This is a genomic window from Saccharopolyspora elongata, from assembly GCF_004348985.1.
GTDB lineage: Bacteria > Actinomycetota > Actinomycetes > Mycobacteriales > Pseudonocardiaceae > Saccharopolyspora > Saccharopolyspora elongata.
The window spans coordinates 1-51,042 of the sequence record NZ_SMKW01000069.1 but is presented as its reverse complement, the minus strand read 5'-3'; the positions used below and the strand labels follow the sequence as shown (position 1 = coordinate 51,042).

The 51,042-nt window shown below is 68.7% G+C and carries 52 protein-coding genes and 1 pseudogene; 48 read left to right on the top strand and 5 right to left on the bottom strand.

Annotation, left to right across the window (positions count from 1 at the left end; all coding sequences use genetic code 11):
* Nucleotides 1-150: 150 nt before the first annotated feature.
* Together E1288_RS35390 and E1288_RS50740 are read left to right on the top strand one after the other, a co-directional pair.
* The gene (locus tag E1288_RS35390; RefSeq protein ID WP_132493046.1) at nt 151-459 is read left to right on the top strand and encodes an ESX-1 secretion-associated protein; all 309 of its coding nucleotides are present in this window, start codon (nt 151-153) and stop codon (nt 457-459) included.
* A pseudogene (locus E1288_RS50740) lies at nt 456-1,064 on the top strand (WXG100-like domain-containing protein); the annotation flags it as partial. The gene E1288_RS35390 and the pseudogene E1288_RS50740, both read left to right, overlap by 4 nt.
* On the opposite strand, the gene E1288_RS47420 reads toward E1288_RS50740, so the two are convergent.
* Complete coding sequence (locus E1288_RS47420) at nt 1,043-2,044, bottom strand: hypothetical protein (RefSeq protein ID WP_165968425.1); 1,002 nt, start codon at nt 2,042-2,044, stop codon at nt 1,043-1,045. The pseudogene E1288_RS50740 and the gene E1288_RS47420 overlap by 22 nt on opposite strands.
* A gap of 1,267 nt (nt 2,045-3,311) precedes the next feature.
* On the opposite strand from E1288_RS47420, the gene E1288_RS47415 reads away from it, so the two are divergent.
* From E1288_RS47415 to map, 34 genes are all read left to right on the top strand, one after another.
* Nucleotides 3,312-7,217 (top strand): ADP-ribosyltransferase, encoded by a 3,906-nt coding sequence (locus E1288_RS47415; RefSeq protein WP_165968424.1) that lies wholly within the window; start codon nt 3,312-3,314, stop codon nt 7,215-7,217.
* 77 nt (nt 7,218-7,294) lie between these two features.
* The gene (locus E1288_RS35380; RefSeq protein WP_132493044.1) at nt 7,295-9,700 is read left to right on the top strand and encodes an ADP-ribosylglycohydrolase family protein; all 2,406 of its coding nucleotides are present in this window, start codon (nt 7,295-7,297) and stop codon (nt 9,698-9,700) included.
* A gap of 16 nt (nt 9,701-9,716) precedes the next feature.
* A complete protein-coding gene (locus E1288_RS35375) occupies nt 9,717-11,903 on the top strand; it encodes an ADP-ribosylglycohydrolase family protein (RefSeq protein WP_132493043.1) in 2,187 nt (728 codons plus the stop codon).
* Nucleotides 11,904-11,922: 19 nt separating this feature from the next.
* Nucleotides 11,923-15,846: an ADP-ribosylglycohydrolase family protein gene (locus E1288_RS35370; protein WP_132493042.1), complete on the top strand. Its 3,924-nt coding sequence runs from the start codon at nt 11,923-11,925 to the stop codon at nt 15,844-15,846.
* Entirely contained in the window at nt 15,843-17,486 is a 1,644-nt protein-coding gene (locus tag E1288_RS35365) for a TNT domain-containing protein (RefSeq protein ID WP_132493041.1), read from the top strand. Before E1288_RS35370 ends, E1288_RS35365 begins: the two co-directional genes overlap by 4 nt.
* Before the next feature lie 193 nt (nt 17,487-17,679).
* The gene (locus tag E1288_RS47410; RefSeq protein ID WP_165968423.1) at nt 17,680-17,934 is read left to right on the top strand and encodes a hypothetical protein; all 255 of its coding nucleotides are present in this window, start codon (nt 17,680-17,682) and stop codon (nt 17,932-17,934) included.
* A gap of 483 nt (nt 17,935-18,417) precedes the next feature.
* Nucleotides 18,418-18,792 (top strand): 30S ribosomal protein S12, encoded by a 375-nt coding sequence (gene rpsL, locus E1288_RS35355; RefSeq protein ID WP_009948619.1) that lies wholly within the window; start codon nt 18,418-18,420, stop codon nt 18,790-18,792.
* Nucleotides 18,792-19,262, top strand: a complete 471-nt coding sequence (gene rpsG / locus E1288_RS35350) for a 30S ribosomal protein S7 (RefSeq protein WP_010315434.1) — start codon at nt 18,792-18,794, stop codon at nt 19,260-19,262. The genes rpsL and rpsG overlap by 1 nt, the downstream gene beginning before the upstream one ends.
* Nucleotides 19,263-19,339: 77 nt before the next feature.
* Nucleotides 19,340-21,442: an elongation factor G gene (gene fusA, locus E1288_RS35345; RefSeq protein WP_132493040.1), complete on the top strand. Its 2,103-nt coding sequence runs from the start codon at nt 19,340-19,342 to the stop codon at nt 21,440-21,442.
* Between the two features lie 221 nt (nt 21,443-21,663).
* Nucleotides 21,664-22,857, top strand: a complete 1,194-nt coding sequence (gene tuf / locus E1288_RS35340) for an elongation factor Tu (RefSeq protein WP_093265650.1) — start codon at nt 21,664-21,666, stop codon at nt 22,855-22,857.
* Between the two features lie 643 nt (nt 22,858-23,500).
* Nucleotides 23,501-23,806 (top strand): 30S ribosomal protein S10, encoded by a 306-nt coding sequence (gene rpsJ, locus E1288_RS35335; protein ID WP_009948626.1) that lies wholly within the window; start codon nt 23,501-23,503, stop codon nt 23,804-23,806.
* Between the two features lie 35 nt (nt 23,807-23,841).
* Nucleotides 23,842-24,492, top strand: coding sequence for a 50S ribosomal protein L3 (gene rplC, locus E1288_RS35330; RefSeq protein ID WP_132493039.1), 651 nt, complete (start codon nt 23,842-23,844; stop codon nt 24,490-24,492).
* Nucleotides 24,492-25,175, top strand: a complete 684-nt coding sequence (rplD, locus tag E1288_RS35325) for a 50S ribosomal protein L4 (protein WP_132493038.1) — start codon at nt 24,492-24,494, stop codon at nt 25,173-25,175. The genes rplC and rplD overlap by 1 nt, the downstream gene beginning before the upstream one ends.
* Nucleotides 25,172-25,471 carry a 50S ribosomal protein L23 gene (gene rplW, locus E1288_RS35320; RefSeq protein ID WP_132493037.1) on the top strand — a complete coding sequence of 100 codons (300 nt, stop codon included), beginning with the start codon at nt 25,172-25,174 and terminating at the stop codon, nt 25,469-25,471. The genes rplD and rplW overlap by 4 nt, the downstream gene beginning before the upstream one ends.
* Nucleotides 25,472-25,503: 32 nt before the next feature.
* Complete coding sequence (rplB, locus tag E1288_RS35315) at nt 25,504-26,337, top strand: 50S ribosomal protein L2 (protein WP_093265644.1); 834 nt, start codon at nt 25,504-25,506, stop codon at nt 26,335-26,337.
* 18 nt (nt 26,338-26,355) lie between these two features.
* Nucleotides 26,356-26,637: a 30S ribosomal protein S19 gene (gene rpsS, locus E1288_RS35310; protein WP_093265642.1), complete on the top strand. Its 282-nt coding sequence runs from the start codon at nt 26,356-26,358 to the stop codon at nt 26,635-26,637.
* A 43-nt stretch (nt 26,638-26,680) separates the two neighbouring features.
* The gene (gene rplV, locus E1288_RS35305; RefSeq protein ID WP_093265641.1) at nt 26,681-27,097 is read left to right on the top strand and encodes a 50S ribosomal protein L22; all 417 of its coding nucleotides are present in this window, start codon (nt 26,681-26,683) and stop codon (nt 27,095-27,097) included.
* Nucleotides 27,097-27,936 carry a 30S ribosomal protein S3 gene (rpsC, locus tag E1288_RS35300; protein WP_132493036.1) on the top strand — a complete coding sequence of 280 codons (840 nt, stop codon included), beginning with the start codon at nt 27,097-27,099 and terminating at the stop codon, nt 27,934-27,936. The genes rplV and rpsC overlap by 1 nt, the downstream gene beginning before the upstream one ends.
* Before the next feature lie 3 nt (nt 27,937-27,939).
* On the top strand, nt 27,940-28,359 hold the full coding sequence (gene rplP / locus E1288_RS35295; protein WP_132493035.1) for a 50S ribosomal protein L16: 420 nt from the start codon (nt 27,940-27,942) through the stop codon (nt 28,357-28,359).
* Complete coding sequence (gene rpmC, locus E1288_RS35290; protein ID WP_093265636.1) at nt 28,359-28,601, top strand: 50S ribosomal protein L29; 243 nt, start codon at nt 28,359-28,361, stop codon at nt 28,599-28,601. Before rplP ends, rpmC begins: the two co-directional genes overlap by 1 nt.
* Nucleotides 28,598-28,873 (top strand): 30S ribosomal protein S17, encoded by a 276-nt coding sequence (gene rpsQ, locus E1288_RS35285; protein WP_132493034.1) that lies wholly within the window; start codon nt 28,598-28,600, stop codon nt 28,871-28,873. The genes rpmC and rpsQ overlap by 4 nt, the downstream gene beginning before the upstream one ends.
* 149 nt (nt 28,874-29,022) lie before the next feature.
* The gene (gene rplN, locus E1288_RS35280) at nt 29,023-29,391 is read left to right on the top strand and encodes a 50S ribosomal protein L14 (RefSeq protein WP_010315405.1); all 369 of its coding nucleotides are present in this window, start codon (nt 29,023-29,025) and stop codon (nt 29,389-29,391) included.
* A 76-nt stretch (nt 29,392-29,467) separates the two neighbouring features.
* Complete coding sequence (gene rplX, locus E1288_RS35275; RefSeq protein ID WP_132493033.1) at nt 29,468-29,782, top strand: 50S ribosomal protein L24; 315 nt, start codon at nt 29,468-29,470, stop codon at nt 29,780-29,782.
* 2 nt (nt 29,783-29,784) lie between these two features.
* The gene (rplE, locus tag E1288_RS35270) at nt 29,785-30,348 is read left to right on the top strand and encodes a 50S ribosomal protein L5 (protein WP_132493032.1); all 564 of its coding nucleotides are present in this window, start codon (nt 29,785-29,787) and stop codon (nt 30,346-30,348) included.
* A 3-nt stretch (nt 30,349-30,351) separates the two neighbouring features.
* A complete protein-coding gene (locus tag E1288_RS35265; protein WP_010315398.1) occupies nt 30,352-30,537 on the top strand; it encodes a type Z 30S ribosomal protein S14 in 186 nt (61 codons plus the stop codon).
* Between the two features lie 227 nt (nt 30,538-30,764).
* Nucleotides 30,765-31,163 (top strand): 30S ribosomal protein S8, encoded by a 399-nt coding sequence (gene rpsH / locus E1288_RS35260; RefSeq protein ID WP_010315396.1) that lies wholly within the window; start codon nt 30,765-30,767, stop codon nt 31,161-31,163.
* 16 nt (nt 31,164-31,179) lie between these two features.
* Complete coding sequence (gene rplF / locus E1288_RS35255; RefSeq protein ID WP_093265631.1) at nt 31,180-31,719, top strand: 50S ribosomal protein L6; 540 nt, start codon at nt 31,180-31,182, stop codon at nt 31,717-31,719.
* 2 nt (nt 31,720-31,721) lie between these two features.
* Nucleotides 31,722-32,123 carry a 50S ribosomal protein L18 gene (gene rplR / locus E1288_RS35250; RefSeq protein ID WP_235884041.1) on the top strand — a complete coding sequence of 134 codons (402 nt, stop codon included), beginning with the start codon at nt 31,722-31,724 and terminating at the stop codon, nt 32,121-32,123.
* 35 nt (nt 32,124-32,158) lie between these two features.
* Nucleotides 32,159-32,770, top strand: a complete 612-nt coding sequence (gene rpsE, locus E1288_RS35245) for a 30S ribosomal protein S5 (protein WP_132493030.1) — start codon at nt 32,159-32,161, stop codon at nt 32,768-32,770.
* A gap of 5 nt (nt 32,771-32,775) precedes the next feature.
* A complete protein-coding gene (rpmD, locus tag E1288_RS35240) occupies nt 32,776-32,958 on the top strand; it encodes a 50S ribosomal protein L30 (protein ID WP_132493029.1) in 183 nt (60 codons plus the stop codon).
* Between the two features lies 1 nt (nt 32,959).
* The gene (gene rplO / locus E1288_RS35235) at nt 32,960-33,409 is read left to right on the top strand and encodes a 50S ribosomal protein L15 (RefSeq protein WP_132493028.1); all 450 of its coding nucleotides are present in this window, start codon (nt 32,960-32,962) and stop codon (nt 33,407-33,409) included.
* A 374-nt stretch (nt 33,410-33,783) separates the two neighbouring features.
* Nucleotides 33,784-35,097, top strand: a complete 1,314-nt coding sequence (gene secY / locus E1288_RS35230; protein WP_132493027.1) for a preprotein translocase subunit SecY — start codon at nt 33,784-33,786, stop codon at nt 35,095-35,097.
* 173 nt (nt 35,098-35,270) lie between these two features.
* Nucleotides 35,271-35,825 (top strand): adenylate kinase, encoded by a 555-nt coding sequence (locus E1288_RS35225; protein ID WP_165968422.1) that lies wholly within the window; start codon nt 35,271-35,273, stop codon nt 35,823-35,825.
* Nucleotides 35,826-35,892: 67 nt separating this feature from the next.
* Complete coding sequence (gene map / locus E1288_RS35220) at nt 35,893-36,684, top strand: type I methionyl aminopeptidase (protein WP_132493048.1); 792 nt, start codon at nt 35,893-35,895, stop codon at nt 36,682-36,684.
* A 435-nt stretch (nt 36,685-37,119) separates the two neighbouring features.
* Here map and E1288_RS35215 read toward each other — a convergent pair whose 3' ends face one another.
* Entirely contained in the window at nt 37,120-37,722 is a 603-nt protein-coding gene (locus E1288_RS35215) for a class I SAM-dependent methyltransferase (protein ID WP_132493026.1), read from the bottom strand.
* 216 nt (nt 37,723-37,938) lie between these two features.
* Entirely contained in the window at nt 37,939-38,580 is a 642-nt protein-coding gene (locus tag E1288_RS35210; RefSeq protein ID WP_235884040.1) for a class I SAM-dependent methyltransferase, read from the bottom strand.
* 379 nt (nt 38,581-38,959) lie between these two features.
* Between E1288_RS35210 and infA the strand changes: the two genes are divergently transcribed.
* From infA to E1288_RS35165, 9 genes are all read left to right on the top strand, one after another.
* Nucleotides 38,960-39,181, top strand: a complete 222-nt coding sequence (infA, locus tag E1288_RS35205) for a translation initiation factor IF-1 (protein ID WP_009948665.1) — start codon at nt 38,960-38,962, stop codon at nt 39,179-39,181.
* 52 nt (nt 39,182-39,233) lie between these two features.
* Nucleotides 39,234-39,347: a 50S ribosomal protein L36 gene (gene rpmJ / locus E1288_RS35200; RefSeq protein WP_010315372.1), complete on the top strand. Its 114-nt coding sequence runs from the start codon at nt 39,234-39,236 to the stop codon at nt 39,345-39,347.
* A 153-nt stretch (nt 39,348-39,500) separates the two neighbouring features.
* On the top strand, nt 39,501-39,881 hold the full coding sequence (rpsM, locus tag E1288_RS35195; RefSeq protein WP_132493024.1) for a 30S ribosomal protein S13: 381 nt from the start codon (nt 39,501-39,503) through the stop codon (nt 39,879-39,881).
* A 24-nt stretch (nt 39,882-39,905) separates the two neighbouring features.
* Nucleotides 39,906-40,310: a 30S ribosomal protein S11 gene (rpsK, locus tag E1288_RS35190; protein WP_132493023.1), complete on the top strand. Its 405-nt coding sequence runs from the start codon at nt 39,906-39,908 to the stop codon at nt 40,308-40,310.
* 23 nt (nt 40,311-40,333) lie between these two features.
* Nucleotides 40,334-40,939, top strand: coding sequence for a 30S ribosomal protein S4 (gene rpsD / locus E1288_RS35185; RefSeq protein ID WP_132493022.1), 606 nt, complete (start codon nt 40,334-40,336; stop codon nt 40,937-40,939).
* Nucleotides 40,940-41,090: 151 nt separating this feature from the next.
* Complete coding sequence (locus E1288_RS35180; RefSeq protein WP_132493021.1) at nt 41,091-42,170, top strand: DNA-directed RNA polymerase subunit alpha; 1,080 nt, start codon at nt 41,091-41,093, stop codon at nt 42,168-42,170.
* Between the two features lie 49 nt (nt 42,171-42,219).
* Entirely contained in the window at nt 42,220-42,750 is a 531-nt protein-coding gene (gene rplQ / locus E1288_RS35175) for a 50S ribosomal protein L17 (RefSeq protein WP_132493020.1), read from the top strand.
* Nucleotides 42,751-42,770: 20 nt separating this feature from the next.
* A complete protein-coding gene (gene truA / locus E1288_RS35170; RefSeq protein ID WP_132493019.1) occupies nt 42,771-43,652 on the top strand; it encodes a tRNA pseudouridine(38-40) synthase TruA in 882 nt (293 codons plus the stop codon).
* 206 nt (nt 43,653-43,858) lie between these two features.
* Nucleotides 43,859-44,737: a DUF559 domain-containing protein gene (locus E1288_RS35165; protein ID WP_132493018.1), complete on the top strand. Its 879-nt coding sequence runs from the start codon at nt 43,859-43,861 to the stop codon at nt 44,735-44,737.
* A gap of 188 nt (nt 44,738-44,925) precedes the next feature.
* On the opposite strand, the gene E1288_RS35160 is transcribed toward E1288_RS35165, so the two are convergent.
* Nucleotides 44,926-45,657 (bottom strand): hypothetical protein, encoded by a 732-nt coding sequence (locus tag E1288_RS35160; RefSeq protein ID WP_132493017.1) that lies wholly within the window; start codon nt 45,655-45,657, stop codon nt 44,926-44,928.
* Nucleotides 45,654-46,976: a type VII secretion protein EccE gene (eccE, locus tag E1288_RS35155; protein WP_235884039.1), complete on the bottom strand. Its 1,323-nt coding sequence runs from the start codon at nt 46,974-46,976 to the stop codon at nt 45,654-45,656. The genes E1288_RS35160 and eccE overlap by 4 nt, the downstream gene beginning before the upstream one ends.
* 175 nt (nt 46,977-47,151) lie before the next feature.
* On the opposite strand from eccE, the gene eccB reads away from it, so the two are divergent.
* The 3 genes from eccB to E1288_RS35140 all read left to right on the top strand — a co-directional run bounded on the left by eccB (nt 47,152) and on the right by E1288_RS35140 (nt 50,763).
* Nucleotides 47,152-48,744 carry a type VII secretion protein EccB gene (gene eccB / locus E1288_RS35150; RefSeq protein ID WP_132493016.1) on the top strand — a complete coding sequence of 531 codons (1,593 nt, stop codon included), beginning with the start codon at nt 47,152-47,154 and terminating at the stop codon, nt 48,742-48,744.
* Nucleotides 48,745-48,994: 250 nt separating this feature from the next.
* A complete protein-coding gene (locus E1288_RS35145; RefSeq protein ID WP_132493015.1) occupies nt 48,995-49,306 on the top strand; it encodes a hypothetical protein in 312 nt (103 codons plus the stop codon).
* Nucleotides 49,307-49,308: 2 nt separating this feature from the next.
* Nucleotides 49,309-50,763: a WXG100 family type VII secretion target gene (locus tag E1288_RS35140; RefSeq protein ID WP_132493014.1), complete on the top strand. Its 1,455-nt coding sequence runs from the start codon at nt 49,309-49,311 to the stop codon at nt 50,761-50,763.
* The last annotated feature ends 279 nt before the right edge of the window (nt 50,764-51,042 follow it).

Sequence of the window (51,042 nt, the reverse complement as noted above, 5' to 3'; positions counted from 1 at the left end):
CCTCGGGTCGGCTCGGCAGGATCAGCGCAGGAAGGAGCCGCCGCCGCAGCAGCCGCCGTCGCGCCGTCGCCCGGACGACTTCGACGACGACTTCGGCGGCGGCTCCTTCCTGCGCTGATCCTGCCGAGCCGACCCGAGGGGCCCTTTGCGATGCCGGACGAGATGAACGTCGTCATTGAGAACCTGCGCACCCATGCGTCCAAAGTGGATGGCGTGGTGGACCAGCTGAACGTCGCCATCGACGCGTCGCAGCAGGTTTCGCTGGACAACGATGCGTACGGGATCCTCTGCCGGCCCTTCGCCTGGATGCTCGACCCGGTGGAGCAGCACGGCGTCCAGACGCTGCAGAAGGCCGTCGAGGCGATGCAGGAGGTCGCCGAGAACGTGCGCGGCGCCGCGGAGGAGTACCAGTCCGCCGACGACGCGGGTAGCGACGTGATCGGCGGGATCGAGGTATGAGCAACCCGCTCGTCGCGCAGCAGAAGGAGAATCCGGACGGCCCCGGCCCGCTCACCGCGGGCACCGGCGACGCCGGGTGGGGCACCGGGATCGGCATCGCCGAGTCCATCAACGACGTCTCGTCGCTGAACGACGGTTCGAGCTGGGTCGAGAGCGGGCTGGCCTACGGCGGGCTGGCGCTGGAAGTCCTCAGCATCGCCACCGACCCGATCGGCACCCTGCTGTCCTACGGCCTCTCGTGGCTGATCGAGCACGTCGAGCCGCTGAAGGAGGCGCTGGACTGGTTCGCCGGCGACCCGGACGGGGTCAAGGCGTACGGCGAGACCTGGGCCAACGTCAGCAAGGCGGTGGGCGAGGCCGCCACCCAGTACAACGACGCGGTCAAGGCCGACACCGCGCAGTGGACCGGCGCGGCCGGCGACGCCTACCGCCAGCAGGCGGGGGAGAAGGGCGAAGCCCTCGCCGGTGCCGCGGAACTGGCCAACACGATCAGCACCGTGGTCACGGTGATGGGCGAGGTCGTCTCGTTCGTCCGCGAATTCGTCCGCGACCTGGTCGCCGACTGCATCTCGCGGCTGATCACCTACGCGCTGGAAGCGCTGGCCCCGCCGGGTGTCTCGCTGGCCTGGGTGGTGCCGCAGGCGGTCTCGTTCATCGCCAGGACGGTCGGCAAGATCACCGAGATCGTCACCAAGCTGATCAAGACGATCAGCAACGTGGCGCCGAAGCTGGCCAAGCTGGTCGAGGTCTTCGGCGACATCATGAAGGCCCTCGGCAAGCTGGGGAAACGAGCGGCCGACGGCGTGAAGACCGCGGCGACCAACGTCGGCAAGGTCGCGGACAAGCTGGACGTCGCGGGCAAGCTGGGCGACAAGCTGGCGGAGAAGACCTGGAAGAAGGTCGACGACGTCTTCGGCACGGACATCGTCGGCAAGCACAACGCCAAGTTCGGCGGCCCGGACGCCCCCGGCGGCGGCTCGGACGGCGAGAGCGACAGCGGCTCGTCCGGGACCGGGCCGGGTTCCTCGGGCAGCGGAACGGGATCGGGCTCGACCGGGACGGGCTCCGGCTCGACCGGGGACGGTTCCGGTTCGACGGACGGTGGAACGGGATCGGGCAGCGGCTCGGGGCCTTCAGGTGAGGGACCGGGTTCGGGCAGCGGCTCGACCGGCGATGGCTCCGGTTCTCCTGGCGGCGGAACGGGGTCGGGTAGCGGCTCGACTTCGAGTCCCTCGGGCAGCGGTTCCGGCTCCACGTCGACGGGCGGCGGCACCGACGCTCCCGGCTCGGGTTCGCACGGCGGTTCGGGTTCCTCATCGAACGGCCCGGATTCGCAAGGTTCTTCGCCCGGTGGCTCCGGCTCGTCGCCCGATGGTTCGGGTTCCCATGGCGGTTCCGGTTCTTCGGCCGATGGTTCCGGTTCGCACGGCGGTTCCGGCTCCTCGGGTACGCCGAGCGGTTCGGATTCGCCGCGCGCCGGTACGGATTCGGCCCCGCACGCGCCGGAATCGTCCGGTCGCAGCGCCGCCGACACGAGCCCCGGCGGATCGGCCGATGCGCCGCGAAGCGCGTCCTCAATGGACACCGGGCCGAGTGGCCACGGCGGCGCGGACGTGCGGTCCGCAGCCCCGGAAGGCAGCCCGCGCGTGGCATCGGCCCCGGATGGGCCGTCGGCCGGTGGTACCGGTGCGGGATCGCACTCCGGCGGCGGATCGGCGACCGGCGGGAGCGGCTCGGGCGCGAACTTCGGCTCGGGCGGATCGCCGCATGTAGGCGGCGGTTCCGGGGGCGGCCCGGCTCATTTCGGTGGCGGTTCCGGCGGTGGCCCGGCGCATGGTGGTGGCTCGGGCGGCAGCCCGGCTCCCACCGGAAGCGGTTTCGGCCCGGACGTCTCGAACCGCCCGCCGTCCACCCCGGCCCACACTTCGAGCGCCAGCGTGAGCGCGCCGGAACGACCGGCGGACATGGGCGTCGCCGCACCGCCCCCCAACGCTCCCTCGGCACGCCCGGACCAGCCCGCCACCGGAGGCGGAGCCGCTGGTGGCGCGGCCGCAGGCGCGCCGGGAGGCGCACCGTCCTCCTCGCCGGGCGGCAGCCGCCCGGGCTCGGGCGGTGGCTGGACGGGCACGCCCAGAAGCCCCGGCGCAGCCGGGCGAAGCATGCCCAGCGGACGCGCCCCCGAGGCGCCGCGGCCACGCGGCCCCGAGGGCACCCCGGCGAGGAGCGGACCGGCGCAGCCGGACGCGCCGCACCGCCCCGGCGGAGCCGGTCAGCGCCCGGCGCAGCCGGGAGGCCCCGCAGGGTCGCCGCGGGCCGACGGCCCGGCAGGACCGGTCCGGCCCGGCGGGCCGGGAGGTCCGGCGCATGCGAACAGGCCCGGACACCCCAACGGCCCGGCGCGCGCGGATGCCCCGGCGAACCCGAACGGCTCGGCGCGGCCCGACGCTCCGATGCGCCCGAACGGTCCCAGCGGATCGGCACACCCGGACGCCCCGGCCAGGCCGAACGGCCCGGACGGCCCGAATGCCCCGGCGCGCCCGAACGGTCCGGGGCGTCCAGACGCGCCGAACGGCGCACCGCGTCCGGACGCCCCGTCCCGCCCCAACGGCCCGACGAGTCCAGGCGCTCCGGACGCCCCGTCGCGGCCGAACGGTCCGATGCGACCGGATGGCTCGGTTCGGCCAGACGCCCCGTCGCGGCCCAACGGTCCGATGCGTCCAGACGGCCCCGCACGCCCGGACGCTCCGTCGCGCCCGGACGGTCCGAACGGCTCGGCCCGCCCCGACGGCCCATCACGCCCCGGTGGCCCCGATGGATCTGTCCGCAATGGACGGACGGACGGCGGTCCGGAGATGCCGCGCCAGCGGCACCCGGAAACCCCGTCCCGCCTGAACGACCCGGCCAATCCGCGCCCGCAGGGCACCCATCCGGACGCCCCGCGCCCGGATGCGCCCCGCGTCGAGGCGCCGCGCCCCGATGCGCCACACGCCGACGGCACGCGCCCTGACGCACCGCACGCGCCGCAGCCGATCCGCCCGCAGGCGGCCCGGCACGCCGACGCCGATCGCTACCCGTACGCGGACGTGAAGCACGAGGACTTCGCGCACGTCAAGGGCGAAGGTGTCCGCCACTGGGGCCCCGGCTGGCAGCAGCGGATGGCCGAGGACGCCCGGATCCGCGCCGAGTCCCTCGGCTACCACAAGCCGGACACCCCGCACGCCCCGGAACCGGCGGCCCCGGACGCGCCGCCGCGCTCCACTTCGGAGTCCATGGCCGCCGAAAGGCCGCCGAAGAATCCGTTCGAGCACCGCTGGAATAACAGGGTCGGCGAGGGCGAGCCGCTGGACATCTCCGACGAGCTGCGCGAGAAGCTCGGCGGAAGGGGCCTCGCGATCCGAAACACGGATTCCGGGCTCTCGATGATCCGGGACCTCCCGCGCTCCCACTTCAACCGGGCGCAGGACTTCGCCCAGCGCATGCCGCGGCCGGCCGTTGACCCGAAGCGCTTCACGGTCGAGGTCCACGGCAGCCCGAACGGCGTGAGCTTCAACGGCAAGGAGCTCTCGGCCAAGGAGCTGGCCGAGATCATCAAGGGCGCGCCGGGCTACAAGCACGGCGAGCCGGTGCGCCTGCTGTCCTGCCAGACCGGCGCCGACCTGCCGGACGGCTCCCCGAACTTCGCCCAGCAGCTCTCGAAGGAACTCGGCGTGGAGGTCCTGGCGCCCAACAAGGACGCCTGGGTCGACAACTTCGGCAACATGTACGCCAGCGGCAGCCGCGCGGAGTTCGACGTGGACGCCTCGGGCACGCCGCAACCGCGCTTCGACGAGCCGGGCCAATGGGTCAGCTTCAGCCCGGACGGAACGAAAGCGGTCCACGACAGCCCGTTCCCCCCGGGCCACGAACCGGAGTGGACCCGCTTCGGCCACCAAGCCGACGCAGCCCACCAGCGCGGCTACGGCGATCAGCCGCCGAAGGAGTTCCAGCATCCGGGCGGTCCCGCCTGGGGCGGTTGGCATTCGCGGCCCGACGCCTACAACGAGCCGGTCCCCGGCCACCTCATGCCGAACGGCGAGTTCGTGCCGCACGGCGAGTTCGACGTCCATGGCAAGTGGATCCCGCACGGCCAGCTCGACAACCTCAACCGCTGGGTGCCGGGACACCTGAACGCCAACGGGCAACTGGTCCCCAACGGGCACTACGACCAAAGCGGCGCGTGGGTCGCGCACGGCCGAACCGACGAGTTCGGCCGCTGGATCCCGGTCCACCGCGACGCCGACGGCTACCACGACCTGGGCCGGTTCAACCCGCAGAACCACCAGTGGGAACCCGCGGGCTACGTCGACCGGAACACCGGCCAGTTCGTCCCGAACAACCCGCCGCAGCAGGTGCCCCACGGCGGTCCGCCGCAGGCAGGACCGGGACACCAGTCGGCACCGAACGCAGGTCAGGCCCAGCAAACGCCACCCGCTGCGCCGCATTCGCAGCCTGCTCAGGCTCCGCAGCCGATGACAGCGCAGTCCGGATACGGATCGCACCAGCAGGCCGGACAGCACCCTGCGGCACCTCAGCAATCGCCGCCGCAGCAGCCGATGCAGCAGCAGGCTCCGCAGCAACCGAACTACCAGCAACCGGCTGCCCCACACGCGGGACAACAACCGATCCACCAGCAACCAGCCGCTCCGCGCGCCTGGCAGCAACCTGCACCCCCGCACGCTGGGCAGCAGCCGCCTGCGGCACCACATGCCGGTCAGCAGCCGCAGCCGATGCAGCAGCAACCGGCACAACCTCCGCGGCAACCACAACAGCCGCCGGCTGCTGCGCCGCAGTTCGGGCAACAGCCGCCGCTTGCACGTCAGCAGCAACCCCCGGCAGCCACGCCGCAGCAGCAGCAAGGGACGCGTCAGCAGCCGCCCGCTGCGAATGCGCAGCAAACGCCCCAGCAGCCCAACCGACCTGCAGGAGCACAACCCGCCGCAGGTCAGCAACGCCAGGCACCGCAGTTCCCGGCAAGTCGGCAGCCGAGCGCGCCTCAGCAGCCCGCAGCGCCATCTGCGCGTCCGTCGGCACCGCCGCCTGCGGATGTCAGCGGTCCGCGCCCAGCGCCTGCGGCTCCGCGCCAGGCGGCGCCGCCGGTGGATGTCCGAGGCCCTCGCATGGACGGCCTGTCGTCCCAAACGAGGGCGCCCGGCGGCCAACCGCAGACGCCTGGAAGTCCGCGTCCTGCCCAACCACCGGCAGACGTCAGCGGCCCCCGGCAACCGCAATCACCGGAAGCCCCGCGCCGACCGGATTCCGCACAAGGCCCGGGCACTTCGCCCCAGGCACCCACCGGCCACCGCTCGGACGCACCACCCGCCGAGACCAACGGCCCCGGGTCGAAGCCGGCCGATGCGCCGCCGCACGCCCCGGAGCCGGGCAAACCGACGGACACGACCACGCCGAGAACCAACCAGCAAGCCGAAAGCTGGCAGAACGACTTCGAACCCGAGCGGTCGAACGCGCCGGAAGCTCCGGCAGCGGACTCGTCGACGTGGCGGAACGACTTCGAACCGTCCGAGCCGGCCAGCCCGCCCAAAAACCGCGAAAACCTGGAAACCGAAGCGCCCGCCGCAACGGATTCCACGACGAATGCGCCCAAGCAGGACGCGGATGACTGGAGCCCGTTCGACCCGAAGCCGGACCCGGCCCCGTCGGGGCACTCCGAGGTAGACGCACCCAAGCAGCATGCGGACGATTGGAGCCCGTTCGACCCGAAGCCCGATCCGCAGTCGCCGGGGCACTCCGAGGTGGATGCGCCGAAGCAGGAAGCGGATGGTTGGAGGCCGTTCGATCCGAAGCCCGATCCGCAGGGTGATGCCCCTGATTTGAAGTCCGCTGATTCGGGTGGCTACGGCGATGCGCCGAAGTCTGATTTCGACCGTCCCGACGAGAGTGTGGATTTCGATCGAGATTCCATTGATCCCGACGAATTCATGGAACGGATCTCGGATCGAAACTTCCGTGCAGATGAGGTGACTGAAAAGGCTGTTCGGGGGGAATATGGGCGAGATCCGGAAGGTGTCAAGCTTGCGAAAGATCGCGACGATCTGCTTGCGAAGAACCTCAAGGAGATCGAATCCATCGATCCAGATCTCGCTCAGCGAATTCGGAGTATGAGCGATGTTGAGAAGCTGCAGCTTTATGCGTACACGCAGCCGGGTCACTTCTATGAGATGAATGACGCGCTTCGGCGACAGGACCCGGAGGCGATTGCTAAATATCGGGACAAGATTGAGGTTATGGTCTCCGCTCTCAATCAGATCCCAGATTTCAGCGGTCCTGCCCACCGGGTTATCAATACGGGCAACCCTGATTTTGCGGCCGCTATTGCGGCAGGGTATAACCCCGGCGAGCTTGTCACCGAAAATTCTTTCACGAGCACAAGTGTGCGGCCTGACCCGGACAATCCGTCGCAGCCCAAGAGTAAGTTTCCGGGCAATGTTGAACTTCATATGAACCTCAAAACCGGGAAGGATATACGATTCATCAACCCCAACACCGGGGAAGCGGAAGTCTTGCTTCCGCCGGGCTGTGTGTTCAAGGTTGTTGACAAGTGGTTCGACGAGGCTAAGGGAAAGTGGCACATCAAGCTTGACCAAGTGCTGGTCGAAGATATCCCGGACGGGAAGTTGCCGCCGCCGCCGAAGCTCGACTACACGCCGTCGCAAGAGGCTCGCAAGCCCAATATTTCGAATATGCTGGACGGGTTCGGATAAGCGCTGCGCGGGTGTGTGGAATGCACTGCGGCGTCAAGTGTCGATGAGCTTTTCAGTCGAAGAGCGGATGGGTTGTGATGGACAGGGCCGAAGGGGCGGGCGGCGACGCTCGAAGTGGTGCGCGGGATGAGTGGACCGCGCTGCGGCATGGCGGCTTCGTCGCCGAGCGCGCGAATCGGTTCATGGGTGCCGTTGTTGGTGCCTTGATCGGGGATGTGCTCGGGCGTCGCGTGCTGTCCTCCCGATGGTCTGAAATCAAGGAGGTGTTTGGCGAGCGCGGCGTCGTAGCGCTAGGGGAGGCTGGACCCGGCGAGCGCATGTCGGACGGCGCTGTCCTGATGGCGTTGACCATTGACGGTCTCATCAGGGCAGACCGGGCGCGGCTTGCGACGAAGGGCGTAGACCCGGTAGCCGAGCTGCGGCGCGCGTACGACCTTTGGGCTGTCGAACCCTCCGGAATCAGCGGAAGTTCCGCGGGTGGATGGTTGGCTGAGCACTTGCCGCACCACCTCGCCGGTTCGCGAAACGTGGCACTTCTTCGCGGAAAGATGTCCGGCGCTGGCCCGGGCGAGTCCCCGGAGGATGCTGTCTCCGCGTTGTACTCGGCGATCCCGATGGGAATTTGGGCTTCGTTCAGCGATAGTGTTTTCGGCTTCGTAGGACGAGCTATGCAGGTTACCGGTGAATGGGGTGAGACGACCGCGGCGGCCAAGGCTGTTGCGGTGATGGTTCAGCAGAACATCTTGACCGGTAACTTCGTTCGTGCCTTCGATCAGGTCCTCGAAGTCGATCCCGATCGGTTGGGGGCTGAGCGGACGTTGCTGCTGGACTCGCTCAACGCTGGACTCTCGTTGGCTCGCCGGGATATCACGCCTGAGGAAATCGAAACCCTGGGCGCTGGAGACACGCCTGCCTCCGCGTTGGCCATCGCGGTATGCGCGGTTCAGTCCGCCCAGACCAGCTTCGACGAGGCGTTGCGGATTGCGGTGAACCACTCTGGCAACAGCGCCATCACGGGTGCGCTGGCCGGGGCGATCATGGGTTCGAGTTTTTCAGGGGTGGCGGATATTTCCGGTGACTGGGCAAGGGGACTTGCTGGCGGGAAGCTGCTCTTTCGATTGGCGCAGGATGCTTGTGAGCAGTTCGCGCCGGAACCTCGAGATGATGCTGAATGGCAACGGCGTTATCCGACCTTGTCCGTCGGCGGTTCGGGCAACGCCGACCCCGGCATCCTTGCTGATCAGCCGCATCTTGCCGCGAATCGCGGCGCAGCGCTGACCGGGAAGGTCGCGGAGTTGTTGACACTCGACGAGCAGGTCGTGCTGGAGACCCGCGGTCGGTCGGACACGACGACGGACAACGAATGGCGCAACGGCGAACGCGTCATGGGCTATTGGGATGCCCAGCGCGTGCGGAGGGTCTTCGGACGCAGCAGTGACGAGTTCTGCCAGGAACTGCGCTACGACAAGACCATCAAGGACGCGTCCGTGTTCTACGGGATCGGGATGCATTTCCCGTTCGCGGCGTTGGAGTCCGCGCTGGCCGACATGGTCGTGCACGGACGGCTCTCCTCGTCGACCCAGATGACGCTGTTCTGCCTCGACGCGGTGGTGCGCACGGAGACCTGGCTGCGTCAGACGAAGAGGCTGACCCCGCGCACGATCAGCCTGCTGGGCCTGCTGCGATGGCTGCACACCCAGGGCGTCCCGTGGAATGGGGCCGTGACCGCGGGCATCTTGAAAGAAGTCCCCGAACCGACCGGGTGGCTGATCAAGGTCCCGGAACTCTTCGAGCGTCGCGACCCGGATCCGGTGTGCATCGAGGCGCTGTCCGCCTTCGCGGAAAGGGACGTGACGGGGTGGTTCTCGAAGCCGATCAACAGGGCGCGGACTCCGTCTGCGGTGCCCAGGGCGATCGCTCTGTCGGCGTGGTCGGACATTCCGGAGCGCGTTTTCGAGCAGGCCGTCGCGAACGCACTGCTCACCCACGGACACCCCGACGCATACCTGAGCGCGGGCGCGTACGCGGTCCTGGTCAACACGGTGTTGTCCGGGGGGACGCTGGAAGACGGCATCGAGGTGGTTGCGGACGAGCTGGTCAAGTGGCCGGACGAGAACGTTCGGCGCCTGCTGGATTCCTGCACGCTGACCGGTCCGCCGCCGTCTCCGAGCGAGCTGTCAGCGCTGGTGGAGGACGGTGCGGCTCCGAATGCGCTGGCCGTCGCCGTGGTGGTCGCGGCGCGGGACAACGATTTCGAGTCCGCCGTGCGGCGCGCGGCCGAGGTCCTGCCCGCCGCGGCGCCACTGGTCGGCGGCTTCCACGGCGCGCGAAACGGTGAGCAGGGACTTCCGAGGGAGTGGCTGGAGCGGCTGGAGCTTCGAGACGTGGTGGATCGGTTGGTCTTCGACGTCGCGGCCGTTCAGGTCGGACTGCCGGAGCGGGTCTGGACGCCCGACTGGGCCGGCCCCTACCCGGGGTTCTGAGCACGGGGAGTAGCAGATGAACGACAGCATCACGGCTCTGGACGAGCTGACCCCGAACGAGCGGAAGACGCTGCAGGCGTGGCGGGACATCAAGTCTCGGCCGATCCTGCTCCCGATGTCGTGGTTCGAGGGAGTCGACCGCCAGGTCGGGATGGTCTTCGGGGGTGATCGGAACGATCCGCTCGCCTGGCCGCGGCGGCAATACCAGGTCCTCGGCCGGGTGATGGGCATGCTCGTCGGTGGAGCTCTGGGAGATTCCCTCGGGGCCACGGCTGAAGCGGAAGGAATCGGGACCGGGGGTGGGCTGCTGGCCGCGATCCGGTCGCGGCCGTGGCAGGCACCGAACTCGGCGGCCTTGGTCAGTGCTGTCGAGATCGCGACATGCGCCCGCGCAGACCAGGGCGAGGGCGCGGATCTCGACGCTGCGTTGATGGAGCGTGCCCGCGAAGCGGAATTCGCCGGAACTCTCGGATGTTTCGCCGCGTCCATCCCGGCCGCGCTGGTCAGCATCACCAGCCCGGACGAAGACGCGTTCCGCCGAGCTGCGGGGCTGGCCCAACTGCTCAGCGAGCCCCCGGAGGAATGCGCCAGTGCGGGCGTGTTCGCCGTGGCGCTCGTACGAGCGCTCAACGGCCAGAATCTCCGTCTTGACCAGATCTCCGAGCTACTGCTGGAGCAGTTGGGCAGTGAGCACGCTGAGCTCCGCCGCAGGCTGGAATACCTTGCGACGGTGCGTGATGACGCCAACGAGCAGGGGATTCTCGCGGAGCTGGGCGGCGGCTCCTCCGGACCGGAGATCGTCTCCCGGGCGCTCTGCCTCGGTGCCCGCAACACCGGCGGATGGGCCGAGGTCCTCCACGTCTTCGCCGGAGGGAGCCGGTCCCGCAATGCGCAGGTGTCCGGTCTGCTCACCGGCGCCCGACACGGCGCGGAGGCATTCCCGCTGCTGTGGCGCCGGAAACTCGAACCCGCCGGCCAGCTCGAATCCGTCGCGGGAACTTTCATGACCGAATTCGGTCCGGACGAGGTGAGAATCACCCCGCAACCCGATTTCCGAAATGTGAATCCCCCGTCGCAGCCCTCTGATCCTGCTCCGGCTGAGCCTCCGCAGACCTTGGACGCCCACGAGCGGTTCATGGGTTCGATGGTCGCCGGGGCCATGGGCGATGCTCTTGGGTTTGCTATCGAGTTCCATGACATCGGGATGATCCGGCGGCACCACGGGGATGCCGGGCTCACCTCTCCTGTGCTCCGGGACGGCGTCGCTCAGGTTTCCGATGACACGCAGATGATGTTGTTCACCCTCGAGGGACTCATCCGGGCTCATGTCGCTCGGCGGATCAATCCGACCGACAACGATCCTGTTCCCGAGGTTCAGCACGCTTATCAGCGGTGGTTCCACACGCAGAGCCAGCCGTGGGATCGCGCCGGCGGGCCTTATGCGCAGCACTTGCAGCAGCCCGATGGGTGGTTGATCACCCATCCCGAGCTGTTCAGCTCGCGGGCTCCGGGGAGCACCTGCATGTCCGCCCTCGCCAACTTCGCGCGGACGCATCAGCACGCCACCCCGCAGTTCAAGATCAACGATTCGAAGGGCTGCGGCGGCGTCATGCGCGCCGCGCCGGTCGCGGTGTGGTCCAACGATCCCGCCGAGGTCTTCTACGCAGCTGTTGGAACCGCCGCGCTGACGCACAGCCACCCCAGCGGCTACCTCTCCGCCGGTGTGCTGTCAGTGATCGTGCACCAGCTGATCCGCGACGTGCCCCTGCCGGAGAGCATCCGGATGGCCCGGGATCTGCTGCTGCGGTGGCGCGGGCACGAGGAGCAGCTGAAGTTCCTCGACGCCGCCGTCGAGCTCGCGAAGAAGGGCCCCGTCAGCCCCGAGGAGATCAAGGACACACTCGGTCAGGGGTGGGTCGGGGAGGAAGCTCTCGCGATCGGGCTCTACGCCGCGCTGGCCACCGATAACTTGAGGGACGCGCTGCTGTTGTCCGTGAACCACTCGGGGGACTCCGATTCCACGGGGATCGTGTGCGGCAACATTGCGGGGGCTCTTTACGGGGCTCGGGCCGTTCCTCCGGAGTGGCTCGCGTCCCTGGAGCTGCGCGAGCTCGTCGAGACGCTGGCCAAGGATGCGCTGGTCGAGTTCAGCCCCGGGCCGCCGACCGATCCGGGGTGGACCCGGCGGTACCCCGCCTGGTGACCATGAGGGAGACATCGCGATGACCGACGCTCAACCGCCGCAGCTGTCGTGGGCCGAACGATTCCGCGGCGCCATGCTCGGCGGGGCCGTCGGCGACGCGCTCGGCGCCGGCGTGCGCAACACCAGCACCGCCGAGCTCCAGCAGTGGTTCGGTCCGCAGGGCGTCGTCGACTACCTGCCCGTTTTCGGGCGGCGCGGCGCGGTCAGCGATCTGACCCAGCTCACCGTGTTCACCATGGAAGCCCTGCTGCGGGCGAAGGCCGTGAACCCGGGCGGCAACGGGTGGTTGCCGACCGAGTTCGTCTTCACCAACTACCTGCGTTGGCTGCACACCCAGGGCGTCCCGTGGGATTACGCGATGTCGGCGTACCTGTCGACGGAACCCGCGCCCAACAGCTGGTTGCTCGAACGGCCGGAGCTGTACTCGACCCGCAACCCGGAGGGCGCGGCGATTTCCCTGCTCGGGCGGATGGCCCGGCAGTCCCCGCTCGGCGCCGACGGACTGCTGCGTCCGCCGACCGGCATCGACGGTTTGGCGGGCTGCGTGGCCTGGGCCGCGCCGGCCATGGTGTGGTCGAACGTGCCGGAGGCCGTGTACTCGACCGGCGCCGCGACCGCGAACCTGTTCACCTCCGCGCCGAACTCCGTCAGCGCGGCCGGCATGCATGCCGACGTGCTGGCCCAGCTGATCCGCGGGGTGCCGTTGTGGGACGCGGTGACCGCATCCGATCGCAACCGGCTCGGCAGCGCGTACCAGGTCCGCGAGGTCCCCGCCGACGTCCGGCGGACCGTGCACGCGGCGATGTTCGTCGGGCAGCGGGGCGTTCGCCCTTCCCCCTCGGACCTCGACATCGAGTTCGACACCTACAACAAGCCCGGCGAGCTCGGCATCGCGCTGGCCGCGGTGGGCAGCACCCGGAACTTCGCCGACGCGGTGCGGGTCGCCGTGAACCAGTCCAGCGACAGCGCCGTCACCGGTGCGCTGGCCGGGCAGCTCGCCGGCGCGATCTACGGGCCGGGCGGGATTCCCGCGCAGTGGGGCGAAGAACTCGAACTGCGCGAGGTCATCGAGATCCTCTGCGCGGACGCCACCGAAGCCTTCGCGCCGCCACCGCCGCCGCAGTGGGCCCAGCGGTACGCGCCGAACAACCGGCCGTTCGGCGGCCCCCGGGAACTCGCCGCCGGGACGCCGAACACCGTCGAAGGCTCCGCCGAGCAGACCATGATCATGCCCGCGATCACGGCCGCGCCGGACGACGCCGTCGACACGCCCCCGCAGGGCATCCCGCCGCAGAGCGCGCGCTCGGAGAACATCGGGGCGCCGACGTTCCCGGCGGCCCGCACCGAACCCCCGGTGGAATTCACGGCGACCGACCCGTCGAGCACCGGCCCGATCCCGGTGCCGCGCCTGCTGTCGAACGGCGCCCCGGTCGAAACCACCGCGGTGTTCCCGGCGGCCGACACCCCGGCCGAGCCCGAGCAGGCCGAACCGCAGATCGGGGCCTTCCCGCCGCTGGCCGGTCCTCGCGCCGCGGCTCGGGCCCCGGAAGTCCGCGCGATGCCTGCCGAATCCCCGGCCGAGCCCGATTCGGCACCGGACGAGACGCAGGCCGCGGACCAGGACTTCGGGCGGATCGTCGTGCCGGAGCCCGACGACATCGCCGCCGAGCGGCGTGCCGATGGCGCGGAGGTCGCTATCGGTGCGGAGGAAGAGGACGTCGCCGAGCAGGGGTCAAGCGTCGCCGACACAGCGCAGGAGCCCGCGATGTCCACATCGCTGGGAGCCTTCGCAGAGGACGTTTCCTCCGAAGACCAGTCCGTCGCCGCTCCACTGGTCGAGCGCGAGCCGGTCGACATGGAGCCGCCGTCGCGCGCACCGATCGACCTCGAACCGGCCGATTTCGGCACGACGCCGGCGGACCCGTTCGCCGCGGACGCCGAACCGGCAGAAGCCGACGAGCCGGAGGCCGATGGGGCGGTCTTCCCGGCCTTCGCGGAGTCCTTCCCGGTGGAGGTCGAGCGGGTGGAGCCGCTCGGGCTGTCCGACGCATCCGATGCCGGAGAAGCGCGGGCCGACGAGCCCGTGCTCGGTCCCGACCACATCGCCCGGCCGAGCGTCCTGAAGCCGGTCGTGGAAGACACCGCGGTCGAGGAAGCCGAACCGGAGCCCGCCGAGCTCGAATCGGTGGAGCCGCTCGACGCCGACCCGGTGGAGCCCGGAGAGCCGGACGGCATCGAACCCGTCGCGGCGGAGGTCGAGGCCGAGCCGTTGGGCGCCGATCACATCGCTCGCCCGAGCCTCGCCGGACCCACCGCGCCGGCCGCCACCGAGCTCGAAGACGTCGTGCTTCAGGACGCGGTGCTCGAAGATGCCGTGTCCGAAGGCGCCGCGCTCAAGGACGTCGTGCTCGAAGACGACGAGTCCGAAGAGGTCAAGCTCGAGGACACCGCGATCCAGGACGCCGTGCTCGAAGAGGTCGAGCTCCAAGGCGCTGAGCCCGAAGACGCCGAGCCGGAAGTGCAGGCCGAGGTCGACGAGCGCGAACCGGCCGCCGAGCCGGAGACGCCGGACGTCGTCGAGGCGCCGCAGGCGGCAACCGAACCGAAGTCCGCCGAGCCCGCCGCGGCGGTGCCGCCGATCGTCCGCGGCGAGCACGCCAAGGCCGACCGGCCCGACGACAGCGCGCCGTCGCTGACCGAGCGGGTGCTGGGCTGCTTCCTCGGCGGGGCGCTCGGCGACGCCCTCGGCGCCGACCTGGAGTTCATCACCGCCGAGGAGATCACCGAGCGCTTCGGCCCCGACGGGCCGAGCGGCCTGCGCGAGGCCTACGGGGTGCACGGCGCGATCACCGACGACACCCAGATGACGCTGTTCACCGCCGAGGGCCTGATCCGCGGCAGCGTCGCCGCCCGGATGCTCGGCGTCGAGGACCCGCTGCCCGAGGTCCAGCTGGCCTACCAGCGCTGGCTGCACACGCAGGGCGTCGAGTGGGATGCCGCCGCCGGGCGGTTCCTCGCCGACTACCCCGCGCCCGACGGCTGGCTGATCGAGGTGCCCGGCCTGTTCAAGACCCGGGCCCCCGGCAAGACCGTGTTCCGCGCGCTGGCCCGGTTCGGCGACGGCCACCCGGCCGGCTCGTTCATCGAGAAGATCAACGACTCCAAGGGCTGCGGCGGCGTGATGCGCGCCGCCCCGGCCGCGCTATGCTCCACCGATCCCGCCGAGGTGTTCCGGCTGGCCGCCCGCACCGCCGCGCTGACCCACAGCCACCCCGCCGGCTACCACTCCGCCGGGGCGCTCGCGGTGATCGTCCAGCAGGCGCTGCTCGGCCGCGGCCTCGACGACGGCGTGTGGCTGGCCCTGCAGGTCCTGGAGACCTGGGAGGACCACGAGGAGACCAGCGCCATGCTGAAGGCCGCCGTGGACCTGGCCGAGGCCGGCGTTCCGACCCCGCAGCAGGTCGCCGAGACGCTCGGCGGCGGCTGGGTCGGCGAGGAGGCGCTGGCGATCGCGGTGTGCGCGGCGCTGGTCGGCGGCGAGGACGTCGAGCTCGCGCTGCGGATCGCCGTGCACCACGACGGCGACAGCGACTCCACCGGTGCGATCTGCGGGAACATCGTGGGCGCGTTGCTCGGCGTCGGCGCCCTCCCGGTCGACTGGCTGGCGGAGCTGGAGCTGCGCGACGTCGTCGAGCAGGTGGCGCTGGACTGCGTCGCCGAGTTCGGCCGGGGCGCGTTCCAGCCGGGGCCGGCCGCGATCGAGCCGCCGACCGACGAGGACTGGAACGAGCGCTATCCGGCCCGCCCGCAGTGGTCGGTTCCGGAGCCGGCGCTGCGGACGGCCGGTGACGAGTCCGCCGCGGAGTTCCCGGCGCCCAAGCCCGCGCCGCGCCGCATCAACGGAGTCGTTCGCACCGAGACCTTCGAGGGGGAGGGCAAGTGATCCTCGGTACGCACATCCCGGGGTTGTACGGCGTCATCGACGGCGAACCCCAGCTGGTGATCGACCTGCGGAACGGCGGGGCGCGGATCAACGGCAGGCCGGATGCGATCCCGGTCGAGCAGGTGACCGCGGTGTTCTTCGAGCAGGAGGACGACGCCCACCCGGTACGCCCGCAGTTCCCGGCGCCGGCGTCCTACGGTTCGGTGCCGGACCGGTCGGCGTTGCGGCAGGAACTGGTCGACTCGCTGCTCGGCGCGCTCGCCGCCGCGCTGCCGGAAGGCTGGCGCGAGGCCCGGGTGAACTGCACGGCCCTGGGCACCCGGATCGAGATCACCGCGACCGTCACCACCGACGAAGAGCACCAGTGGATCCCGGCGCAGGAGGTCGTCGACGCGCTGCGCGGGCTCCGCAACGTCGAGTACCGCCCGGACACCGGTGCGTGGACCACGGCGAGCATCGCGATCAGCCGCGACGGCGCCGACTACCTGACCGGGCACGATGCTCCACAGTGGACGCGCGCCGACGAGGGCTTCCGCGCGTACTACGACGAGCTGCGCTTCTACCCGCGGACGACGGCGCCGGACTGGCTGTTCGAAGCCGCGTGGCAGCACCACGCGGACAACCGCGGCGGCTTCCAGGTCCCCAGCCCCGTCCGCATGGTCCAGGTCTTCGACGGCCGCGGCGCCGACGACCGCCCGTTCGCGCACCGGCCCGCGCTGTCGTGGGCGGAGAAGCAGACGGTCCTCGACTACCTCTACGGCGGCGAGATCCTGCTGTCGGCCCCCGGCACCTCGGCGGACGAGGTGGACCCGCAGCAGCCGCCGGAGGTGCCCAAGCAGTTCCACACCGACGGCACCTGGGTGTGGCCGCTGGCGATGGCCTACTACCTGGGAGTGCACGACATCGCGCCGCCGCGCGACTTCCTCGAGCACGTCCGGCGCAACGGCCACCGGCCGCCGGAGGTCGTCGCCGAGCGCGCCGCGGCGGAGGCCAAGGCGCTGGTGCTGGGCGCCGACGCGGACGCCCTGGAGAACGTCCCGCCGGCCGAAGCGATCGAGCTGGCCAGGGGATTCATCGGCGCGATGGGCATGAGCCGCCGGTTCTACAGCTTCGAGCAGCCCGTCGAGGGCGGCTGGTGCATGCGCCGCGAGCTCGACGGCTGGTGGGCGGTGTTCTGCGTCGACGGCGGCGCTGTCAAGAACAGGTCCAGGTTCCCGGAGCCGTTCGCCGCCGCCGCGCACCTGATCGGCGCGATGGCGCTGACCCGGGACCAGTTCCTGCGCGCGCCCGACGAGCCGCTGGCCGACTTCGAGTGCCCGATCCGGCCGCTGCCCGGCGAGCCGCCGCTGGACGCCTACGACGACAAGTTCCTCGTCGACCTGCGCGCGGGTGACGAGGTCGACAGGTTCGGCGACCCGGCGGGCAACACGGTCTTCGTCGCGGGCACGACGCTGCCGCAGCGATCCGCGCCGCCGCAGCAGCCGGCCGGGGACTACCGCAAGTACCGGGTCCGCACCGGGTTCCAGGTGATCTCCGGCGTGGCGAAGCCGGACTTCGGCCAGGTCGGCGGCGGCACCGCCTTCGTCCTCCCGGCGGACGTGCGCGCGCTGGTCGCGGACGGCTGGCTCGCGGAGGTCTGACCCATAGCCGGACTGACCAGCGGAAACATCTCCGCTCACCGGCGTCCGTTTGGGCCATCCGGGGGCGTGGACGAGGGCTCGGCCGCCGGTACGCTCCCGCAATGCGATTTTCGGGGGCGACATGGCAGGAGGCCGCATTGGCAACGCTGCGCAGGGCCCCTCTCACCACGCCCGCCGGCCCCGGGGCGGCGTCATGAGTCCGGCGCGCGGAGTCAACCGGTACCTCGACTACTACGGCGATCCGCGGCCCATCCCGGACCTGGTCGGCCGGACGCCGCTGGAGGCGCTCGCGGTGGCCAACGCCGTCGGCGTGGAGGTCGTCGTCGGCGGCCCGGACGGCGACCCGCGCCCGCTGCGCCGGGACCACGGCCGCATCCAGCGCCAGCACCCGGCGGCCGGGCGGCCGATCGGGCAGGCCAGCTGGGTCGTGGTGTGGCCTGCCGAATGACCCCGGCGGTGTGAGCGATCTCGCTCCGCGGGAGGCCCTTGTCAGCCTGGGTAGAGTGTCCGGGAGGGAAGCCGCGAGCTCGCACCCCGAGGTGGCGCCGTCGCAGTGCCGGGTGATCGAGCAGGTCAAGGGGGACCCCGTTTTGACCCTCTGAGAACGGGGCAGGTATCTTTGTTTATCGGACCCGACACCCATCGGGTCGATCCGCATGCCCGTGCATGACGTGGTCGCCAGCCGCTGGTTGAGACCGCGCCAGCGCCGAGGATGTGTGGAACTCCTCTCGACAACCCTCTGGGGTCGTTCCCATTGGGGCGCATCGGCGCCGAAAGGCCGAGGAGCGGGCGACACGCCCGACCTCGTGGTGCGGGAGGAGTCCCGAAACACAGTGCCTGACAGGTGCTCGACGCCAGGGCACGCCGAAGCTCGAACGAGCGCCGCTTGGTCGAGTACCAGAAGACGCGAACGCTGACAGAAAGCCGGTCCATGCCCACCATCCAGCAGCTGGTCCGTAAGGGCCGCCAGGACAAGGTCGCCAAGACCAAGACTGCGGCGCTCAAGGGGAGCCCGCAGCGGCGTGGCGTGTGCACCCGCGTGTACACGACCACCCCGAAGAAGCCCAACTCGGCCCTGCGCAAGGTCGCTCGTGTCAAGCTGACCAGCGGCATCGAGGTCACGGCCTACATCCCGGGTGAAGGCCACAACCTGCAGGAGCACTCGATCGTGCTCGTTCGTGGCGGCCGTGTGAAGGACCTCCCCGGCGTGCGCTACAAGATCATCCGCGGTTCCGCTGACACCCAGGGTGTGAAGAACCGCAAGCAGGCTCGCAGCCGGTACGGCGCGAAGAAGGAGAAGAGCTGATGCCCCGCAAGGGTCCGGCCCCGAAGCGGCCGCTGCACGCCGATCCCGTGTACGGCGCGCCGTTGGTCACGCAGCTGGTGAACAAGGTCCTCGTGGACGGCAAGCGCTCGCTGGCCGAGCGGATCGTTTACGCGGCGCTGGAAGGCTGCCGGGAGAAGACCGGCACCGACCCGGTCGTCACGCTCAAGCGTGCCCTCGACAACGTGAAGCCGACCCTGGAGGTCCGCAGCCGCCGCGTCGGTGGCGCGACCTACCAGGTGCCGATCGAGGTGCGCGCCGGCCGCTCCACCACCCTCGCGCTGCGCTGGCTGGTCGGTTACTCCCGGCAGCGCCGCGAGAAGACCATGGTCGAGCGCCTGATGAACGAGCTGCTGGACGCGAGCAACGGCCTCGGCGCGAGCGTCAAGAAGCGTGAAGACACGCACAAGATGGCGGAGTCCAACAAGGCCTTCGCGCACTACCGCTGGTGACGTCGGGTCGGCTCTTGCCCGCCTCGGCGCACCGATTCGACAGCTTGCACCTGCTGTAGGGAACGGGGAAGAAACTCGTGGCACGCGACGTGCTGACAGACCTGACCAAGGTCCGCAACATCGGCATCATGGCCCACATCGACGCGGGCAAGACCACCACGACCGAGCGGATCCTCTACTACACGGGGATCACGTACAAGATCGGCGAGGTGCACGACGGCGCCGCGACGATGGACTGGATGGAAGAGGAGCAGAAGCGGGGTATCACCATTACCTCGGCTGCTACCACGACCTTCTGGGGCGACACTCAGATCAACATCATCGACACCCCGGGCCACGTCGACTTCACGGTCGAGGTGGAGCGGTCGCTGCGCGTCCTGGACGGCGCGGTCGCGGTGTTCGACGGTAAGGAAGGTGTCGAACCGCAGTCCGAGCAGGTCTGGCGTCAGGCGGACAAGTACGACGTTCCGCGCATCTGCTTCGTCAACAAGATGGACAAGCTGGGTGCGGACTTCTACTTCACGGTGCGGACGATCGAGGAACGCCTCCACGCCCGGCCGCTGGTGCTGCAGCTGCCGATCGGCGCCGAGTCGGACTTCCAGGGCGTCGTCGACCTGGTCCGCATGAAGGCGCTGACCTGGCGCGGCGAGGTCAAGAAGGGCGAGGACTACGAGGTCGAGGACATCCCGGCCGACCTCGCCGAGAAGGCCGCGGAGTACCGCGAGAAGCTGGTCGAGGCCGTCGCGGAGTCCGACGAGGCCCTGATGGAGGCCTACTTCGGTGGCGAGGAGCTGACCGAGGAGCAGATCAAGGCCGGCATCCGCAAGCTGACCAACAGCCGCGAAGCCTTCCCGGTCCTGTGCGGTACCGCGTTCAAGAACAAGGGTGTCCAGCCGATGCTGGACGCGGTGGTGGACTACCTGCCGTCGCCGCTGGACGTCCCGCCGGTGCAGGGTCTGCTGCCCGACGGCGTCACCGAGGCCGAGCGCAAGCCGAGCACCGACGAGCCGTTCGCCGCGCTGGTCTCGAAGATCGCGGTGCACCCGTTCTTCGGCAAGCTGACCTACGTCCGGGTCTACTCGGGCAAGGTCGCCGCGGGCACCCAGGTCATCAACTCGACCAAGGAGCGCAAGGAGCGCATCGGGAAGATGTTCCAGATGCACTCCAACAAGGAGAACCCGGTCGACGAGATCCAGGCCGGTCACATCTACGCGGTGATCGGGCTCAAGGACACCACGACCGGTGACACCCTGTGCGACCCGGCGAACCCGATCGTGCTGGAGTCGATGACCTTCCCGGCTCCGGTCATCGAGGTGGCCATCGAGCCCAAGACGAAGGCCGACCAGGAGAAGCTGTCCACGGCGATCCAGAAGCTCGCCGAGGAAGACCCCACGTTCCAGGTCAAGCTGGACGAGGAGACCGGTCAGACCATCATCAAGGGCATGGGCGAGCTGCACCTCGAGGTGCTCGTCAACCGGATGAAGACCGACTTCAAGGTCGAGGCCAACATCGGCAAGCCGCAGGTGGCCTACCGCGAGACGATCCGCAAGTCGATCGACAAGTACGAGTACACGCACAAGAAGCAGACCGGTGGTTCCGGTCAGTTCGCGCGCGTGATCATCGGCCTGTCGCCGATCGAGCAGACGTCGGAGAGCGCGACCTACGAGTTCGAGAACAAGGTCACCGGTGGGCGCATCCCGCGCGAGTACATCCCCTCGGTGGACCAGGGCGCGCAGGACGCGATGCAGTACGGCGTGCTGGCCGGCTACCCGCTGGTCGGCGTGAAGGTGACCTTGCTCGACGGCCAGTACCACGAGGTCGACTCCTCGGAAATGGCCTTCAAGGTCGCCGGTTCGATGGCGCTGAAGGAAGCCGCCGCGAAGGCCTCCCCGGCGCTGCTCGAGCCCATGATGGCGGTCGAGGTGACCACGCCCGAGGACTACATGGGCGATGTCATCGGCGACCTGAACTCCCGCCGTGGTCAGATCCAGGCCATGGAGGAGCGCAGCGGTACCCGCGTCGTCAAGGCCCTCGTGCCGCTGTCGGAGATGTTCGGGTATGTCGGCGACCTGCGGTCGAAGACCCAGGGCCGTGCCAACTACTCGATGGTGTTCGACTCCTACGCCGAGGTTCCGGCGAACGTGGCGAAGGAGATCATCGCCAAGGCAACGGGCGAGTGACCCGGTGTCCGGTCGCGGCTGAGCCGGGACCGGGCACGAGGCAACGCCTCGCGAAGGCGACCGGGGAGCAATCCCCTCCAGTTCGGCGGCGGACGGGCCGCCACCCCGCAAGGACAGTGTTCTTCCGGGGTTGGGGGCCCACCCGTCACCTACCCGACAGGACTCCGCCTGGCACAACAAGTCGTACGGCGGAAAGTTAACAAGTCCAGGAGGACAATCCAGTGGCTAAGGCGAAGTTCGAGAGGGACAAGCCGCACGTCAACATCGGGACCATCGGTCACGTTGACCACGGCAAGACCACGCTCACCGCGGCCATCACCAAGGTTCTGCACGACAAGTACCCGGACCTGAACCCCTTCACGCCGTTCGACGAGATCGACAAGGCGCCGGAGGAGCGCGAGCGCGGTATCACCATTCAGATCGCGCACGTCGAGTACCAGACCGAGAAGCGCCACTACGCCCACGTGGACGCCCCGGGTCACGCCGACTACGTGAAGAACATGATCACCGGTGCCGCGCAGATGGACGGCGCGATCCTGGTGGTCGCGGCCACCGACGGCCCGATGCCGCAGACCCGCGAGCACGTGCTGCTGGCCCGCCAGGTCGGCGTTCCCTACATCCTGGTCGCGCTGAACAAGTCCGACATGGTCGACGACGAGGAAATCCTCGAGCTCGTCGAGATGGAGGTCCGCGAGCTGCTGTCGGCCCAGGAGTTCCCGGGTGACGACGTGCCGGTCGTCCGCGTTTCCGCGCTGAAGGCGCTGGAGGGCGACGCCGAGTGGGGCGCCAAGATCGTCGAGCTGATGGACGCCGTGGACGAGAACGTCCCGGACCCGGTTCGCGAGATCGAGAAGCCGTTCCTGATGCCGATCGAGGACGTCTTCTCCATCACCGGCCGCGGCACCGTGGTCACCGGCCGCATCGAGCGCGGTGTGGTCAAGGTGAACGAGGAGGTGGAGATGGTCGGTATCAAGGAGAAGCCGATCAAGACCACCGTCACCGGTGTCGAGATGTTCCGCAAGCTGCTCGACGAGGGCCAGGCGGGTGACAACGTGGGTCTGCTGATCCGCGGTGTCAAGCGCGAAGAGGTCGAGCGCGGCATGGTCGTCGTGAAGCCCGGCACCACCACCCCGCACACCGAGTTCGAGGCTCAGGTGTACATCCTGTCCAAGGACGAGGGTGGCCGGCACACGCCGTTCTTCAACAACTACCGTCCGCAGTTCTACTTCCGGACCACCGACGTGACCGGCGTGGTGACCCTCCCCGAGGGCACCGAGATGGTCATGCCGGGCGACAACACCGAGATGTCGGTCCAGCTGATCCAGCCCATCGCGATGGACGAGGGTCTGCGCTTCGCGATCCGCGAGGGTGGCCGCACCGTCGGCGCCGGTCGCGTCACCAAGATCAACAAGTGACGTGGCGAGGGCCCGCTCCCGTTCTTCGGGGGGCGGGCCCTCTTGCTTTTCAGGTGACAAACCTGCCGAAGTTTCGTCTTCGGGCGGCGAGGCCGCTCGGCCCCGACCGCCGGTGTCCGGGATCCCGCCACGGGACCGCCCGGGCGAGGTGAGCCCGGCAACAGTTCTCCCGTAATGCCACCCCCGGTTTGGGCTGGATAAACGGGTGTGTCATCCTGTATGGGTTGCTCGTTCAGGGCGGCCGGGTTTTGAACTGATCGAAATCGAGAAGGTTCGAAGCAACGGCCGCTTTGCTGCGAGGGCCTCGCGCCCTTGTTCTGGTTCACCGGCTGTTCTCAGGCGGTGCTGGTGTCGCCGGTTCGCCGGTGGCGGGCCGAACAGGGCACAAGAAGGTGTACGGGCCGCAAGGCCCACCCCATCGGCGACGTTCGAGGGGACCGGTATGCGGTAGCCGGGCGACACGCCCGACCGCGTGTACCGGGCACCAGATACCTGAACAGGGGCGGACTGAGAGCTGTGGCGCCTCCCGGCATCGGGATGACGCAAGGCTGAGGCCGCGTGGGGCACCACCGCCCGCGAGGGTGCGGTGCACCCGCACCCAAGACGAAACCGCGGCACGAGACTAGAGGAACGGCAAGCCACTATGGCGGGACAGAAGATCCGCATCCGGCTCAAGGCCTACGACCACGAGGCGATCGACGCGTCCGCACGCAAGATCGTCGAGACCGTGACGCGCACCGGCGCTCGGGTCGTTGGGCCGGTGCCGCTGCCCACGGAGAAGAACGTCTACTGCGTCATCCGCTCCCCGCACAAGTACAAGGACTCGCGGGAGCACTTCGAGATGCGGACGCACAAGCGGCTCATCGACATCCTCGAACCGACGCCGAAGACGGTTGACGCGCTGATGCGCATCGACCTGCCGGCCAGCGTCGACGTGAACATCCAGTAAGCGCGGCGACGAGGTAGCTGGAGAGAACGAGACCTATGTCTGACAGGCAGATCAAGGGGATTCTGGGCACCAAGCTCGGCATGACCCAGGTCTTCGACGACCAGAACCGGATTGTCCCGGTGACCGTCGTCCAGGCCGGGCCGAACGTGGTTACCCAGATTCGGACCCCCGAAAAGGACGGCTACGCGGCCGTGCAGCTGGCGTTCGGCGCCATCGACCCGCGCAAGGTGAACAAGCCGCGCAGCGGCCACTTCGCCAAGGCCGGCGTCACCCCGCGCCGCCACGTCGTGGAGCTGCGCACCGCCGACGCCGGTGAGTACGAGCTGGGCCAGGAGCTCGGCGCGGACGTCTTCGAGGCGGGCTCGGTTGTCGACGTCGTCGGCACCAGCAAGGGCAAGGGCTTCGCGGGCACCATCAAGCGGCACGGTTTCCGCAGCCAGGGCGCCAGCCACGGTACCCAGGCCGTGCACCGCAAGCCGGGTTCCATCGGTGGCTGCGCCACCCCCGGTCGCGTGTTCAAGGGCATGCGGATGGCCGGGCGGATGGGTTCCGACCGCGTCACCACGCAGAACCTGAAGGTCCACAAGGTGGAGTCCGAGACCGGCCTGCTGCTGATCAAGGGTGCCGTCCCCGGCCCCAAGGGCGGCCTGGTCCTGGTTAAGAGTCCCGCGAAGGGTGGTGCGTGATGAGCCTGACGCTCGATGTCCGTACCCCGGACGGTAAGACCGACGGCACCGTCGAACTGCCCGCCGAGATCTTCGACGTGCAGGCCAACGTGGCGCTGATGCACCAGGTCGTGGTGGCCCAGCTGGCCGCCGCGCGCCAGGGCACGCACTCCACGAAGACGCGTGGCATGGTGTCCGGCGGCGGCAAGAAGCCGTACCGCCAGAAGGGCACCGGCAACGCCCGGCAGGGCTCCATCCGGGCCCCGCAGTTCACCGGTGGTGGCATCGTTCACGGGCCGCAGCCGCGGGACTACTCGCAGCGGACCCCGAAGAAGATGAAGGTCGCCGCCCTGCGCGGTGCCCTCTCCGACCGGGTTCGCGCCGGCCAGCTGCACGTGGTCACCGGCGTGGTCGGCGGCGAGACGCCGTCCACCAAGTCCGCCAAGACCGCGCTGCGGAACTGGACCGAGGCCAAGAAGGTTCTGATTGTGCTCAACCGCCACGAGGAGGAGAACTCCTGGCTGAGCCTGCGGAACCTGCAGAACGTGCACCTGATCGACCCGGGTCAGCTGAACACCTACGACGTGCTGAACAGCGACGACGTTGTGTTCACCAAGGCCGCGTACGAGCGCTTCGTCGCGGGCCCGGTCAAGGGCCGGTCGGTCAAGGCCGCCGCGTCTTCCGCAGAGGAGGCAGAGCAGTGAGCGCCGACCCGCGAGACATCATCCTTGCGCCGGTGATCTCCGAGAAGAGCTACGGGTTGCTCGAGCAGAGCCAGTACACCTTCCTGGTGGACCCGCGCTCGAACAAGACCGAGATCAAGATCGCGATCGAGAAGATCTTCGACGTCAAGGTCACCAGCGTCAACACGATCAACCGCAACGGCAAGCGCAAGCGTTCCCGCACCGGGTTCGGCAAGCGCAAGGACACCAAGCGGGCGATCGTCACCCTGTCGCCGGAGAGCAAGCCGATCGAGATCTTCGGCGGACCGGCCGCCTGACCGGTGCTGATTAGGACGAGGTTGCGTTAACAATGGGCATTCGCAAGTACAAGCCGACGACGCCGGGCCGTCGTGGCGCGAGCGTGTCCGACTTCGCCGAGATCACCCGGTCGGAGCCGGAGAAGTCGTTGGTGCGTCCGCTGAACAAGAAGGCGGGCCGCAACGCTCAGGGCAAGATCACCACGCGGCACAAGGGTGGCGGTCACAAGCGGGCTTACCGCGTGATCGACTTCCGCCGCAACGACAAGGACGGTGTGCCGGCCAAGGTCGCGCACATCGAGTACGACCCGAACCGCAGTGCTCGGATCGCGCTCCTGCACTACGCCGATGGCGAGAAGCGCTACATCATCGCGCCGAACAACATCAAGCAGGGCGACGCGATCGAGAGCGGTGCGCGTGCGGACATCAAGCCGGGTAACAACCTGCCGCTGCGCAACATCCCGACCGGCACCGTGATCCACGCGATCGAGCTCCGCCCCGGACAGGGCGCGAAGATCGCTCGCTCGGCCGGTGCCCGGGTGCAGCTGGTGGCCAAGGACGGCCCGTACGCCCAGCTGCGGATGCCCTCGGGCGAAATCCGCAACGTGGACGCGCGGTGCCGGGCCACCGTCGGCGAGGTCGGCAACTCCGAGCACGCCAACATCAACTGGGGCAAGGCCGGCCGCATGCGGTGGAAGGGCAAGCGCCCGACCGTCCGCGGTGTCGTCATGAACCCGGTGGACCACCCGCACGGTGGTGGTGAGGGCAAGACCTCCGGTGGTCGTCACCCGGTCAACCCGAAGGGCAAGCCGGAGGGTCGCACCCGCCGCCGCAAGCCCAGTGACAAGCTCATCGTCCGCCGTCGCCGTACCGGCAAGAAGCGCTGAGCAGGGAGGTAAGCAAACATGCCACGCAGCCTGAAGAAGGGCCCGTTCGTGGACGACCACCTGCTCAAGAAGGTGGACGTGCTTAACGAGTCGGGCAAGAAGACCGTGATCAAGACCTGGTCCCGCCGGTCGACGATCATCCCGGACATGCTGGGCCACACCTTCGCGGTGCACGACGGCCGCAAGCACATCCCGGTGTTCGTCACCGAGTCGATGGTCGGGCACAAGCTGGGCGAGTTCGCCCCGACCCGTACTTTCAAGGGCCACGTCAAGGACGACCGGAAGTCGCGCCGCCGCTGAGCCGGGGCTGTGACACGAACGAGTAAGAGCAAGGGGTAGCAGGATGACAGCCCGTTCCGACGACACTGCTGCGGAGTTCCCGCACGCAGTGGCGCGGGCCCGGTTCGTCCGCGTGTCGCCGATGAAGGCGCGCCGCGTGGTCGAGCTCATCAAGGGCCGGAGTGCCGCCGATGCCCTGGCCGTGCTCCAGTTCGCGCCGCAGACCGCCAGCGGTCCGGTGTCGAAGGTGCTCGCCAGTGCGATCGCCAACGCTGAGAACAACCTCTCCCTCGACCCCGAGACGCTGGTCGTGCGCCACGCGTACGTGGACGAGGGCCCGACGTTGAAGCGGTTCCGGCCGCGCGCGCAGGGTCGTGCGTACCGGATCCGCAAGCGGACCAGCCACATCACGGTCGAGGTCGAGTCTCGGCCGAAGGCGGCGACCAAGTCCCGAAAGAGCCAGAAGGGGAGTGCCCGGTAGTGGGTCAGAAGATCAACCCGCACGGCTTCCGACTCGGCATCACCACGGACTGGAAGTCTCGCTGGTACGCCGACAAGCAGTACTCGGAGTACGTCGCGGAGGACGTCAAGATCCGCCGGCAGCTGTCTCGCGGTATGGAGCGCGCTGGGATCTCGAAGGTTGAGATCGAGCGCACCCGCGAGCGGGTCCGCGTGGACATTCACACCGCTCGGCCGGGCATCGTCATCGGCCGCCGCGGTGCCGAGGCGGACCGCATCCGCGGTTCGCTGGAGAAGCTGACCGGCAAGCAGGTCCAGCTCAACATCCTCGAGGTCAAGAACCCCGAGGCGGACGCCCAGCTGGTCGCGCAGGGCGTGGCCGAGCAGCTGTCCAACCGCGTGTCCTTCCGGCGCGCGATGCGCAAGGCCATTCAGTCGGCCATGCGCTCGTCGCAGGTCAAGGGCATCCGGGTGCAGTGCTCGGGTCGCCTGGGCGGCGCGGAGATGTCCCGCTCGGAGTTCTACCGCGAGGGCCGGGTTCCGCTGCACACGCTGCGCGCGGACATCGACTACGGCTTCTTCGAGGCCCGCACCACCTTCGGGCGCATCGGCGTCAAGGTGTGGATCTACAAGGGCGAGCTGGTCGGTGGCCTGAAGCAGAAGCAGCAGGAGTCCGAGGTCCGTCCGCCGCGCGGCGGCGGCGACCGCGGTGACCGCGGTGGCCGTCCGGATCGCGGTGGCCGTCGCCGGGGTGCCGGTGGCGCGGACCGCGCTGCAGCTGACAAGTCCGCCAAGGCCGAGAAGGCCGCGGAGGGCGAGCAGCCGCAGGCTGCTACGGCTGAAGAGAAGACGGAGGGCTGAGACGTGCTCGTCCCACGCAGGGTGAAGTGGCGCAAGAGCCACGCCCCGAAGCGCAAGGGCATGGCCAAGGGTGGTACCCGGATCAGCTTCGGTGAGTACGGCATTCAGGCGGTCGAGCACGGCTACGTGACCAACCGTCAGATCGAGTCGGCTCGTATCGCGATCACCCGGCACGTCAAGCGTGGCGGCAAGGTGTGGATCAACATCTTCCCGGACCGCCCGCTGACCAAGAAGCCCGCCGAAACCCGTCAGGGTTCCGGTAAGGGCTCGCCGGAGGCCTGGGTCGCCAACGTCAAGCCCGGACGCATCATGTTCGAGCTGACCTTCCCGAACGAGAAGACGGCGATCGAGGCGCTGACCCGTGCGGCGCACAAGCTCCCGATGAAGTGCAAGATCGTGTCCCGCGAGGGTGGTGACTTCTGATGGCAGCGGGTGTCACCGCATCCGAGCTCCGCGAACTCAACGCCGAGGAGCTCGTGCAGCGGCTGAAGGAAGCCAAGGAGGAGCTGTTCAACCTCCGCTTCCAGATGGCCACCGGTCAGCTGAGCAACAACCGGCGGCTGCGCACGGTCCGGCAGGACATCGCCCGGATCTACACGATCATGCGTGAACGCGAACTGGGCCTGACGGTTTCCCCCGAAGGCGCTGAGGAGGGCGCGGCATGAGCGAGAAAGGACAGGGCGTGGAGCGCAACCGTCGCAAGGTGCGCGAGGGCTACGTCGTCTCGGACAAGATGGACAAGACGATCGTGGTCTCCCTCGAAGACCGCAAGAAGCACGCGCTCTACGGCAAGGTCATGCGGCAGACCAGCAAGGTCAAGGCGCACGACGAGGCCAACACGGCCGGTGTCGGCGACCGCGTGCTGCTGATGGAGACTCGTCCGCTGTCGGCCAGCAAGCGCTGGCGACTGGTCGAGATCCTCGAGAAGGCCAAGTAAACGAAGGTGTGCGGCCGGCCGGCCGCCGGGAACCATCCCAGCGGCCGGCCGTTCTCGTGCCGGAAGTTGACCGCGCGCGTCAGGTCGGAAATTTGGCGCGCCAGAGTGTGCCCGGGCCAGGTCCGGGTACTTAGGGTCAGGAGAAAGACGTGATCCAGCAGGAGTCGCGACTGCGTGTCGCCGACAACACCGGGGCCAAGGAGATCCTCACGATCCGTGTCCTCGGTGGGTCGGGTCGCCGGTACGCGGGCCTCGGGGACATCATCGTGGCGACCGTCAAGGAAGCCATCCCCGGTGCCGGTGTGAAGAAGGGCGATGTGGTTAAGGCCGTCATCGTCCGGCAGAAGAAGGAAAAGCGTCGTGCGGATGGTTCCTACATCCGTTTCGACGAGAACGCCGCGGTGCTGGTCAAGCCCGGTGGTGAGCCGCGGGGCACCCGTATCTTCGGTCCGGTCGCCCGCGAGCTGCGCGACAAGAAGTTCATGAAGATCATCTCGCTCGCGCCGGAGGTTTTGTGATGAAGATGCATGGAACACGGCGCGACACGGGGTTTGCCAACTTGACGACCGCTTTGTCCCCGGAGGTGTCGATCTGATGAAGATCAAGAAGGGCGACACGGTCGTCGTCATCTCCGGCAAGGACAAGGGCGCCAAGGGCAAGGTCATCAAGGCCATCCCGCAGGAGCAGCGCGTTCTGGTCGAGGGTGTCAACCGGATCAAGAAGCACACCAAGGTCTCGCGGACCGAGCGTGGCGCGCAGTCCGGCGGCATCGTCACCCAGGAAGCACCGATCCACGTGAGCAACGTGATGGTCGTGGACTCCGACGGCAAGCCCACCCGGGTCGGCTACCGCATCGGTGAGGACGGCAAGAAGGTTCGCATCTCTCGTCGTAACGGTAAGGACATCTGATCATGACTACCGCTGAGAAGATCGTCCCGCGGCTGAAGACCCGTTACCGCGAGGAGATCCGCCAGGCGCTGAACGAGGAGTTCGACTACTCCAACGTGATGCAGACGCCGGGCGTGGTCAAGGTCGTGGTCAACATGGGTGTTGGCGACGCCGCTCGGGACAGCAAGCTGATCGAGGGCGCGGTCCGCGACCTGTCGATCATCACCGGTCAGAAGCCGGAGATCCGCAAGGCCCGGAAGTCCATCGCGCAGTTCAAGCTCCGCGAGGGCATGCCGATCGGTGCGCGGGTCACCCTGCGCGGCGACCGGATGTGGGAGTTCCTGGACCGCCTGGTCACCATCGCGCTGCCGCGAATCCGCGACTTCCGCGGGCTGTCGCCGAAGCAGTTCGACGGCAAGGGCAACTACACGTTCGGCCTCAACGAGCAGTCGATGTTCCACGAGATCAACCCGGACAACATCGACCGCCCGCGTGGCATGGACATCACCGTCGTTACCACGGCCACCAACAATGAGGAGGGCCGGGCGCTGCTGAAGCACCTGGGCTTCCCGTTCAAGGAGAACTGAGCGATGGCCAAGAAGGCGCTGGTTATCAAGGCGGCGCGCAAGCCGAAGTTCAACGTCCGCGGCTACACCCGCTGCCAGCGCTGCGGTCGGCCGCGTGCGGTGTTCCGCAAGTTCGGCCTGTGCCGCGTGTGCTTCCGCGAGATGGCGCACGCCGGCGAGCTGCCCGGTGTGAGCAAGTCCTCCTGGTGACTGCCCGCCTGCTGGGGTGATACCGATTGCCGGTACCCTCAGCAGGCGCTACCAGGGCTGATGCCCACGCTCCGCGGCGAATGCCGTGCTTGCACGCGAATTGACAAGGGAACCGGCTGCTCGGCCGGGAAACCCCGAACTTCGTCCAGGCCAGGGCCCAGACGTCCACCTCAGGGTGGTGCGCGATCGGGGCCCATCGGAACCAGACGAGAAAGGTTGAGCAGGTCATGACGATGACCGATCCGATCGCAGACATGCTGACGCGTCTGCGCAACGGAAACTCGGCATACCACGACGAGGTCGTGATGCCGCACTCCAAGCTGAAGGCGAACATCGCCGAGATCCTCAAGCGCGAGGGCTACGTGTCCGGCTCGCGCGTCGAAGAGGGCGAGAACTGCAAGCAGCTCGTCGTCGAGCTCAAGTACGGCCCGAACCGCGAGCGGAGCATCGCGGGCCTGCGCCGGGTCTCCAAGCCCGGCCTGCGGGTCTACGCCAAGTCCACCAACCTGCCGAAGGTGCTGGGTGGCCTGGGCGTCGCAATCATCTCGACCTCCGGCGGTCTGCTGACCGACCGGCAGGCCATGAAGAAGGGCGTGGGCGGGGAAGTCCTCGCCTACGTCTGGTAAGGGAGGAGGAGCGGCAATGTCGCGCATCGGAAAGCTGCCGATCACCGTCCCCTCCGGCGTCGAGGTGACCATCGACGGCCCGGCGGTGACGGTCAAGGGCCCCAAGGGCAGCCTGCACCACCAGGTTGCCGAGCCGATCATCGTCGAGAAGGACGAGGACGGCGCGGTGCTGGTGAAGCGCCCCAACGACGAGCGGGAAAGCCGTTCGCTGCACGGGCTCACCCGCACGTTGGTGAACAACATGGTGATCGGCGTCAGCCAGGGATACCAGAAGAACCTGGAGATCCACGGCGTCGGTTACCGCGTGATGCAGAAGGGGTCGAACCTCGAGTTCGCCCTCGGCTACAGCCACCCCATCGTGATCGAACCGCCGGAAGGCATCCAGTTCGCGGTCGACGGCCCGACCAAGCTCTCGGTCAAGGGCATCGACAAGCAGCTGGTCGGCGAGATCGCGGCCAGGATTCGCAAGCTGCGCAAGCCCGACCCGTACAAGGGCAAGGGTGTCCGCTACGCAGGGGAGATCATCCGCCGCAAGGTCGGGAAGACGGGTAAGTGACCATGAGCGAGACGACAGCTACCAAGCGCAAGCCGGTGGGCAAGGACATCTCGACCAAGCGTCGGCTTGCCCGTGCCAAGCGGCACACGCGCATCCGCAAGAAGATCGTCGGCACCGCCGAGCGCCCGCGCCTCGTCGTGACCCGTTCGCTGCGCAACATCGTCGCGCAGGTCATCGACGACACCAAGGGCCACACCCTGGTCTCGGCTACCAGCCTGGAAGCCGATGTCCAGGCCTTCGAGGGCGACAAGAAGGCCAAGGCCACGAAGGTCGGCGAGCTCGTCGCCGCCCGTGCCAAGGACGCCGGCATCGACAAGGTCGTGTTCGACCGCGGCGGTAACGCCTACCACGGTCGCGTGGCCGCGCTGGCCGACGCCGCCCGTGACGGCGGACTGGAGTTCTGACAAGTGGCTAAGAACGAGAACGGAAGGGACGCCTGATGCCTGGACGCACTCGGCGTGAGGGCGGGGAGTCCGGCGGCAAGGACCGCCGGGACCGCCGCGACGGCGGCCGTGGCGGGGCGGCCCAAGAGAAGACCCCGCAGTTCGAACGCGTCGTGACCATCAACCGCGTCGCGAAGGTCGTCAAGGGTGGCCGGCGGTTCAGCTTCACCGCGCTGGTCGTCGTCGGCGACGGCGACGGCATGGTCGGTGTCGGTTACGGCAAGGCCAAGGAAGTTCCGGCGGCGATCGCCAAGGGCGTCGAGGAGGCGAAGAAGAACTTCTTCCGCGTCCCGCGCCTGGGCGGCACCATCACCCACCCGGTGCAGGGCGAGGACGCCGCGGGCGTCGTGCTGCTGCGTCCGGCCAGTGCCGGTACCGGTGTCATCGCCGGTGGCCCGGTGCGTGCGGTGCTGGAGTGCGCCGGTGTCCACGACGTGCTGAGCAAGTCGCTGGGCAGCGACAACCCGATCAACATCGTGCACGCCACGGTTGCCGCGCTGAAGATGCTGCAGCGTCCGGAGGAGGTCGCGGCTCGTCGCGGCCTGCCGCTCGAGGACGTCGCGCCAGCGTTCATCATGCGGGCCCGTGCGGCGCAGCAGGGGGCCTGATCGACATGGCACAGCTGAAGATCACCCAGGTGCGTGGTCTGGTCGGCACCAAGCAGAACCAGCGCGACACCATGCGCACCCTCGGGCTGCGCAAGATCCGTCAGTCCGTGGTGCGTCCGGATGACTCCAACGTGCGCGGCATGATCAACGCCGTCCGTCACCTGGTGACGGTCGAGGAGGTCGACTGACATGGTCATCAAACTGCACGACCTGCGTCCGGCCCCCGGCGCCAAGCGCGACAAGGTCCGCGTCGGTCGCGGTGAGGGCTCCAAGGGCAAGACCGCGGGCCGCGGTACCAAGGGCACCAAGGCTCGCAAGAACGTCTCCCCTCGCTTCGAGGGTGGGCAGATGCCGATCCACATGCGGCTCCCGAAGCTGAAGGGCTTCAAGAACCGCTTCCGCACCGAGTACCAGGGTGTGAACATCGGTCGGCTGGTCCAGGCGTTCCCGGAGGGCGGTACCGTCGGCATCGACGAGCTGATCGCCAAGGGCCTCGTCAAGAAGAACGAGCTCGTGAAGATCCTCGGCGACGGGGATCTGGAGGGCATCAAGCTGGAGGTGACCGCGCACGCGTTCACCGGCAGCGCCCAGGAGAAGATCACCGCTGCGGGTGGTTCGGTCACCAAGCTGGACCGCTGACAACGGTTAACCCAGCCGAGGGCCGGGCGACGACAAGTCGCCCGGCCCTCGGCCTTTTCCCGATCAGGTGAAGTGCACGGGGTGTGCCCGATCGGGCAACTCGGACTTGCGGGCCCTCGAATTGCGTTGCGACGCTGCCGAGTTCGCGGATTCCGGGAACACTGCCACGTGGTTTTCCCGGTTTTCGGGGAAATTGTGAATGTCTTTGTTCGCCAATGGCTGATGCCGTGATCAGCAGTGAGGCTTCGGTCGCCGTCCGTGGCCGCGTTCGGGCCTGCTAGAGTCGCCCCGGCAGTGCCGTAAACATCGGGTGCTGCGGAAATTGCCGCATCTTTCCCGGCCGGTTCCGACCGGCTCGCGTACAGGAGGTTCGCGTGCTCGGCGCCTTCCGCTCGGCTCTGGCGACGCCGGACCTGCGCCGCAAGATCCTGTTCACCCTGGGCATGGTCGTGCTCTACCGGCTCGGTGCCACGATCCCCGCCCCCGGGGTGTCGTACCCGAACATCCAGCAGTGCATCGAGGAGATCCAGGGCAGCGGTTCGCAGAGCGTTTACTCGCTGCTCAACCTGTTCAGCGGCGGTGCGTTGCTGCAGCTGTCGGTGCTGTCGCTGGGCATCATGCCCTACATCACCGCGAGCATCATCATCCAGCTGCTGCAGGTGGTCATCCCGCGCTTCGAGCAGCTGAAGAAGGAAGGCCAGTCCGGCCAGTCGAAGCTGACCCAGTACACCCGGTACCTGACGATCGCACTGGCGATCTTGCAGGGCACCGGCATCGTGGCGCTCGCGGTCCGCGGCCAGCTGTTCCAGGGTTGCTCGACGTCGGTCATCCCGGACGACTCGGTGCTCAACCTGATCACCATCGTGGTCGTCATGACCGCCGGCGCCGCGGTGCTGATGTGGATGGGTGAGCTGATCACCGAGCGCGGCATCGGCAACGGCATGTCCCTGCTGATCTTCGTCTCGATCGCCTCGCGGATCCCGGCCGAGGGCGGCGCGATCCTGCAGTCGCACGGCGGCCTGGTGTTCGCCGTGGTCTGCGCCTTCGCCGTCGTGATCATCGCGACCGTGGTCTTCATCGAGCAGGCCCAGCGCCGGATCCCGGTGCAGTACGCCAAGCGCATGATCGGCCGCCGGATGTACGGCGGGACCTCCACGTACCTGCCGCTGAAGGTGAACCAGGCCGGTGTCATCCCGGTCATCTTCGGTTCCTCGCTGCTGTACCTGCCGCAGCTGCTCGGTCAGCTCGCCGGCAACCAGGACACCTGGTGGGCGCGGTTCATCCAGACCTACATCGTGTCGCCGTCCAGCTGGGTGCACATCCTGCTGTACATGTCGCTGATCATCTTCTTCGCGTACTTCTACGTGTCGATCACGTTCAACCCGGAAGAGCGCGCGGACGACATGAAGAAGTTCGGCGGCTTCATCCCGGGCATCCGGCCCGGTCGGCCGACCGCCGAGTACCTGAGCTTCGTGCTGTCCCGGATCACGCTGCCCGGCTCGCTGTACCTGGGCATCATCGCGATCCTGCCGAACTTCTTCCTCGGCATCACCGGTGGCCAGGGCGGGAACCAGAACTTCCCGTTCGGCGGCACCGCGGTGCTGATCATGGTCAACGTCGGTCTGGACACCGTGAAGCAAATCGAGAGCCAGCTCACGCAGCGCAAGTACGAGGGTTTCCTCCGGTAGGCTGGACGGTCCGGGCGCGCGTCGACGCATGCCCGGATACCCCCGTTGCGGGTGGGGCGACCTGGTGCGTCGCCCCATGCGTAGGGTGTGAGCGCGGCTGCCCCGATGCAGGTGGGCGCCCGCGGAGCTCGTCAGCAGTTGGCGCGCGATCGGATTGATTCGGAGGCAGACCCTTGGTGCGATTGGTTCTCGTCGGCCCGCCCGGTGCGGGCAAGGGCACCCAGGCGGCCGTGCTCAGCGAGCAGCTGGACGTCCCGCACATCTCCACCGGAGATCTGTTCCGCGCGAACATCGGCAACGCCACTCCGCTCGGCCAGAAGGCCAAGAGCTACCTGGACACTGGCGACCTGGTCCCGGACGAGGTCACCAACGAGATGGTGCGCGACCGCCTTTCCGACGAGGACGCGGCCAAGGGCTTCCTGCTCGACGGCTACCCTCGCACCACCACGCAGGCCGAGGTGCTGGCCGAGATGCTGCGCGAGCGCGGCACGGAGCTGACCGCGGTGCTGCAGTTCGAGGTGCCGGAGGAAGAGCTCGTCACGCGCATGCTCGCTCGCGGGCGCGCTGACGACACCGAGGACATCATCCGGCGCCGGCTGGCGGTCTACCGGTCGGAGACCGAGCCGCTGCTGGAGTTCTACAGCGACCGGATCGTCAAGATCGACGCCGTCGGCTCGATCGAGGAGATCACGTCCCGCGCGCTGGAAGCGCTGCGCAACCGCGCTTGAGCCGGTCGGCCGGCCGCAGCGGCCGGCCTGAACCGCAATCCTAGAAAGAATCCTGAAGGTGAGTGCCTTGTTGCGTCGGGGTAAGGGCATCGAGCTCAAGTCGCGGGGCGAGATCGAGGCGATGCGCGCCGCCGGCCTGATCGTCGCCCGCGCGCTGGCCGCGGTGACCGAGCACGCGAAGCCCGGTGCGACCACCGGTGAGCTGGACGCCGTCGCGGAGCAGGTGATCCGGGACGCCGGCGCGGTGCCGTCGTTCAAGGGCTACCACGGGTTCCCGGCGTCGATCTGCGCATCGCTGAACGAGAAGGTGGTGCACGGCATCCCGTCCCGCAGCGAGGCCCTCGCCGAGGGCGACCTGCTGTCGGTGGACTGCGGCGCGATCCTGGACGGCTGGCACGGCGACTCCGCGGTGACGCTGGCGATCGGCGAGGTCAGCGCGCAGGACCGAGCCCTGTCTGCGGCCACCGAGGCCAGCATGTGGGCCGGGATCGAGCAGGTCCGGGCCGGGAACCGGCTCACCGACATCTCCCACGCGGTGGAGACCGCGGCCCGCGCGGCCGCGAAGGCCGACGGCCTGGAGTACGGGATCATCGCGGAGTACGGCGGGCACGGCATCGGCACCCAGATGCACATGGAGCCGTTCCTGCCGAACCTCGGCAAGCCCGGGCGCGGCCCGAAGCTGCGGGTCGGCATGGCGATCGCGGTGGAGCCGATGCTCACGCTGGGCTCGGCGGAGACCGAGGAGCTCGACGACGCCTGGACGGTCGTGACCGACGACGGCTCCCGCGCGGCGCACTGGGAGCACACGGTGGCGATCACCGAAGACGGCCCCTGGGTCCTCACCGCCGCCGAGGACTGATCGGGACCCGACGCAGGTTCCGTTGGGGTTTCCAACCTCGTTTTGCGTGGCGGTGCGGGTGGCGGAACCTCAGAGGCTCCCTGGTCTGTGGGTGCCCTGACTTATGTATGTCCAATACACGGCGTCAGGGCCGTCCCGCCCAGGAGTGCCCCAGGGGCACGGGCACAGTGAACCCGCGGCGGTGCAGGTGTCGTAGGTGGGTTATGCGCCTGCGGCGCATGCGGCACCCCATCGACGTGCAGCTTTGCTACTCGCGACTGCGGGGCCGGACCAGGATGAAAAACGCTCATTGAAATCGGACCTTCGATTTCAATGGAACTTGCGTTCCTGCGGCGTGTCGGGTCACGACACGCCGAGGGTTGTGGACCACTTGTTCGATTTCGGCGGAAATCGAATGTCTGGTCTCGATGGAAGTCGCGCCGGGTCGGGTCGCCGTCACTTCGGCCGGCGGCAGGCGTAGATGCGGGCCGGGGGCACGTTCCGCCAGATCGCGGTGCGCGGCAGCACCTCGTCGAAGGTGTCCTCCAGCGCCGACACGAACTCGCGGGTGGACGGTCGCCACAGCGTCGTCAAGTAGGTGACCGTGGTGAACACCCCGCCCGGCGTCAGCACCGAGACCGCCTGCTCCAGCAGTTCGCGCTGCTTGTCCGGCGGCAGCAGGGTCCACGGGATGCTGCTGATGACCGCGTCGACCCGGTCGACCCCGGCGGCGTCCAGCAGTTCGCGCAGGTCCGTCACGTCCCCCGCGATGACTTCCAGCCAGGGCTTGGTGCGGTGCAGGTAGCGGACCATCTCCGGGTCGATCTCGACCGCGAGGTGCCGCGCGCCCTCGGACAGCCGGCGCTGGATGGGGCTGCTGAGCGCGCCGGTGCCCGGGCCGAGCTCCAGCACCGTGGGCGTGCCGAAGCTGGGCACCACAGTGGCCACCGCGGCTGCGACGTGCCGGGAGGTCGGCAGCACGGCGCCGAACGTCGACGGCCGGCGGACCGCGCGGCTCAGGAACGTCCAGTACTCGCGCAGCTTCTTTCGCTTGCTCACGGCTGCTCCTGCCCGTTCGCCGGACGCGGCGGTGGTAGCTGGTGCTTCCATCGCAGCGTCCCGCTGCGGTCCGCGGGTCGCAGCGCGTGGCAGGGCGTTTTCACGAAGTCGCGTTGCGGGGGTGCTCTCGCTCATGCGCAAAGCCTGCGCCCCCGTCGTGCCCGGCGGCCTCCGGGGTTGCCCCGGACGAGACCCGAGCCACCCCCGGTCGGGGTCTCAGCGCAGGGGCCGGCGACAGATGTAGTGCAGGATCGGCGGGATATTGCGCCAGGTGGTGTGGGTGATGATCTCGTCGAACGTCTGCGTCAGGCGGGCGCGGAAGCGGCGGCCGCCCGGTGTGTGGTCGGCGGGCAGGTAGGTCAGCGCCGTGAACGCACCCTGCGGGGCGAGCGCCTCGGCGGCCTGGCGCAGGATGTGGTTCTGCGCGTCGCTCGGCAGCAGCGACCACGGGATGCTGCTGATGACGGCGTCGACGCGGTCGATGTTGTGCTTGTCCAGCAGCGCGAGCAGGTCGCTCGCGTCGCCGTGCACGATCTCCATCCACGGCTTGTGGGCCCGCAGGTGCTCGACCATGCCTTCGCCGAGCTCGATGCCGACGTGCCGGGAGCCAGTGGGCAGCCGGCGGTGGATGCCGTCGCTCAACGAGCCGGTCCCGGGACCGAGCTCGACAACGACCGGGGTGCCGGTGGTCGGCACCACCTGGGCCACCGTGGCGGCGACGGCGGCGGACGTCGGAGTCGCCGCCCCCACCATCCTGGGGTTGCGCACCGCGGTCTGGAAGAAGGTCCGGTACTCGTCCAGCTTGCTGGTCGCGTTCTGCCCGACCTTGCCGATCTGCTGGTCCTGCTGGGGTGTCACGCTTCTCCTCGGTTGTCCCACGGCGTCGGCCTCGACCCCGGTGTCGAGCGTGATCGAACGTAGTGAGGCTCGGAGCACCCACGCAACCCGCCGCATTGGTGCGGTGGTGCAGCGTGACATCAATGTTGCGCGGAGTAACCGGGGCGGCGTTGAGCTGCCCCGATGTGGAGTGCCCGATCGGCGGGGCGTACAGTGGAACATCGGCGCACTCGTAGCGCCGGTTCGTTGTGCCTGGGTATCCGCTTCCGAACATCCGGATCGGGTCGTCATCGGTGTTTCGGGCCGGGCTGCGGTGTGCCCGTCGTGGGTGCCGGGGCCTCCGGTGCACGCGGCGGGACTTAGGTCCGCAAAACCGTCACCGTCACGAAACGCGGAGGACATGGGCAAGAAAGACGGGGCCATTGAGGTCGAGGGTCGGGTGATCGAACCGCTTCCCAACGCGATGTTCCGTGTCGAGTTGGAGAACGGCCACAAGGTCCTCGCACACATCAGTGGCAAGATGCGTCAGCACTACATCCGCATCCTGCCCGAGGACCGGGTCGTGGTGGAGCTCTCGCCGTACGACCTTTCCCGTGGGCGCATCGTCTACCGCTACAAGTGACCTCCACGGTGTCCGGGTGACCGGACACGCGTCCGAGCAGGAGAGCACGACCGTGAAGGTCCAGCCGAGTGTGAAGCGAATCTGCGACAAGTGCCAGGTCATCCGCCGTCACGGGCGGGTGCTGGTGATCTGCGACAACGCCCGTCACAAGCAGCGTCAGGGCTGAGCGCAGCACAGCGTCGCAAGGATCGAGAAGGAACTCCCTTGACCTGTCGGCCCTAACGTGGGGCCGACTGACCCCCGGACCAGGCCGGGGCTCCGCACCAGTTGCGGGGGCGGCGAGGGAGCAGACCTGGAAAAACGAAGGAGAACCGGCCAGATGGCACGGGTCGTCGGCGTTGATCTGCCGCGCGAAAAGCGCATGGCGATCGCGCTTACCTACATCTACGGGATCGGCAAGACCCGGTCGAAGGAGATCCTCTCCGCGACCGGAATCTCGCCCGACGCCCGGCCGCGCGACCTCGATGACGAGCAGCTGACCAAGCTGCGCGACTACATCGAGAGCAGCTACCGGGTCGAGGGTGACCTCCGCCGCGAGGTCCAGGCCGACATCCGCCGGAAGATCGAGATCGGCTGCTACGCGGGGCTTCGGCACCGCCGGCACCTGCCGGTTCACGGGCAGCGGACGAAGACCAACGCCCGTACCCGCAAGGGGCCGAAGAAGACGGTCGCCGGCAAGAAGAAGGCCGGGAAGAAGTAAGCCTCGCTAGGAGTCAGCTAAGCCATGCCACCCAAGTCTCGCGCTGGCGCCGTCAAGAAGGTGCGGCGCAAGGAAAAGAAGAACGTCGCTCACGGCCAGGCGCACATCAAGAGCACGTTCAACAACACCATCGTTTCGATCACCGACCCCACCGGTGCGGTGATCGCCTGGGCCTCCGCCGGCCACGTCGGGTTCAAGGGCTCTCGTAAGTCCACCCCGTTCGCCGCGCAGATGGCCGCCGAGAACGCGGCCCGCAAGGCCGCCGAGCACGGCATGAAGAAGGTCGACGTCTTCGTCAAGGGTCCGGGTTCGGGCCGCGAGACGGCGATCCGCTCGCTGCAGGCCGCCGGTCTCGAGGTCGGCACCATCCAGGACGTGACCCCGCAGCCGCACAACGGCTGCCGGCCGCCGAAGCGGCGTCGGGTCTGAGGCGCGGGAAGGAGTAGACAAAGATGGCACGTTATACCGGTCCCGCGACCCGCAAGTCCCGCCGTCTCAAGGTTGACCTCGTCGGTGGTGACCAGGCGTTCGAGCGTCGTCCGTACCCCCCGGGTCAGCACGGCCGCGCGCGCATCAAGGAAACCGAGTACCTGCTGCAGCTCCAGGAGAAGCAGAAGGCGAAGTTCACCTACGGTGTGCTGGAGCGTCAGTTCCGCTCGTACTACGAGAACGCCAACCGGCGCCCCGGCAAGACGGGTGACAACCTGCTGCAGCTGCTGGAGTCCCGGCTCGACAACGTCGTGTACCGGGCCGGCCTGGCCCGCACCCGCCGCATGGCGCGTCAGCTGGTCAGCCACGGCCACTTCACGGTCAACGGCAAGAAGGTGAACGTCCCCAGCTTCCAGGTTTCGAAGTGGGACATCGTCGACGTCAAGCCGAAGTCTCTGGGCACCACGCCGTTCATCATCGCCAAGGAGACCCTGGGCGAGCGTCCGGTTCCGGCCTGGCTGCAGGTCGTGCCCTCGAACCTGCGGATCCTGGTGCACCAGCGCCCGGAGCGCGCGCAGATCGACACTCCGGTCACCGAGCAGCTCATCGTCGAGCTCTACTCGAAGTGACGCGTCCCGCCGGCGGCTCCCTTCGGGGTACGGCCGCCGGCGGCTCGCAGCCAGCGGTGGCGGTGCAGGAATCCGCCACCGGCCCGCGCTTCGCGGGCAACGCCATTCCATCGGCGTCAAATAGCGGGCGTCGTGAGGAAAGGAAAACGAAGTGCTCATCTCCCAGCGACCCACACTGTCCGAAGAGGCGGTGTCGGAGACGCGCTCCCGGTTCGTCATCGAGCCGCTGGAGCCGGGCTTCGGCTACACCCTCGGCAACTCGCTGCGTCGTACCTTGCTCTCCTCGATCCCGGGGGCGGCGGTCACCAGCCTGCGCATCGACGGTGTGCTGCACGAGTTCACCACGATTCCGGGTGTGAAGGAAGACGTCACCGACGTCATCCTGAACATCAAGGAGCTGGTCGTCAGCTCCGAGGAAGACGAGCCGGTGACGATGTACCTGCGCAAGCAGGGTCCGGGTGAGGTCACCGCGGCCGACATCGTGCCGCCGGCGGGCGTCACGGTGCACAACCCCGACCTGCACATCGCCACCCTCAACGCGAAGGGCAAGCTGGAGATCGAGCTCGTCGTCGAGCGTGGTCGTGGCTATGTCCCCGCGATGCAGAACAAGCAGACCGGCGCCGAGATCGGCCGCATTCCGGTGGACTCGATCTACTCGCCGGTGCTGAAGGTGACCTACAAGGTCGAGGCGACCCGTGTCGAGCAGCGCACGGACTTCGACAAGCTGATCCTCGACGTGGAGAGCAAGCCGTCGATCACCCCGCGCGACGCGGTGGCTTCGGCGGGACGCACCCTCGTCGAGCTGTTCGGGCTCGCCCGCGAGCTCAACATCGACGCCGAAGGCATCGAGATCGGCCCGTCGCCGGCGGAAGCTGACACCATCGCGGCCTACGCGATGCCGATCGAGGACCTCGACCTGACGGTGCGCTCCTACAACTGCCTCAAGCGGGAGGGCATCCACACCGTCGGCGAGCTGGTCTCGCGCAGCGAGGCCGACCTGCTGGACATCCGCAACTTCGGTGCGAAGTCCATCGACGAGGTCAAGATGAAGCTGGCCGGCCTTGGGCTCGCGCTCAAGGACAGCCCGCCCGGATTCGACCCGTCGGCCGCGGCGGCCGAGTACCCGTCCGAAGGCTGGTCCTCCGAGGAGACCACCGTCGGCGCGGTCGGGCCCGTCGAGGACAACGGCTACGACGACGGTCAGGACTACGCGGAGACAGAGCAGCTGTAGCTGTGTTGCGCGTCCGGGGTACACCGGCGCGCCCTGAGAGGAGCAACCGATGCCCACCCCGACCAAGGGTCCGCGTCTCGGCGGGTCGCCGGCGCACGAGCGGCTCATCATGGCCAACCTGGCCACCTCGCTGTTCGAGCACGGTCGGATCACCACCACCGAGGCCAAGGCGAAGCGGCTGCGGCCGATCGCCGAGCGGCTGATCACCAAAGCCAAGAAGGGCGACCTGCACAACCGTCGCGAGGTCATGAAGACCATCCGCGACAAGGACGTCGTGCACAAGCTCTTCGCGGAGATCGGCCCGCACTTCGCGGAACGCAACGGCGGTTACACCCGCATCATCAAGACGATGCCGCGCAAGGGTGACAACGCGAAGATGGCCGTCATCGCGCTGGTGACCGAGCAGCTCGTCACCACCGAGGCGGAGGCCGCTCGCGGTACGAAGTTCGCCAAGGACGAGGAGGCCCCCAAGGCCGAGGCGACCGAGGCTCAGGCGGAGACCACCGAGGCCGCTGAGGCCCCGGAGGCGACCGAGGCCAAGGCCGAGGACACCGCTGCCGAGAAGAAGGACGAGTCCTGATTCAGGCACGTAGTACTGCTGTGGACGAGCCCGTCGCTCCCGCTGGGGAGGGCGGGCTCGTTCGCGTGCGCCTCGATTTGTCCTACGACGGAACGGATTTCTGCGGCTGGGCGACTCAGCCGGGCCAGCGCACCGTGCAGGGCCTGGTGGAGGATGCGCTGGCGAAGCAGCCGCCTGGGCGCTCGGTGCCGCGGCACGTGGTGGTCGCGGGGCGGACGGACTCCGGGGTGCATGCTTCGGGCCAGGTCGTGCACTTCGACGTAGTGCCCCACGACCCGGCCGGTGGCGGGCGGATTTCCGTTGACGAGCAAGGGATTCCGGACCTGGGGCGGATGGTCCACCGGTGGAACCGGATCCTGCCGGCGGACGTGCGGGTGCTGGGGGCCCGAGTGGTGCCTGCGGCGTTCGACGCGCGATTCTCGGCTCTGCGGCGGCATTACAGGTACCAGGTGTCGGATGCGCCGTGGGGCGTGGACCCGCTGCGGCGCCGGGACACGCTCGCCTGGAACCGGCCGCTGGAAGTGGCGGCGCTCAACGCAGCGGCCCAGGAGCTGTTGGGGCTCAACGACTTCGCGGCGTACTGCAAGCCGCGGGACGGCGCGACGACGGTGCGCGAGCTCCAGCGCTTCGAGTGGGAGCGGGTGGCGGAGCACCTGATCGTCGCGCACGTGAGCGCGGACGCGTTCTGCCATTCGATGGTCCGGAGCCTGGTGGGCACGCTCCTGATGGTCGGCGACGGCCGCAGGGCCGAGCCGTGGCCGGCGGAGCTCCTGGAATCCACCACCCGGACAACGGCGGTGGCGCCGGCCCACGGCCTGACGCTGACGGCGATCGACTACCCGTCGGACGAAGAACTCGAAACCAGGGCCACCCAGACCCGGGCGATGCGAACCCTTCCCTGACCGGTTCTGGAGCCGCGGTGCGCCCAATTTTGCCTAAAATTGGAGGTCCCTCGAGGCCTCGCGGCGTCCGCTGGTGTTCCGATTTTGCCTAAAATTGGACAGGCTCACCCATTCGGGGCTGGTCGTCTATCCACAGAGGACTCGGCAGTCCACAGATCCGCTCGACCTCATTGTGCGGATGGTGATCGCTCAGCAACCTTGGGTGCATGACTGTCAACGCACTTGCCCTTGGTCAACGCCCCGGGTTGTTCACCCGCGTCGAAGCTCTCCAGGCCGGCCTGACCGACGACGACCTGAAGAGCTCCGAGTACCGTCGCGTGATCCACGGTGTCTACAGGACTGAGAAAACGCCCCTAACGCACGAGCTCCGATGTCGCGCCGTGGCGATGAAGCTTCCGCCAGGAGCGGTTATAACCGGGAAGTCGGCAGCGACGCTGCACGGCGTCGCCCTGGCCCGGCCGCAGGATCCGGTCGAGGTCCTCGTCAAGGGATGCAAGAGGCTGCACGGAATCCGATGTTGGGCCGTGCGGCACTACGAGTTCGAGAGCGCTCCGTGGTCTGGGGTTCGCCTTGCGGTCTTGGAGCGGGCCGCGCTCGACATCCTCATGCGGAACTCGCTGCACCAGGCGGTTGGGCTTTGCGACATGTTGTTGCACGCCAGAGTGATCGATAAGGAGACGATCGGGAAGTACATGGAGGGGCGGCACGACTACGGAATCCGGCGGGCTCGAAGGGCCTTCGAGTTCCTCGACCACCGGGCGGAGTCGCTGCCCGAGTCGGTTCTCCGCGTCATGTTCGTGATGGCTGGGCTCAAGCCGGTGCCGCAGTTGGAGATTCCCGGGGAAAACGGCACGATGCTGCGGGCCGATCTAGGCTTCGATGACGCACGGGTGCTGGTCGAGTACGACGGTGCTTGGCACGCGGAGCCCGAGCAGTTCCGGCGCGATCAGCGGCGGCTTCGATGGTTGCGAGCCAGCGGCTGGCACGTCATCGTCGTGACCGCTGAGGATTTGGCGAAGGCACCGCAGCGAATCGTGGACGAGGTCCAGGCTGTGGTGCAGAGGCGGACACCCAATTTTGCCTAAAATTGGAGTCTTCCGAAAGCTCGGCGGCCTGCGCGTCGACGGTCGCCGCCTGGAAGTTCCCGGTTCGGATCGCTGTTCGCGCAGCGTTCGGAGTGAACAGCGGCTATTACCACTCGTTGTGCGCAGTGCCGGAAATGAAGAAGCCCCGACCGGTTCGGTCGGGGCTTCTCCGTTGCTTGCCGGAGAGGTCAGTCGCCTCGGCGGATCGGGCCCAGGATTTCCTGTTCCATCGCCTTCGTCACCAGACGGATCATCGTCCACGTCATGTTTCCGAGGGCGATCGCCTGGTCGTCCTTGAGCTGGGTGAGCTGTTGGACCTGGTGGCCGTGCAGGCTCCAGATGCGCTGGGCGAGCTGCGCCTGGTTCAGCGGAAGGCGCTGCAGGAGCACCAGGTCCGCCGTGTTCGCCGCCGTGCCGCTGCTGACCTGCGGGTGCAGGTAGGGCAGCACGTACATGGTCGTCTGCCACGGGGCACGCGGCGGGAACAGTTCCTGCGGCACTGCACCGCCGTCGTGGATCACCAGCAGCGGGGTGTCCTCAGTGGACCGGGGCAGGTCGAACGGCGCCAGCCGCCGGATCTGCACCAGCGGCACCGGCTTCCCGTCCGGGGTCTGGCCGGCCGCCCGCTCCAGCATCTTCCACGCCGCCGGCCGCCCGGTGGCGACGATCACCCACGCGCCAGTGGCCATCGCGCGCAGCGCCAGCTGCCGGGCGAGGTACAGGCCGCCGACGGTGACCATGCGGGTCGGGTGCGGCCGCAGCATCGACGCGGCCTGCGCGTTGCCCTGCGGGTCCGAGCCGATGATCACGCCGCCGCGGTCGGCGGACGGGCTGATCGCGTCCAGAGTTTCCGGGGTGACCAGGAATTCCGGTGCCGCGCCGCGGCTGCCCGGCACGTCGATGGTTCTGCTTCGGCTCATGCCGCACCTCCGAGCGGCAGCGTCGCCGCGTAGCCGGCCAGTTGCGAGCCGCGCAGCGGGGTCAGGGTCAGGCCGATGCGGCCGCTGATCGCTTTCAGCCGCTCGTCGGCGGTGTCGAGTTCGGCGGGGGTTCGGGCGCTGACCCGGACCAGGCCGCGCAGCCCGACCTCGTCCGTCTCGCCGACCGGCGAGATGGACAGCGCGATGCTGGTGGACAGCGCGCGGATCCCGGTGAGCACGTTGAGGCTGTCGTTCATCTGGTTCGGCCAGCTGGTGATGGCGTAGCTGGAGTGGCCGACGCCACCCGCGGTCACGCCGTCCCACCGCTCCTTGAGGCCCACGGGCCGCTGCGAACCGAGCACGTTGTGCAGTTCTGCCGAGGAAATCCCGGCCTGCAGGAGCTCGTCCGGGTCCAGCGGGCGGGTCGGAATGCCGCTGCGCTCCAGCGCGTTGCGCACTCGGGACAGCGCGCCGATGAGCGCCCGCTGCGCGCCGAGGATGCCGCCGCCGCGCTCACCGATCGCCTTGGCGCAGCGCTGCGGGTCCAGCCGCACCGCGATCCAGGTGGTGCGCCGCGCCGCCGCGGGCAGCCGGCCCTGGACCTCTAGGTAGGAGTTCAGCGCCGGGGAATTCGACGGCAGCGCCGCGCTTCCCGGGTAGCAGTGCCAGATGACCTGGATCGCGTCGAGCACCACGCCGCGGTCCTCCAGGCACGGCGTCAGCACGCCCAGCGGCAGGTTCGGCGTGTCCTCGATGGGGTTCAGCAGCGACGGCGACGGCTCGGCCATCAGTACGGCGGTCCACTTGCCCTTGTGCCAGGACATCCCGACCGGGTTGCGGTCGTGGTCCTGGGCGCGGGAGATCACCAGGTCCTCGACGACCAGGCGCAGCAGCGCGACCCGGTGGTTCTCGTCCGGGCCGATGATGCCGTCGCCGTCCTTGTCCTCAGCCGGTTCCATCGCGTCGACGCTGGCCGGCTGGGAAACGCGGGTGTGGTTGCGGCCGCGGTATTCGAGCACCAGCCCGAACCACTGCGTGAACCAACGGCCGCGCCGCCGCAGCAGCGCGATGATGATCGACAGCAGCGCGATCCCGGCACCGACCGGCAGCAGCACCTGCACCAGGTTCAGCTTCGCGCCGATGATCGCCAGGATGAGCCCGATGGCGAGGCCCACCTCGATGAGCACGATGTTGGCCGCCGGAATGCCGCCGAGCGTCACGCCGTTGATCCGCCGACGGCGCGCGCGAATTCGAGCGCGGGGCGGATTGGCGGGCCCGGGAGCAGTCGGCTGGGCCGGATGTTGTGTGGTCACGGACATCCGTTCGGTCTCTCCCCCTCGCAGGTTTGGTGCGGCGCACGGCGCGCTGGGACGCGTTCTGGAGTCAGCCGCCTGACGAGAATACTGACGGACTCGGTCGAACCGCACCCATTCGGTATCTCTCTGCGACTATCCTGCGAAACCGTACCTCGGACGGGAGAGCTGTAGGCGAAGAATGGCATCAACACCCACAACGAAGTCACAGGTTCAGGCGTATCGGTTCGTGCTGCGCCGCATGGAGTCGGCGCTGGTGCGCAAAGACGCGGTGATGCTCCACGATCCGATGGGCTCGCACAAGCGGGCCACGGTCGCCGGCGCGGTGCTCGCCGCGATCGGCATGATCGGTTTCCTGGTTTGGGGTCTTTTCGGCGGCAAGGGTTCGGTGCCGGAACCGGGGTCGATCATCATCGCGAAGGAAAGCGGCAGCGTTTTCGTCGTCACTTCCGACCAGCAGGCCCAGAAGCGGCTGATCCCGATGATGAACATGGCATCGGCGAAGCTGCTGGTCATGGCCCAGGGCGGCGGCCAGGGCGGCGGTCCGGTGCCGACCACGACGGTGAAGCAGGCCGCGCTGGCGGACTTCCCGCGCGGCGCGCTGACCGGCATGGTCAACGCCCCGACCTACCTGCCGGACGCGAAGAACGTCGCCGAGGCGTCCTGGGCGATCTGCGATGTCGGCCAGGTCCGGGACACCCTCAGCAGCGCCCGCGTCGAGGCGTCGGCGAAGGTGGAGACGACGGTCATCGGCGGTGACGGCAACCACGGCACGGAGATCGCGCCGAACCAGTCGCTGTACGTCAAGGACCAGACGTCCGGCAAGGAATACCTCGTCTACCGCGTGAAGGACCTGCCGGGCCGCGCGCACACCCACGCGGTCAAGTCGGAGATCGACCAGACGGAGACCGCCGTCATGGACATCTTCCGGCTGCGGGGCGCCACCCCGCGGACGATCAGCACGAACATGCTGAACGCGATCCCGGAGGTGCCCGCACTGCAGGTGCCCACCGTTCCCAACGAGGGCACGCAGCTGAGCTACATGTCCCGCTACCAGGTCGGTGACGTGGTCAAGCGCACCGTGCCCGGCCAGCCGGACCAGTTCTTCCTGCTGCTGCCGAGCGGGAAGCAGGAGATCAGCGAGGGCGCGGCGGCCGTGCTGCACGCGTCGAAGAACGACAGTCAGGACATCCCGAACGCGACCGGTGCGGTCACCGACGCCCAGCTGGCGGACACCTCCGAACAGCTCAACCTGTCGGGTTTCCCGATGGCGGTGCCGACCCCGGTCACCTTCCAGCAGTCCGACACGTCCTGCCTGAGCTGGAAGAACGTCAACGGTGACCAGAACATCACGGTGACCGTGCACAAGGGCTCACCGACGGCGAAGCCGCCGGTGAAGCTGGCCCAGTACGACGGTGCCCAGCAGAACGTGGACTACTTCTACATGCCGCCGGGCAAGGCGGCGGTGGTGCGCGGCGCGTCGAACGAGGCGGGCGCGGACAGCGGCCCGATCTTCCTGGTTTCCGACCAGGGCGTGCAGTTCGGCATCAAGGACGTCGCGACCGCGCAGGGACTCGGCGTGATCGGTGGCGCCGGGGACATCAAGGCCGGGCCGTCCTGGCTGATGCGGGTGCTGCCGAAGGGCGACTTCCTCGACCCGGCGAATGCGAGCCTGACCTACGACTCGGTCCCGGTGGGGCCGGGCGGGGTGAACCGCCCGCCGCAGAACCCGCAGCAACAGCAGCAAGCCGGAGGCGTCCAGCCAGGTAGCTGACGGTTCGAGGGTGGTCGTGCAGAACCACCCGCGAACCTGGAACCGAACAGGTCGGCTCGAACGTCCGAGGAACAAGCGATCCGCCCGCAGCCCACGGTGAGCTGCGGGCGGATCGTTTTAGGAGCGGTCTGGCGAACTCGTCCTGCGTGGCGGTGCCGGTAGCGGAACCCGCGGCGGTGCCGGTCGCGCAGTGGCTGAGCGGCTGCTTGAAAGACAAACGCTTGAGAGCGACCAACGTGGGAGGTGCCGGATGTCGGGGATCCGGATCGACGTCGAATGGCTGGCGACGTGCGCGCGCGAGGTGCGCGTCGCCGGCGAGGAGATCGCGGCAGCGCAGCCGGCCATGGCGGCCGCGGAACTGGCCCCGGAGGCCTTTGGCGCGCTCGGCCGCGAGGCGGGCGCTGCCGAGGCGTACCAACGGCTTTGCGAGCTGCTGCTGGACCAGAGCCGCAGAGCGGGGGAGACGCTGACCCGGGCCGGTGATGAGCTGGGCGAGGTCGTGGACTTCCACAGCGGTGGCGACGACGACAGCGCCGTCGAGTTCCGGAAGCAGGAGGCGTGATCATGGCCAAGAGCCCCGAGGTTGCCGAACACCTCGACTACCTGTCCCGCGTCGCCGACGAGCTGGACTTCGCGAACTCGATCCCCGCCGACCTCGCCGAACTGGTCGGCCGCCACGAGGAACTGCTCGAAGCCGCGCGGGTCTGGCGCAAGGGCGCGGAAAGCATCGAGCACGCCGCGGAAGGCGTGCAGGGCAAGCTCGGCGGGATCGATTCGGCCTGGCAGGGCAAGGACGCCGACGCGTTCCTCGGGCACATCCGCGAGGTCGGCGTGGCGGGCCACGACCTGGTCGACACGATGCGCGCGCTGGCGGATGTGCTTGATCACACGGTGGAAGCCCTGCAGTCGCAGTTCGAGGACCTGGGCGCGCTGGTCGCCGAGGCGGCGGACTCGGTGTCCGGCGCGCTGCTGGAGCCGGAAGACGGCCACAAGCGGGCGCGCAAGCACCTCGCGGAGCTGGCGCAGCCCGCGCAGGAACTGGCGGAGTCCATTTCGGACAGTTATCGCGCGTTCGCCCGGTTCTGCGACGACGTGGCCGCGGGCCGCTCGGCGGGGCCGGCGAAGCTCGAACACCGGATGCCCGCCGAGGCTTGGGACTTCAGCGACCCGGCCGCTCCGGCGCCCGCCGATCCCGCCGCGGCCGAACCGGCTGCTGCCGGTGGTGGCGGCGCGTCCGGTGGCGGCGAACCGGCCGGTGGTGCTGGTGGCGGCGGTTCTGCCGGTGGTGGCGGTGGCGCGGTGGGTGCTTCGGGCACCGCGGCTGCCGGAGGTGCCGAGCAGGAGCTCGCCCCGGGCGACACCACGCGGGCCGGGGAGCCTTCGGCGATTCCGCCCGCGGCCGCTGCCGCCGCCGGTGGCGCGGCCGTGGCGGGTGGCGCCGCGGCCGGTGGCATGTACGGCGGCATGATGCCGATGGGCATGATGGGCGGGATGGCCGGCGGCCAGGGCGGTGGCCAGGAGCGCAAGAACCAGTCCCGCCTGAAGAGCAAGCCGGAGGAGCTGTTCGGCACGCCGCCGGACGCGGCCCCGCCGGTCTTCGGCGAAACCCAGCGGGACAAGCCGGAACCGGCCAAGCCGACGACGCCGCAGTCGACGCCGAGGCTGGGTGTCCCGACGATCATCGAGCCGACGACGCCGCGCCCGTCGATCGCGGACGCCCTGCACCCCAAGCAGCCCGAAACCCCGAAACCGGCCACGGCCTCGGTCGGCGACGCCCCGCCTCCGAAGCCGAAGACCGGCACGGCGTCCGTGGGCGACGCGCCGCCACCGAAGCCCAAGACGGCATCGGTGGGCGACGCGCCACCGCCGAAGCCCAAGACCGGCACGGCATCGGTGGGTGACGTACCGCCACCGAAGCCCAAGACCGGCACGGCATCGGTTGACGATGCGCCGCCGCCGAAGCCGAGGACCGGCACGGCGTCCGTGGGTGACGCACCGCCACCGAAGCGTCGGGGCTAGACCCTCGCGCTTCGCGATCTGCCGCTCGCGGAGCGTTTGCGTGGCCCCGGGGTCGTGGGTGTTAGGCCGCGGCGGAGGCTGTTCGGGGTTGCCCAGAACGCCGTTTTCGCGCGAAAGCGGCGTTCGCACGCCTGCCGGATGACGGTTTCGCGCTTGGTCTCAAGGGGTGGGTGCAACATCTCCTGGAATGATCTTGGTGGAGGTGTTGTGGTGTCGGTGGTCGAGCGGCATGGCGATGAGGTGTGGCGGCTGTGGTTGGAGGGGTTCGGGCAGCGGGAG

Excerpts from the sequence above, each read along its gene's own strand:
- E1288_RS35375 (WP_132493043.1), top strand. The coding sequence starts at position 9,717 with ATGAACGACAGCATCACGGCTCTGGACGAGCTGACCCCGAACGAGCGG.
- rpsK (WP_132493023.1), top strand. The coding sequence starts at position 39,906 with ATGCCACCCAAGTCTCGCGCTGGCGCCGTCAAGAAGGTGCGGCGCAAG.
- rpsM (WP_132493024.1), top strand. The coding sequence starts at position 39,501 with ATGGCACGGGTCGTCGGCGTTGATCTGCCGCGCGAAAAGCGCATGGCG.
- rplF (WP_093265631.1), top strand. The coding sequence starts at position 31,180 with ATGTCGCGCATCGGAAAGCTGCCGATCACCGTCCCCTCCGGCGTCGAG.
- rpsH (WP_010315396.1), top strand. The coding sequence starts at position 30,765 with ATGACGATGACCGATCCGATCGCAGACATGCTGACGCGTCTGCGCAAC.
- rplV (WP_093265641.1), top strand. The coding sequence starts at position 26,681 with ATGACAGCCCGTTCCGACGACACTGCTGCGGAGTTCCCGCACGCAGTG.
- rpsS (WP_093265642.1), top strand. The coding sequence starts at position 26,356 with ATGCCACGCAGCCTGAAGAAGGGCCCGTTCGTGGACGACCACCTGCTC.
- rpmC (WP_093265636.1), top strand. The coding sequence starts at position 28,359 with ATGGCAGCGGGTGTCACCGCATCCGAGCTCCGCGAACTCAACGCCGAG.
- E1288_RS35140 (WP_132493014.1), top strand. The coding sequence starts at position 49,309 with ATGGCCAAGAGCCCCGAGGTTGCCGAACACCTCGACTACCTGTCCCGC.
- rplO (WP_132493028.1), top strand. The coding sequence starts at position 32,960 with ATGGTCATCAAACTGCACGACCTGCGTCCGGCCCCCGGCGCCAAGCGC.
- eccB (WP_132493016.1), top strand. The coding sequence starts at position 47,152 with ATGGCATCAACACCCACAACGAAGTCACAGGTTCAGGCGTATCGGTTC.
- rpsE (WP_132493030.1), top strand. The coding sequence starts at position 32,159 with ATGCCTGGACGCACTCGGCGTGAGGGCGGGGAGTCCGGCGGCAAGGAC.
- rplE (WP_132493032.1), top strand. The coding sequence starts at position 29,785 with ATGACTACCGCTGAGAAGATCGTCCCGCGGCTGAAGACCCGTTACCGC.
- rpsQ (WP_132493034.1), top strand. The coding sequence starts at position 28,598 with ATGAGCGAGAAAGGACAGGGCGTGGAGCGCAACCGTCGCAAGGTGCGC.
- rplB (WP_093265644.1), top strand. The coding sequence starts at position 25,504 with ATGGGCATTCGCAAGTACAAGCCGACGACGCCGGGCCGTCGTGGCGCG.
- rpsJ (WP_009948626.1), top strand. The coding sequence starts at position 23,501 with ATGGCGGGACAGAAGATCCGCATCCGGCTCAAGGCCTACGACCACGAG.
- rplX (WP_132493033.1), top strand. The coding sequence starts at position 29,468 with ATGAAGATCAAGAAGGGCGACACGGTCGTCGTCATCTCCGGCAAGGAC.
- E1288_RS35370 (WP_132493042.1), top strand. The coding sequence starts at position 11,923 with ATGACCGACGCTCAACCGCCGCAGCTGTCGTGGGCCGAACGATTCCGC.
- rpsD (WP_132493022.1), top strand. The coding sequence starts at position 40,334 with ATGGCACGTTATACCGGTCCCGCGACCCGCAAGTCCCGCCGTCTCAAG.
- rpmD (WP_132493029.1), top strand. The coding sequence starts at position 32,776 with ATGGCACAGCTGAAGATCACCCAGGTGCGTGGTCTGGTCGGCACCAAG.
- E1288_RS47410 (WP_165968423.1), top strand. The coding sequence starts at position 17,680 with ATGAGTCCGGCGCGCGGAGTCAACCGGTACCTCGACTACTACGGCGAT.
- E1288_RS35380 (WP_132493044.1), top strand. The coding sequence starts at position 7,295 with ATGGACAGGGCCGAAGGGGCGGGCGGCGACGCTCGAAGTGGTGCGCGG.
- E1288_RS47415 (WP_165968424.1), top strand. The coding sequence starts at position 3,312 with ATGCCGCGCCAGCGGCACCCGGAAACCCCGTCCCGCCTGAACGACCCG.
- rplR (WP_235884041.1), top strand. The coding sequence starts at position 31,722 with ATGAGCGAGACGACAGCTACCAAGCGCAAGCCGGTGGGCAAGGACATC.
- rpsL (WP_009948619.1), top strand. The coding sequence starts at position 18,418 with ATGCCCACCATCCAGCAGCTGGTCCGTAAGGGCCGCCAGGACAAGGTC.
- rplQ (WP_132493020.1), top strand. The coding sequence starts at position 42,220 with ATGCCCACCCCGACCAAGGGTCCGCGTCTCGGCGGGTCGCCGGCGCAC.
- eccE (WP_235884039.1), bottom strand. The coding sequence starts at position 46,976 with ATGTCCGTGACCACACAACATCCGGCCCAGCCGACTGCTCCCGGGCCC.
- infA (WP_009948665.1), top strand. The coding sequence starts at position 38,960 with ATGGGCAAGAAAGACGGGGCCATTGAGGTCGAGGGTCGGGTGATCGAA.
- rpsG (WP_010315434.1), top strand. The coding sequence starts at position 18,792 with ATGCCCCGCAAGGGTCCGGCCCCGAAGCGGCCGCTGCACGCCGATCCC.
- E1288_RS35160 (WP_132493017.1), bottom strand. The coding sequence starts at position 45,657 with ATGAGCCGAAGCAGAACCATCGACGTGCCGGGCAGCCGCGGCGCGGCA.
- rplD (WP_132493038.1), top strand. The coding sequence starts at position 24,492 with ATGAGCCTGACGCTCGATGTCCGTACCCCGGACGGTAAGACCGACGGC.
- E1288_RS35265 (WP_010315398.1), top strand. The coding sequence starts at position 30,352 with ATGGCCAAGAAGGCGCTGGTTATCAAGGCGGCGCGCAAGCCGAAGTTC.
- E1288_RS35165 (WP_132493018.1), top strand. The coding sequence starts at position 43,859 with ATGACTGTCAACGCACTTGCCCTTGGTCAACGCCCCGGGTTGTTCACC.
- E1288_RS35390 (WP_132493046.1), top strand. The coding sequence starts at position 151 with ATGCCGGACGAGATGAACGTCGTCATTGAGAACCTGCGCACCCATGCG.
- E1288_RS35145 (WP_132493015.1), top strand. The coding sequence starts at position 48,995 with ATGTCGGGGATCCGGATCGACGTCGAATGGCTGGCGACGTGCGCGCGC.
- rplC (WP_132493039.1), top strand. The coding sequence starts at position 23,842 with ATGTCTGACAGGCAGATCAAGGGGATTCTGGGCACCAAGCTCGGCATG.